We start from the raw sequence: 55,124 nt of genomic DNA, 5'->3' as shown, positions 1-55,124 counted from the left end.
GCCACGGTCCGATCCGACGACCGTGGCGGCGGCGGGCGGTGTGCTGTCCGCTCAGCTACCGAGGCAGGCCGCCGCGCCGCCGGTGCGGAAGGTCTCGGTGCCGCAGTACGCGGTGTCGGGGTAGTACTCGCCCATGGACGTCGCGGGGTCACTGCCCGAATCCTGTGATGCCTGAATCGAATCCGGGTAGAAGGCCGGCGACGGGATCATATTGCGCAAGAACAGGACCTTGTCCACATCGGTGCTGCCCCAGGGGATCACGGTGACGGTGGGGTCGAGGTCCGGCGGCAGGTCTTCGGGGGCGCCCAGGACGTAGGTGTAGTAGCCGGAGCCGTCCAGGGCGGTCTGGAAGTCGGCGGCGCACGCCACGACCGGGTACGGGGAACGCAGGTCGTTCTGGCACATCGACCAGTAGCGCACCTGCTCCGGGTCGGTCGGGGACTGTCCCGCCCGGGTGTCCGGGAAGGTGGGGGCCTTGCCGCGCACCACCACCAGGCGGCCCGGCTGATGACTGAGACGGGTGCCGATGTACTTGTTGTCGCCATTGGGGAACAGGCCCGACGTGCTGGCCGGATTGTTGAAGGTGGCCTCCGGGGTATTGCCGGGGAAGGCGCCCGAGGCGGCGCCGGCGATCACTCGATCGAAGGCGTCCTTGGCGACGTCGGCGACCGGGCCGGTGTAGACCGACGGGTCGAACGGCTGCGCGCACGGCTGGGTGGGCACCTCGGCCCCGGCGATCGAGAGCTTCACATCCGGCAGCGGAACCCCGCCGCTGAGCGAAGCCGGGTCATCCGGCACATACACCCGCACGATCACGAACCCGATCGGCGACCCCTGCCCACTGGCCACCGCCTGCAACCGATTCCGGCTGTGATCCCCCGGCCCGTTCACCAGCGTGGCATGCCACCGCTTCTGCTCCACGGGCAGCGCCGCCGCCGAAGCGTCCACGAACGGATTCGCACTCCCCGGATCGGGCACGATCTGATCGTCGCGCAACGTATCGACCGTATCCAGATCGGTCCCATAGGTGTTCAGCGAGAAATACCGCGCCGCCGCATACGTCCCCGACAACTCGATCGAATCCCCGGGCCCCAACGCATACGGCATCACCCAGTACGTCGAATTCGCATCGGGGAACGCCACATTCAACACGGTGCTGTTCGACATGAACCGCCACGCGCACACGGGTGAGTCCGGCGGCCCGGCCGAAGCGCTCCCACCCACCCCCAGCCCCGCCATCGCCAAAGCCAGCACACAGCCCGCTCGCACGATCCAGCCCACCACCGAACCCATGTCGATCCCTTCGCCACCGAGTCGAAGAACCCACCGGTCTGCCCACACGGCCGGTTGCCGGATCAACATAGTCCCCCTTCAGCCGATCACCCGCCGACTCGCGGAACACACCCGTCGACCCGCGGAGAACGCGCCTGCGGTGCACCACGCGGCCAGGTTGTCGAGCGACCCATCAGCGCCTGGTGCGATGCGCCTTCGGATCGCGTCGAAGCTGTCGGAACGGCGGGCTAATGTGTCGCGGTGAGCGTGGATATACCTGGGGCGATGCGAGTCGCCACGGCCGCAGCGGCATTCGACTGGACCTGGTCGGCCGGTGACATCGCGCGGTTCGCCGCATCGCTGGGGTGGGGTACGCCCGGGTTCGATGATGAGGACCCGTCGGTGATCATGATGGTCACAGACTTGGCACACGAGGACAACGTGGCGGTGTTCGGCATCGACGATGATGGCGAGATCAGTCTGGGAGCGGTCTTTCTCGCGGAACTGCCGTCGCGACGCACGAAGGCGGCGTTGGCTGAGGTAGTCGCGCAGATGGTGCCTTTGTTGGGTCCGCCGACGAGTCCAGCGCAGGCGGATGGGAGTGGGGCGGCATGGATGCTGCCGCGTGTCGTGGTCAAGGTGTCCGCCGGTGAGACTGTCGAGCTGACAGTGCAGAACCCCGCGCGCTGGCAGGCCCCGCGCTCCGAACAGGAGTGGTACGGCGCGGGGGAGTTGGCGACAGCGGGTTCGGGGTTCCTGGAGTATCTGCCCACGGTCATCAGTGCGAATCCGGGCGACCGGCTGATGGCGGAGAACGAGCGCTCGAAGCTTCGCAAGGTTTTCGGTCGGTCCCGGCGCGGCACATGGTCGCGGCGCGACGTCGACGAGATTCTCCGAGCTTTCCCCTCACGCCCGAAACCGATGGCCGACGGCAGCCTGATGGCTGTCCATGATGACAGAGTCGGTCTCATCGCCGCCAAAACCTATGATGATCAACAGCAGTACGGATATGGCGACTTCTGCGAGGTCCGTCTGTTCGAATTCGTGCCACCGGCGACAGCCGACATCGTGTACGCGCGAGTGCTGCGGATCTGTGTCGAGCGGCTCGGCGACCCACACCTGGTCGGCGGACCGAACGCGTTCGCGATGTGGCGTCTCGGCGACGACACCATCAAATTGACGCGCACGCAGCACTCGGATTCCCGGCTACACCTGTCGCGGAAACCGTCGGAACCGTCGGAATGGGAACAGAGCGCCTGTCCCCACTGGGATCCCGAAATGGAGCCACAGGATATTTGGCGCGCGGTTCCCGATCTCCAATACTCCGGTGAGGCGCTGGAGGGCATCTTGTTCGATCCGGGCGACAAGGCCGAGAATTGGGGCGAGCTCTACCGGATGCTGTGCGCCGCTTTCGGTTCGCTGGCCGAGGACATCCCGCTCCTACACACCTACACCTCCGATATCACGTGGAGCATCATCGAAGCGGGTAAGCCGGGATTTCTGGCACGTGGACAATTTTCCGCCGACGGCTGCTCGGTAGAAACGATGATCCGTGGACGAGCCCAGCGGCACGGTTTCGCGCCGGGTGGTCCCAGCGGAATCGAAGTGGCCGAACTGGTCATGGATGCCGTCGAGGCGGCGAACCTGGGCTCGCCGGGCAACCTGCGCTACACCGCCGCGACGACGCAGCCGCCGCGTGAGATCTTCGATGTCAATTTCGGTGTGTCAGAAGATTTCGACGAGACCGAGTTGTCCCCGACCCATGCCTATTTGGAGTCCGAGACCACCTACGAGATGGTCGACGGCGAGTTGATCGAGATCTCACACACCGACTACGACCCACCCAGGCGCGCCGGATAGACCGCCGCTCGCGCACTGCGGCACATCGTCGGCGCGTTCAGGGAATCCGTTGTGGTCATGTAGATTTCGGTGTTCGCATCGGTTGATTTGGAGCGTGGCATGGGGATTGGCGACGGGTGGCGGGGCCAGCGGAGCACGGCGCAGGACGCACAGCAGATGTGGCCGAGTGTGGCCGAGGAATCGTGGCAGTGGTTCGCCGAGGAACTGACGTGGCTGCTCTTCACGCTGCCGTCATCAGGGCAGGTGGCGCTGGACGGCACCGGGATTCGGTATGCCCGGTTCGGCTGGGATCGCGACGGTTTTCGAGGTGAGCTGGTCAGCGGCCCGCGTCAATTCTCCCCGCGGGGCTGCGACTTCCTCCGAGCGAACGGGTGGACGGCCCCAGCGGCCGATCACCCCGAGACCTGGGTCCAGCTCCTGTCGTGGCCGATCCGGTACGAGGCATACAACGGTCTGGTGAACGCGGTCGCGGCGGTGCTCCGCGGCGAATTCGGGTTGGGGCTCGCCGTCGAAACCGCCGCCGTGGGTTGGGTCGACGGTACCGAGGAAGAGCTCGACACCGGCGGACTGGCGGGCTTGCTCGGTCGCGAAGAGCTCAACAGTCGCGGACCGGCGCAGATCAGCGAATTTCTCCAGGCGAGCCGTGCGGACATCGCCGCGAAGGTCACGTTCGCGAGGCAGACGCACGAAGCTCGGATGGACGCGGCCCTGCGCTACTGCACCCATCACGGGTACGAGGTTCTGTCCGGCGGTGACACCACCTGGCCGGTGCGTGATCGGACCGCCGATGTCATCGGTCTCGCCGAACCTGATTTGCTGGTGGTGATCGATGTCTATCTCGACATCGAGTCGATGGCGGACTATCCGCAATTGCAGGTGGATGCCGCCGAAATGGAATACGACGAACTGTTCGCCATGGTCGAGGCCGATCCCGATCTTGCCGCACGACGGCCCGACGTGCGCGAAGGCGTGGCGTCGGGCCGAATTCAGGTTCAGTACGTGCGCATGATCATCGATGAGGACTGGGACTGCCAGGTCGCGACGTATCCGCCCGCCTCCGCCGGCGGCGGGTCGGAGCTGTCGGACGGGCCTTGGTACCCGCTGCTGAAGCCCGCCGACTGGGAACACCGCCACCGGATCACCCACTGGGCCACCACAGCGGGCACGGTCCCCATCATCGTGCTCGCCGTCGACACCGACTCCGGCTATCAGGTAGAGGGTTTCGGCGACGACGTCGACAGCAACGCTCTCCTGGCCGAAGCGATGGCGAATCTCGCTGCCCTGGAATATGACTGGGAGGTGTCAGAGCTTCACGGTCTGCCACTCGCCACGTCCTCCGGCAATGACTTCTCGGCGGAGAAGGTGCTCGACCCGAAGCACATGCTCCGCGCCCATCACGCTCTGCGGACGGACAAACTCTTGGTCGCCGTCCCGCGACGAACCTGCCTGATGGCAGTTCCGTTCGACCTCGAGCCGCACCAGATCATGCTTTTCGAACATCTCGTCCGGGTCACCTATGAGGACGATTCCTACGGCAACGCCCCCATCACGAGTGGCGTCTACATCGTCGAAAACGGTCGTGCGCAGAGTTTCCTGGCGGACTTGTAATAGCTCCTGACTGGTCTGAGGGTGGCTCGGAGGTGGGGCGAAAGCCCCGCCGAACGGCAAGAAAACGACACCGCGACCCACCTGCGTAGGTCTGTGCTGGTGCCCCCACTGGGACTCGAACCCAGACTGCGCGGATTTTAAGTCCGCTGCCTCTGCCAATTGGGCTATAGGGGCCGTCCGGGACAGCCTAGCGACTCGTACGGGTGTACCGGAATCGTGTCGGTTTTCTCGGTCGGACCGGCGTGTCGCGGGGGAGCGCGCCGGGGTGGCCGGGCTGTCTCGACGTGCTGGTCAGTGGGGGTCGGGGGTGGATTTGCCGAGGACGGAGTGGCGGCGGCCGTAGGCGAAGTAGACCACGAAGCCCAGGGCCATCCAGATGATGAAGCGCAGCCAGGTGTCGACCGAGAGGTTGACCATGAGCCACAGGCAGGCCAGCACGGCCAGGATCGGGACGAACGGGACCCAGGGGACGCGGAAGCCGCGGGGCAGGTCGGGGCGGGTGCGGCGCAGCACGATGACGCCGATGGAGACCAGGACGAAGGCGAACAGGGTGCCGATGTTCACCATCTCTTCCAGGGTGCCGAAGTCGACGAAACCGGCCAGCACGCAGCAGATCACGCCGACGATGGCGGTCAGGCGTACCGGCGTGCCGCGCGAGCCGGTGTGGGCCAGCCAGCGCGGCAGCAGGCCGTCGCGGGCCATGGCGAACAGCACGCGGGTCTGGCCGAGGAACAGCACCATCACCACGGTGGTCAGGCCGGCCAGGGCGCCGATCGAGATGACGTTCTTGGCCCAGTCGACGCCGTGGATGGCGAAGGCGGTGGCCAGGGTGGCGTTGTCGCCGGCGAGGTCGGTGTAGGGGACCATGCCGGTGAGCACCAGGGTGACCGCGACGTAGAGCACGGTGACGATGAGCAGCGAGCCGAGGATGCCGCGCGGGACGGCCTTCTGCGGGTTCTTGGTCTCCTCGGCGGCGGTGGCGACCACGTCGAAACCGATGAACGCGAAGAACACCAGGCTGGCCGCGGCGAGCAGGCCGTACCAGCCGAAGTTGCTGTCACCGGCGCCGGTGACGAAGGAGAACAGCGACTGGTGCAGGCCGCTGGCGCCGTCCTCGGCGGGCTGCGACGGCGGGATGTAGGGGCTCAGGTTGGACGCCTTGAAGTAGGTGGCGCCCAGGACGAGCACCAGCGCGATGACGCCGAGTTTGATCGCCACGGCGATGGCCGAGACTCGCGAGGACACCTTGGTGCCGACGGCCAGCAGCACGCCGAGCACGGCCAGCAGCGTCACCGCGCCCCAGTCGAAGGTCACCGAACCCCACTGCACGGTCGCGGATTCGAAGCCGAAGACGGTGCCCAGATACTGCGACCAGCCCTTGGCGACCACCGAGGCGGCCAGTGCGAATTCCAGGATGAGGTCCCAGCCGATGATCCAGGCGACCAGTTCACCGAAGGTGGCGTAGGAGTAGGTGTAGGCGCTGCCCGCCACAGGGACCGTCGAGGCGAACTCGGCGTAACAGACGGCGGTCAGGCCGCAGGCGACGGCGGCGAAGACGAAGGCCAGCGACACCGACGGCCCGGCCACATTGCCCGCGGTGCGCGCGGTGAGGGTGAAGATGCCCGCGCCGACGACGACGGCGACACCGAAGATGGTGAGGTCCCAGGCGGTCAGGTCTTTGCGCAGCCGCGAATCGGGTTCGTCGGTGTCGAGGATGGATTGCTCCACCGATTTGGTGCGGAACAGTCCGCTGCCGCGCCCGGTTGCCCGGCGCGCTCCTGGGGTGGATTCCGGTGTCGACACGGTGTTTCTCCTTTTGTGCAGAACGTCTTCGTGGATTACCCGGGTCCGGGTCAGTGCACGCCCTGCATGTGGCGTTTGATCCAGGGGGCGATGGCCACGACGACCAGGCCCGCCGCGATGGCGGCGGCGCCGCTGATGCCGAAATAGGCCGCCTCGTTGTCGGGGCTGTAGTAGCGCGCGAGCGTGCCCGCCATCGAGGTGCCGATACCGACCGAGAAGAAATACAGCGCCATCATCTGCGACCGGAACGCCTGCGGCGCCAGGTGCGTGGTGACGGCCAGGCCGATCGGCGAGAGCAGCAGTTCCGAGATCGCGAACCCGCCCAGGATGGCGAACACCGCCAGCACCGGCACGGTCTTGCCCTCGAAACCCGACAGCAGCGCGAACAACCAGAACGCGATACCCATGCCGATCACGCCGAGCGCGAACTTGATCGGGGTGCTGGGCGCGCGGTTGCCCAGTTTGGTCCACATGAGCGCGAACAGCGGCGAGAGCGTGATGATCCACACCGGCTCGACCGAGCCGATCCAGCTGGCGGGCGCCTCCCAGCCGAAGATGTTCCAGTCGATGCGTTCGTCGGAGTAGACCGCGAGCATGGTGAACATCTGCTGGAACAGCGACCAGAACACCGCGTTGGCGATGAACAGCGGGATGAACGCGCGCACCCTGGTGCGTTCGATCGGGGTCACCTTGGGGCTGCTCAGCAGGACCGCGAAGTAGACGATCGAGGCCACCACGATGACGCCGGTGGTGACATCGGAGAGATTGTCCAGGGTGATCAGCCCGGCGACGATGGCGATCACCACCACCACGGCGGCGACGGCGACCCCGATCAGCACCGGGGTCAACTCGCGGCGGGTGATGGGGTTGGCCACCTCGCGGCCGTGGGTGCCCAGATTGCGGCGGAACACGACGTACTGGGTCAGGCCCAGCGCCATGCCGACCGCGGCGGCGGCGAAACCGGCGTGGAAGCCCCATTCGCGCTGGAGCAGGCCGGTGAGCAGCGGGCCGGTGAAGGCGCCGATATTGATGCCGAGATAGAACAGCGTGAAGCCGCCGTCGACGCGCGCGTCCGCGGGCGCGTAGAGGGTGCCCAGCAGCGAGGACGCGTTGGCCTTGAGCGCGCCGCTGCCCAGGGCGACGAGCACCAGGCCGACCCCGACGCCGCTCAGACCGGGCAGCACGGCCAGCGCGATGTGGCCGGCCATCACCACCACGCCGCCGTAGAAGACGGTGCGTTCCATGCCCAGCACCCGGTCGGCAATCCAGCCGCCGAGCACCGTGGACAGGTAGACCAGGCCGCCGTAGGCGCCGACGATGCCCAGCGCGGTGCCCTGATCCAGGCCGAGGCCGCCCTCGGTGGTGGAGTAGTAGAGGTAGTAGCCCAGGATCGTGAGCATGCCGTAGAAGGAGAAACGCTCCCACAGCTCGACACCGAAGAGGTTGGTCAACCCGATCGGATGCCCGAACAGGGTGTGTTCGGCAGCCGCGTCGGCCGGGCCGGGCTTGTCGCCGAGCCGGGGTTCTTCCGTGGACATGAGGGAAACGATCCCACGTCGCCACGGCGTACAGCAATTTTCCCGCATCTTCGCGATTCGGCGTGCCGTGCGGGTCGCGCGGGCAGATCTCACCCGGCGCGGGCCGGTGCGACGAATTACGCTGGACAGGCCCGACTCCCGCGACGGATGGGAACACAGACGTGCTGACAGCCGAGGTCACCGTGCCGGTGCCGCCGGAGCAGGCTTTCGCGTCGCTGGCCGACGGCTGGCTCTACTCCAGCTGGGTGGTCGGCGCGTCGCATATCGGCGAGGTGGACCCGGGCTGGCCCGCCGTGGGCAGCCGCATCCACTACCGGTTCGGACTGTGGCCGGTGCTGATCAGGGACACCACGGTGGTGCGGGCGGTCGACCGGCCGTATCGGCTGGAACTGGAGGCGCGGCTGTGGTCGGTCGGCTCGGCCTCGATCGAGCTGACGCTCACCGAGGCGGTGCCGGGCCAGACCACCATCCGGATGGTGGAACGGGCGGTGAGCGGACCCGCGCGCTTCGTGCCGGGACCGGCCCAGGATCTCGTCTTCGCGATGCGCAATCAGGAATCGCTGGATCGGCTGGCGAACCTGATCAGGGCGCGGGCGCGCGATCACTGAGGCGACGGCGCGGCTCGCCGGGTGCGCGGAATCCGGACGTGGCATCCGTGCAGCGAATCCCGGAAGACGCTGTGCGAGAAGGGGTCAGCTCGGTCGAGCGCGGTTTGCCTCGGCGGTGTTGTCGGCGGTCAACCGGTAGACGGTGCGTTCCAGCGTCGGCAGGATCTCGGTGCTCGGCAGCGCGCCGGTGGCGAAGCGGCCGATCAGGGCCAGCACCATATTGCCCAGGATCAGGCCCAGATCGTGCAGGTAGCCGGGGTCGAGATCGCGCAGCGCGACCGCGGCGGCGGGCAGGACCGCGGCCAGGCCCTGGCTGTCGAGACGTTCGCCGCCGGGGCCGGTGCGGGCGTAGTGGTACGCCTCGAGCATCCGGGGGTTGCGTTCCCACGGCTCGAAGACGGTGCGCAGCATGCGATTCAGGCAGTCGCGGACGGATTCGTCCTCGCCGGGAACCGTCACCTCGGCGTAGGTGTTCACCTGCATCCACTGCTCGAGCGCGTCGACCATCAGTTCGTCCCTGGTGGGGAAGAGCCGGTAGATCTTGGCGAGCGAGACGTGGGCGTGCGCGGCGACCGCGCGCAATTGCACGGCTTCGTAGCCCTCGGAGTCCAGCAGGTCCAGGACCGCCGCGATGATCTTGGCGGAAGCGTCCGATTCTGGTCCCTTTCCCACGAGTGAATGGTAGCGTCGCGCTCCGGTAACGCTGTTACCGCAGGATGAGGTCGGTGCACGCCTCGTCCGCCACCGCGCATCTCCTAGCGAAAGGCGACCCCCGTCCCGGGTCGACGACAACTCCATGACTTCCTCGTTCTCGCGCACCGTCCGCCGCTGGGGCGTCCTCGCCGCCGCGCTGCTGACGATGCCGCTCGCCGCCGCCGTGCCCGCGGCCGCCGACCCACCCGCCCGCACCGCCGACTGCCTGCCCGGCTCCCTGCCCGAACCCGGCCTGCAGGGCGACGTCCCCGCCGCCGACCGCGACAGCGGCCGCAGCCGCGACGGGTACCGCTGCAATATCCGCCTGCTCGGCTCGTCACCCGGGCGTGGCGGCGGCATCACCTCGGTGACCTTCGACCACTGCGCCTACATCGGCACCTTCTTCCCCGGCAATCTGCTCGGCCCGGCGCAGGGCGTGCGGGTGATCGATGCGGCCGACCCGGCCGCGCCGGTGCACACCGAGACCCTCACCGAACCGGCCATGCTGGCGGGCACCTGGGAGAGCCTGAAGGTGAACGCGGCCAGGAAACTGCTGGTCGGCACGGGTGTTCCGGCACTGACCGGCGCGGGCCTGCTGTCGGTCTACGACATCTCCGACTGCGCGCACCCACGCCTGCTCAATCCCGGCCCCGGCTCGGACCTCGCGCTGCCCCTGCCCATCACGGCCCACGAGGGCGGCTTCTCGCCCGACGGGAACACCTACTGGAGTTCCGGGGTCGCGCCCGGCTTGCTCAGCGCCGTGGACCTCACCGATCCGGCCCTGCCGCGGGTGATCTGGCAGGGCATTCCCGGACTGTCCATGCACGGCTTCGGCATCGCGCCCGACGGCAACCGGATGTATCTGGCGAACAATACCGGCGGGCTGAAGATCCTCGACGTGAGCGCGGTGCAGCGCCGCGACAGCGCGCCCCACGTGCACGAACTCGCGGATATGCCGTGGACGGACGGCTGGGCCACCCAGCACGCCGTGCCGGTGAGTTACGGCGGCACCCCGCACGTGTTCGCCGTGGACGAGGCCGGATCGGGCGGGGTGAAGCTCATCGACGTCTCCGACGACCGGCGTCCCCGGCTCGTGCGGTCGATCAAGCTCGCGATCAACCAGCCCGAACACCAGGACAGCATGATCGCCTCGGCCTCGGGTGGGTCGCTGTTCGCCTACGACGCGCACTACTGCGCCGCCGACCGCCCGGTCGACCCCACCGCGCTGGCGTGCAGCTGGACCTCCTCGGGCATCCGGGTCTTCGATGTGCGCGACCCCGGCGACATCCGCGAGATCGCCTACTTCAACCCGCCCGCCCGCACCGGCGAGAACGCCGAACTGTGGAACTCCCCGCACGCCCTGGCCTCGATCATCGGCCCCCCGCTGCTGGCGGCACCGTCGGTGGCCCAGGCGGTGCTCCAGGGGCAGTTCGACCCCACGCAGGCGAGCGGTTCGCGCACGGGCACACTGGCTTTCGGTGACCTGTCCACCGACTGGTGCTTCGCGCCGCCGGAGTGGCGCGGCAATCAGCTGTGGACGGCCTGCGCCGACAACGGGTTCCTGGCGATGGAACTCTCGCCCGCGGTGTACACGCCACCGGCCGACCAGCGATCGACCACCGGATCATGAAGGCGCCCAAGGTGTTCCGTCTGCTCGCCCAAGGCGCGCTGGCCGTGCTGCTGCTCGCCATGGGCGCGGCACTACGGCCGCTGGTCTCCTCGAGCCCACCCGAGCCGGTGCTGACCGCGACCGAGATCGCCTTCGTCCAGGACATGGTGGCCCACCACAGTCAGGCGCTGGTGCTGGTGCAGCGACTCGACCCCGGCGCCGGGCCCGGCGTGCTGGCGCTGGCGGGCCAGATCGCCGACGCGCAACGCACCGAGCTGGGCATGCTGCTGGGCTGGCTGCGGCTGGCCGGTGCGTCGGTGACGAACGCCGAGCCGATGTCCTGGATGACCTCGGCCCACCACGGCACTGCGGCACAGGATGATTCGGGCATGGCGAGCGCCGCCGAGCTCGACGAACTGTCCGCCGCGCGCGGTGCCGCGGCCGAGGTGCTGTTCCTGCGGCTCATGCAGCGCCACCACTACGGCGGGCTGCGGATGGCCACCGCCGCGGACGGACTCCTGCTCGACGGTGAGGTGAAGCGGGCCGCCCGCGACATGATCACCGGCCAGGGCCGGGAGGCCGGACTGCTGGGAATGATGCTCGCCCAGCGCGCGAGCTGACCGAAAATCCTGGGCCACCGGCCCGTTCATCGATGAAGGTTGTTGTGTCATGTCGACATTCACTCGCCGGTCACTGCTGACCGGTGCCGCCGCGCTGGGCCTCGGCCTGGCCGTCACCCCGCGCGCCGGAGCCCGTCCGCGCACGAATATCCCGCTCACCCGCGAGGACCGCCGCGTGGTGGTCATCGGCTCCGGTTTCGGCGGTGGCGTCACCGCGCTGCGGCTCGCGCAGGCCGGGGTGCCGGTGCTGCTGCTCGAACGCGGAAAGCGCTGGGCCACCGGCCCGAACGCGCAGACCTTCCCGCATGCCACCCAGCCGGACAAGCGCACCCTGTGGCATCGCTCCGATCCGGTGCTGTTCGGGCGGCCGATGCTGTTCGAGCCGTATACCGGTCTGGTGGAGGCGGTTCCGGGCGCGGGCATGACCGCGCTGTGTGCGGCGGGGCTCGGTGGCGGATCGCTGATCTACCAGGGCATGTCGCTGCAACCCACCCGCGAGGTGTTCGAGACGCACTTCCCGGCCGAGCTCGACTGGGGGCTGATGGACCGGGTGCACTATCCGCGCGTGGCGCGCATGCTCGGCCTGGCGACCGCGCCCGACGAGCTGATCGAGACCGAGAACTACGCGGCGGCACGGATATTCGCCGACCGGGTGCGCGCCGAGGGCTATCCGCTGTCGAAGATCCCGATGCCCATCGACTGGAACTACGCGCTGGCCGAGCTGCGCGGGGAGATGGCGCCGTCCTATACCAACGGTGACGGGGCGATGGGGGTGAACAACGGCGGCAAGAACTCCGTCGACGTCACCTATGTCGCCGCCGCCGAGGCGACGGGGCTCGTCGAGGTGCAGACCCTGCACGAGGTGACCGAGCTGGAACGCGCCGCCGACGGGCGCTGGGTGGTGCACGTGGACCGGGTGGACCTCACCGGCACCGTCCAGGAAACCAAGATCATCACCACGACCACGCTGGTGCTGGCGGCGGGCAGCCTCAACACCACCCGGCTGCTGGTGCGCGCGGCGGCGAAAGGCCAGATCACCGACCTGCCCGACGAGCTCGGCCGCGGCTGGGGCACCAATGCCGACCGCATCTATGTGTGGCACGACCCGGTGGCCGGATTCGGTGCGGCACAGGGTGGTCCGGTGGTCTACGGCAGCAAGAACTGGGACGATCCGCACAACGCGTTCACCGTCATCCAGGCGTCGATCCCGCCGGTGTCGCTGGACGCGGGCTCGACCATGCTCGTCGGGTACGGCGTGAGCGAGGGGCGCGGGGAATTCGTCTACGAATCGGGCAGCGACACCGCGACACTGCGCTGGCCCGGGGACGGCGACCGGGCCATCCAGGAGGGGCATATCGCGCCCGCCGTGCGGCGTATCGCCGGACCGGGCAGCACACTGCTCGACACCAATCTGGCCTTCCCGTCGACCTGGCATCCGCTGGGCGGCGCCAACATGGGCACGGTGTGCGATCTGGACGGGCGGGTGCTCGGGCAGCGGGGACTCTATGTGCTCGACGGTGCGCTCATGCCGGGCAATACCGCGGCCTGCAATCCGTCGATGACGATCGCCGCCGTCGCCGAGCGCGCACTGGACAATCTGGTCCGCACCGACGTGGGCACGATCATCTGAGCGGGTCCGGCGCGCCTGGGAGGGGGCGCGCCGGAGCGGGCTCAGCCCGCCGAGCCGGGGATCGGCAGGAACCAGGGCAGCAGCCCCGAGCCCGTGCCGGGACGCGGTGCGCCCGAGCCGAGGTCGGCGTCGAAGGAGCCGGTGCTGCTGCCCAGGTCGGCGTCGAACGAGCCGGTGCCGCTGCCGGTGGGCGGGCCGAGTTCGACCGAACCGGAGGGGAACAGGTCCCAGTCGGCGCCGCCCGCGGCGCTCGCGGTGCCGCCGGCGGCGAGCAGGGTGGCCGCGGCGAGCGTGGCCAGCAGGCCCGCGCGGGTGAGGGATGTGGATACGGACACGGGTGATACCTCCGAGCACTTCGCTGTGATAGCACCCAGACGGTAACTGAAATATGTGGATTTCACACCAGATCGGACCTGGTCGGCCTAGGTCGTCGCGGCCCCGCGCTGCCCCACTTCCATCTGCACCCGGTAGCGATCCGACCGGTACCAGCTGTGCGTGTGCTCGATCGGCACCTCCGCGCTGAAGGACACCCGGTCGAAATGCAGGACGGGGGAACCCTTCTTGACACCGAGCAGCGCCGCCACCCCGGACTCGGCGGCCTGGGCGTCCACGGTCTGCACCGCGCGTTCGATCGGCCTGCCGTAGCGCTCGGCGGTGGTGCGGTAGATCGAGCCGGTCAGGTCGTGGGCGATCAGGCCGGGGACGAGTTCGGGATTGAACCAGGCGTCGTCCACGCTGACCGGGTCCTCGTCGGCCAGGCGCAGCCTGCGCACGTGATAGGCGCGCGCGCCCTGCGGCAGGCGCAGCGCGCGGGCGGTGGCCTCGGGCGCGATGCCCTCCTCGGCGACGAGCACCAGTGTGGTCGGGTGGTGACCCAGCGCGCGCATCTCCTCGGTGAACGAGGCCAGATGCAGCCGCGACTGCACCGGCCGGTGCGCGACGAAGGTGCCCTTGCCGCGCACCCGCACCAGATAGCCCTCGTTGACCAGCTGACCGATCGCCTCACGCACCGTGATCCGGCTGACGCCGTAGTCCTGCATGAGATTGCGCTCGCTGGTCATCAGGTCGCCCGGCTGGAGCTCCCGCGTGCACTTCTGCAGCAGGATCGCGCGCAGTTGCTCGTGCTTGGGCACCGCGCTGTCGCGCAGCGGTGCGGGCATGGGGGCGGCTCCTTCCCCTGGTCGGCGGTCCGGTACTGACTGGTCATGTCCGGCCGGTTCAGAATACGCGACCAGGGCGCGCCCGCCCAGGGCCTCAGCGGATGCCGGGCGTGCGCGGATCGGTGCCGACACAGCCCAGGATGAGGCATCCCGGCGGGGCGTCGGCGAACGGTGCCTTCGGGGTCTCGCCCAGGCAGTCCAGGAAATTGCAGCCCGGGTAGGCGTAGGGGCCCACCCCGAGGGTGCCGAAGAAGGCGTCCGGGCGCGCGATCATGGGATCGGTGACGCTCACGTCCGGAGCCTGCTGGTACTCGCCGGGGTCCGGCAGCACCGGATCGCGGAAGGAGTTGATCAGCGCGCGCATCACGCTGTGGGTGTAGTTGGAAGATGCGCCGGGGGTCGCGATGCCGGTCCAGTTCAGCATGAGCCCGAGGCTGGGCACGATGTAGCTGTCGTTGCGCAGCATGCCCGACATCTTCACCGCGTCCAGTGGCAGACCGGGGAATTCCAGCCGGCACGGTTCGCCGTTGATGACGAACAGGAACCCGTAGCACGGCATGCTCGCCGAGGGCGAGAGCGCCTGGCGCATGTAGTCGGCGGAGATCACCTGCCGGTCGTTCCAGCTGCCCCGATTACCCACCAGCAGGCCGAGTTTGGCGAAGTCGTCGGGCGGCAGGATCAGGTGTGCGTGGCCGTAGGTGTTGCCCGCGCGGTCGCGGGCCCAGTAGTAGTCGGTGCGCGGGATGCCCAGCGGGTCGAACAGCTCGCGCTGGGCGAAGGTCTGGAAGTCCTCGCCGACGGACTGCTGGATCACGTAGACCAGCAGGTCGACCGCGCGCTGGCTGTAGCGGAACATGGTGCCCTGCGGGCGTTCGATCGGCATGGCCAGCGCCTGGGCCACGACATTGGGATCGAGCTGGGCCAGCCCGGTCGCACCCTCGGCGGCCACCGCCACCTCCATCCCGGAGGACTCGGTGAGCAGGTTGCGCACGGTGATCGCGCGGTGCGCGTCGTCACCGAGGCCGGCGGGCAGGTAGGTGCCGATCGGCTCGTCGATCTTCAGCTTGCCCGCGTCGACGGCGAGCCCGGCCACCAGCGCGACCACGCTCTTGGTGCCGCTCCACAGATTCCAGGCCACGCCACCGGATTCGGGGTTGGTCGGGCTGCCCGCGACCAGGCAGTTGTTGCGGTAGAGCTGGATGTTGAAGCGGGTGGGGTCGATCGCCAGGTCCATCGCGCGGGCCAGGCCGTCCGGATCGATTCCGACCTCGGCGGCGGTCGCCGTCTGCGGGGAGCGCCCGGAGCTGACCTCGCACTGTTTCGTGGTGCCCGGGTCGGCCTGCGCCGTGCCGGGCAGCAGCACGCCCGAGGTGAGCGCCAGCGCGGTGACCGCTCCTGCCACAACATGTTTCAGATAGCCGTACACGCGACCCTCCCGTTGATGTCTCCGGGAGGGAATCGTGAACGGTCACGTTCTTGTTACGGTGCGTCAGCTGCCGTAAGGCTGGCAGACCTCGATGGCGTCGTCCTTGGACGCGTTGAAGGTGTCGATCACGCCGTTGAGCTCGTCGGTGGGGGCGCGGCGGTCGAGGGTGTCGGCCAGGGTGTTGGTCTGGTCGCGGTAGATGCCCAGCGGGCCCGACAGATCCACGATCACGTCGGGGGTGAGCTTGCGGGAGAGGTCCTTGGCGTTGTTGCGCAGGGTGGTGACCGCCTCGCCCGCCTTGGTGTCGGTATCGGGTGCCCGGTTGTTGCTGGCATCGATATAGGCGTTGAAGGAGGCGACCGAGCTCTTGTTGGCCGCGCGCAGGCCGTCACAGGCGGTGTCGTTGGCCGCCTGGATCTGGGCCGCCTTCGACGACGCCGCCGCTGCCGAGGACGCCGCCACCTCCGAGGTGTACTGGGCGAGCTCGGTGAGGTTCGCCTCCGGGTTGCCCGGTACCTGCGTCGAGCAGGCGCCGATCAGGATCACTCCGGTGGCGGTCGCCGCGAGCGCGGTGCCGAGGCCCACTCGTTCCAGTACCCGCATGGTCCTTCTCCTCCCTCAAGGATGTGCCTCTCGACCGTACTGGCTGTACCGGGGTGGCGTCAGCTCGTGGGGGCCGATTCGATGACCAACCGAGACGCGGCGCCGGGGTGTCGGGCCCGGCGCCGCGCCGGTGCGCTACTGGCCGAGCATGCCGCGCATGGTGTCGATCTCGGCCTGCTGATCGGCCACGATGCTCGTCGCGAGCGCCCGGGCGTCGGTGTTGATCCCGCCCGCGAGCTCGGTGTCGGCCATGTCGACCGCGCCCACGTGGTGCTCGATCATCAGTTCCAGCCACTGCTGGTCGAACTCGGCGTCACGGGCTGCCTCGAGCTCGCTCATCTGCGCCTGCGACATCATGCCGGGCATGTCGTGACCGCCGTGCCCATCCGCGCTGGGGGCGGGCTTGCCGAACGAGGTGAGCAGCTCGGTGATCCGGGCCATCTCCGGGGCCTGGGCCTGTTCCACCTGCGCGGCCAGCGCGATGAGCTGCGCGTTCTGGGTGTGGCTGGGCACCAGCCGCGCCATCTCGATCGCCTGCGCGTGATGCGGGTACATCATCTGCAGGAAGGTGACGTCGGCGTCGTTGAACTCGACGGGCGCGGCGGTGGAACTGGTGGTGGTGGTCGTCGGCGCGACGGTGGTGGGGGTGTTGCCGCCCATGTCGTCGCCACAGGCGGTGGCGAACAGGGTGGTGGCGGCCGCGGCGGCGACGAGAACCAGGGTGCGGGTACGGGTGCTGGACATGGGTGATCCTCCTGGGGATTCGGGTGTGGTGTCGGACAGGGCGGGCCGTGGGGACGGCCGACCTGTCAGATCCGCAGAATCGCCAGTTGGGAGAGGGTCAGGACGGTCCACGGCGGTGACCGCTCGCGCCTGCCCCGCCAGATCAGCTGCGCGGAGCGCACGATCGCGGCGCCGTCGCCGAGGCGGTAGAGCAGGATCAGGGTCAGCGCCGCCGCGAGGGCGGCCAGCACGAAGACGCAGCCGTGGATTCCGGCGTGCTCGGTGCAACCGGCGGCGCCGCAATCGGTGTCGACCGGCGCGGGGGTCGCGGCGTCCTGGGTGAGTTCGGCGTGATGGGCCGGAGGGGAATGCTCGGCGTGACCGGTGCTGAAGACCGCCGAATGCATGGCGACGATCCCCGCCAGCAGGACCAGCACGGCGAGGGCCCTGGCGATACCAGGAACCCGCGAGTGCGATCGCCGCTCGTCCACGGCAGCCAGTCTAACCAGCGGGATCACCGGCGCGGAAATACCCCGACGCGGTAGGGGTAGAGCTACTGGGTCGCGATGTCGACGACCACGCGCGGCGGGTCGGCCAGGGCGGTCACCGCGAACGGCGGGGACCCGGCGCCGATGCCGATGAACGACTGCGTGACGCCTTCGTAGACCAGCGATTTGTACACACCGGTGATGGCGGGGGCGGCGGGATCGGTCACGGGATCGGGGCCGTCGTAGGGCGGCACGACCGAATCGAACGGGTAGGCCGAGCCCAGGATGCGGACCTCGAGGATCGATTCGCCCGCCACCTCGACGGGTCGTCCGCTGCCGTCCTGGACCGCGCTGTCGGTGTAGGCCACCTTCCAGCCGGGGGTTCCGCTGCCGCCCAAGGTGTAGACGACCCGGTCGAAGCCCGCTTCGTGGGCGATCCGGATGTCGGTGACGGTCAGCGCGGCGCCGGGGGAGGCCGGGCCGGACTTGGGGGTGCTGTCGGTGGGGACCTCGCCGCTGCGTTCGACGAACGTGCTGGTGGTGCTCGTGGGGGCGGTGGTCGAGGTGCCCGGCGCCGCGGGGGTCGCGACGGGCGCGTCCTCGGTGTCGCAGCCGGTCAGGGCCGCCGCGATCCCGGCTACCAGCACGAACACTCCGAGCTTGCGCATGAGCCGATGGTAAGCACGGCCGGGGCCCGGGTGGGGGGAAGCGGGCGGGGTGTGTCCGGTTCCACGGTGTGCGCGGGCCGGACGGGGCCGGATGTGACTGTGGGGCAACGATCTAGCACACTTGTCGGGTGGACAGAGCCGAGGACGTATTCAGCCGGTTGCGCCGGTTTCCCGACGTGGAGGCGCCGAACCTCTATGCCGTCGACGCCGCCGACCGCCTGCTCCTCGATACCGCCGACGAGGCCCTGGCCGCGGTGGGTAGCGGTGAGGTTGCGGTGATCGGCGACGCCTACGGCGCGCTCACCCTCGGCGCGGCCACCCGTCACGACCTGACCGGTCTGCGCGTGCACCAGGACCTGCTCACCGGTGAGGCGGCACTGGCGGGCAACGCCAAGAGTCTCGGCCTCACCGACCGCTACACCGCGCACGGGCTCGACGCCGACCTGCTCACCGGCGCGCGCGTGGTCCTGCTGCGGCTGCCCCGGATGCTGCCCGGCCTGGCCGAGATCGCCGAGTCCGTCGCCCGCTACGCCGCCCAGGACGTGACGGTCTTCGCGGGCGGGCGCGACAAGTACCTGACCCCCGCCATGAACGGCGTGCTCGGCGAGTTCTTCGGGCAGGTGCGCGCCGGACGCGGCCGACAGAAATCGCGGGTGCTCGTGGTGGGCGAGCCGCTGCCGGTCGGCCCGAGCCGGTTCCCGGTGCGCGAGCACATCATCGAGATCGACGGTGACGTGGTGGCCCACGGTGCCGCGTTCTCCGGCCCTCGCCTCGACATCGGCACCCGCTTCCTGCTCGAACACCTCGACCGGATGAAGCCCGACGCGCGCGAGGCCATCGATCTCGGCTGTGGCACCGGCATCCTGGCCGTCGCGCTGGCCAAGTCGCGCCCGCACATCCGGGTGGTCGGCACCGATCAGTCCGCGGCCGCCGTCGCCTCGGCCAGGGCCACCGCGGTCGCCAACGGGGTCGCCGACCGGGTGACGGTGGTGCGCGACGACGCGATGTCCTCGGCCGCCGACAACAGCGCCGACCTGGTGCTGTGCAATCCGCCGTTCCATGTGGGCGCCGCCGTGCACACCGGTTCGGCAATCAAGATGTTCGCCGAGACCGGCCGGGTGCTGCGGCCGGGCGGGGAGTTGTGGACGGTGTACAACTCGCACCTGAACTATCGCGGAGTGGTCGAGCGGATGGTCGGGCGCACCGATGTGATCGGCCGGAACCAGAAATTCACGGTGACGCGGTCTGTCCGTGGTCTGCGCGACGTACAACGATAGGGCGGCACCGACGCGGTAGAGTCCGATTTGTCCGAACGGGCGGTGGGGTGATCACTGATCGCGCCGCTGGGAACTTTGTCCGATCGTGACACGTTGAACAGGGCAGTTGGAGCTGTGCTCACGCTGCCAGGCGTACAGCGACTCGTGAAACTCCAAGAAAGGCGCACGGTGCGTACCTCATCGAATCCGGTGTTCAAGAACTTACCCCGCCAGGAGGGTGTCGGCGGTTACGCGAACTTCGGTTCGGGCGTAGCCGGCGCAGGCCAGTTCGGCAACCAGCAGTACGGACAGCAGCAGTACGGCGAATACGGGCAGCAGTACGGCCAGCAGTTCCAGCAGGCCCCCGCCACCCGCGCGATGACCATCGACGACGTGGTCACCAAGACCGGCATCACCCTCGCGGTGCTCACGGTCACGGCGATCATCTCGTTCGCGCTGTCCTCGGCCAACCCCTCGCTGGCCCCGCTGTTCGTCATCGGCGGCGGCCTGATCGGCTTCGTGCTGGTGATGGTGGCCAGCTTCGGCCGCAAGATGGACAACCCCGCCATCGTCCTGTCCTACGCGGCGTTCGAGGGCCTGTTCCTCGGTGCCATCTCGCTGATGTTCACCGACGTGACCTTCGGCGGCGTGGGCGGTAGCGCCCTGATCGGCCAGGCGGTGCTCGGCACCTTCGGCGTGTTCTTCGGCATGCTGGTGGTCTACAAGACCGGCGCCATCCGGGTCACCCCGCGCTTCACCCGCATGCTGCTCGGCGCCATGGTCGGCGTGCTGGTGCTGATGGTCGGCAACCTGATCGCGAGCTTCTTCACCGACGGCGGCTTCGGCCTGCGTGACGGTGGCGCGCTGGCGATCGTGTTCAGCCTGGTCTGCATCGCCATCGCCGCGTTCAGCTTCCTGCTGGACTTCGACGCCGCCGATCAGCTGATCCGCGCCCAGGCCCCCGAGAAGGCCGCCTGGGGCGTCGCCCTCGGCCTGACCGTCACCCTGGTCTGGCTCTACATCGAGATCCTGCGCCTGCTGAGCTACTTCCAGCGCGACTGATAGCGCAGACACGAAAGAGCGGCCCACCGGAATCCGGTGGGCCGCTCTTTTACTGTCTATCTCAGCTGAGACGCTCGATGACCAGCGCCATACCTTGCCCGCCGCCGACGCACATGGTCTCCACGCCGAACTGCTTGTCGTAGGTCTGCAGGTTGTTCAGCAGGGTGGTGGTGATGCGGGCACCGGTCATACCGAACGGGTGACCCAGCGCGATCGCGCCACCGGAGACATTGAGCTTGTCCTCGTCGATCTTGAGCTCACGCGCGGAGCCGAGCACCTGCACCGCGAAGGCCTCGTTGATCTCGAACAGGTCGATGTCGGAGACCGACTTGCCCGCGAAGGCCAGCGCCTTCTTCACGGCCTCGACCGGGCCCAGGCCCATGATCTCCGGCGACAGGCCGGACACGCCGGTGGAGACGATGCGGGCCAGCGGGGTCAGGCCCAGCTCCTTGGCCTTGGTGTCGCTCATGATGACCAGCGCGGCGGCGCCGTCGTTGAGCGGGCAGCAGTTGCCCGCGGTGACGGTGCCGTCGGGGCGGAACACCGGCTTGAGCTGGCTGACCGCCTCGTAGGTGACACCCGCGCGCGGGCCGTCGTCCTTGCTCACCACGGTGCCGTCGGCCAGGGTGACCGGGGTGATCTCGCGCTCGAAGAAGCCGGACTTGATGGCCTCCTCCGCGCGGTTCTGCGAACGCACGCCCCAGCGGTCCTGGTCCTCGCGGGAGATGCCGGTCAGCGAGGCGACGTTCTCGGCGGTCTGGCCCATCGCGATGTAGGCGTCGGGCAGCAGGCCGTCCTGACGCGGGTCGTGCCACGCGCCCGCGCCGCCCTCGGCGGTCTTGGCGGTGCGGGCCTCGGCCTCGGCGAACTCGGGGTTCTTGGTGTCGGGCGAGCTGTCGGCCGAACCGCGCGCGTAGCGCGAGACGGTCTCGACACCGGCGGAGATGAACACGTCACCCTCGCCCGCCTTGATGGCGTGGAAGGCCATCCGGGTGGACTGCAGCGAGGAGGCACAGTAGCGGTGCACGGTGGTGCCGGGCACCACGTCCAGGCCCAGCTTCACCGCGATGATGCGGCCCTGGTTGAAGCCGCCCTCGCCGGCGGGGGAGCCGGTGCCCAGGATGATGTCGTCGATCTGGGTCGGGTCGAGCGAGGGCACCTTGGCCAGCGCGGCCTGGACCATCTGCGCGGTCAGGTCGTCGGGACGCATACTCGCCAGGGACCCCTTGACGGCACGGCCGATCGGGGAGCGGGCGGTGGAGACGATGACGGCCTCGGGCATGAGGACTCCTTTTCACATGGCTGGCGAACGGCTGTGTACTAACCGGTCCATTCCGAATCTACGTCTCGCTGTGCGCTACCGGAAGACCAGGTCGGTTGCGCACGGCCGCGATCAGCACGGGGAGCAATTGGGCGGCGGCGAGCTCGTAACCCGCCGCCGACGGGTGGAATCCGTCGGTCGCGAACAGGATCTCGGGGGCGGCCCGGAACTCCGAGGCGACCAGCGGCGAACCCATCGGCACCGCGATGCCGTCGGCCAGTGTGGTCGCCATCGTCTGGGCCTTGGCCAGGCGCACGCTCCAGTTCGCGACCACCGTGCGCAGCGGCTGCTGGATCGCGGTGACGGTGCCCAGATTCGGGCAGGTGCCCACGACCACCAGCGCGTCGGCCGCGCGCAATCGCGCCACCGCGCTGGCCAGCCTGCGCGCCGAGGCCCGGATGGAGTGCTTCTTGGTGATGTCGTTGGCGCCCACCAGGATGACGGCCGCGTCCGGCGGCGGGCCCGCGACGAACATCGCGTCGACCTGCCCCGCGAGCCCCTTGGAGGTGGCCCCCGAAATGGCCTTGGTGCTCAACCTGATCCGCAAGCCACTCGCCTCGGCCAGCCCGCGCGCCAGCCGCACACCCGGCACGTCGTCGGCGCTCAGGCAGCCCAGCCCGGCGGCGGTGGAGTCACCGAAGATCATCAGGTGCAGGTCGCTGGGCACGCCGGTGCGCCACGGCTCGGGTCGCCGGGCGCCGGGCGCGTAGACGCCGTCGGCCTCGGGTGGCTTGGAGGTGTCACGCCCGATGACCGCCCGCGCGGCACCGGCCTGCGTCATCAGCAACCGATAAGTGGCCCAGGAGATGGTGCCCGCGCCGGACCCGGCGAGCACGGTGGTCGCGCCGGTGACGACAGCCGCGCGCAGTCCGACTCTCATGCCCTAACGAAATCAGGTGATCCGCGCCGGGACAAGCCCGCGCGCCCGCGCCGCGCCGGTGCCATGGCTCACTCGATCGGACCAGGTCGCGCCGCCGCCCCGGGGTTCTGGAACGATGGGGTGCATGCGCATCGCGGATCACGTCGTCGACCTCATCGGCAACACCCCCCTGGTTCGGCTGAACTCGGTGGTCGGGCCCAACGCGGGTCTGGTGGCCGCCAAGATCGAATACCTCAACCCGGGCGGCAGCTCCAAGGACCGCATCGCGGTCAAGATGATCGACGCCGCCGAGGAAGAGGGCCTGCTGAAGCCGGGCGGCACGATCGTCGAGCCGACCTCGGGCAACACCGGTGTCGGCCTGGCGCTGGTGGCCCAGCAGCGTGGCTACAAGTGCGTGTTCGTGTGCCCGGACAAGGTCAGCGAGGACAAGCGCAATGTCCTGCGGGCCTATGGCGCCGAGGTGGTGGTCTGCCCGACCGCCGTGCCGCCGGAGCATCCCGACAGCTACTACAACGTCTCCGATCGCCTGGTCCGCGAGATCGACGGCGCCTGGAAGCCCAACCAGTACGCCAACCCGGGCGGCCCCGACAGCCACTACGAGACCACCGGTCCGGAGATCTGGCGCGACACCGACGGCAAGGTCACCCACTTCGTGGCGGGTGTCGGCACCGGCGGCACCATCACCGGCACCGGCCGCTACCTCAAGGAGGTCTCCGGCGGCAAGGTCAAGATCATCGGCGCCGATCCGGAGGGCTCGGTCTACTCCGGCGGCACCGGACGCCCCTACCTGGTCGAGGGCGTCGGCGAGGACTTCTGGCCCTCGGCCTACGACCCGGCCGTCCCCGACGAGATCATCGCCGTCTCCGACGCCGACTCCTTCGAGATGACCCGCCGCCTGGCCCGCGAGGAGGGCCTGCTCGTGGGCGGTTCCTGCGGCATGGCCGTGGTCGCCGCCATCGAGGTGGCCCGCCGCGATCCCGACGCCGTCGTCGTGGTGCTGCTCCCCGACGGTGGCCGCGGCTACCTGTCGAAGATCTTCAACGACAAGTGGATGAGCTCCTACGGCTTCCTGCGCACCCCGCTCGAGACCGGCCCCGAACCGCTGGTCGGCGACGTACTGCGCGGCAAGTCCGGCGAACTGCCCGACCTGGTGCACACCCACCCCTCGGAGACCCTGCGCGACGCCATCGAGATCCTGCGCGAATACGGCGTCTCGCAGATGCCGGTCGTCGGCGCCGAACCGCCGGTCATGGCCGGTGAGGTCGCGGGCAGCGTCACCGAACGCGACCTGCTCTCCGCCGTCTTCGAGGGCCGCGCCCAACTCACCGACTCCGTCGCCCAGCACATGAGCCCCTCCTTCCCCCTCATCGGCTCCGGCGAACCCATCTCCACCGCCACCAAGGCCCTGTCCGACACCGACGCCCTCATGGTCGTCGAAGACGGCAAGCCGGTCGGCGTCATCACCCGCCACGACCTCCTGGGCTTTCTCAGCACCGGCCACTGATCCCGAGGACTCTGTCGGTCCTCGGTAATACAGTGCCGTCTGTGGCAGATGTGTACGAGTTCTCGATGACGGTGGACCTGCGCGACAGTCTCAGCACCGAGGAGGTCGCGCAGCTGCGCCGCCACCTCGGGCTGGGCGAGTTCTCCGGGGACGAGTCGTCCCCGGAACCTTTACTGGGTTCGCACGAGCCCGCCTGGAAGATCGGCGGCATGCTCGGCGCCGCCCTCGAGCGCACCCCGGACGGCTGGCATCTCGAGGCCCGCCAAGAAGTCCACCCCGAGAATTTCGCCGACCTCGCCGCGCTGATGCGCCACCTCTATCTGCACGTCGCCTTCGACCGCGTGGCCGCCGACGGCTCGGTGGAACTGGCACGGCTGCGCTGGTACGAGGACAACGAGTCGACACCGCTACTCGTCCGCGACGGACAGGTGTTCTGGCCGGAATAGGCGTGCCTGCCGGTAGGATGTCCGTATGGCCAAAAGTAAGATCACGGTGACGGTGGATGAGGCGGTGGTCGAGCAGGCACGTAAGCTCGGCGACTCGCATCTGTCCGCGGTGGTCAATGCGGCGCTGACCGAGCATGTCGAGCGCATGGCACGCAATGCCGCGCTGGGCGAGCTCCTCGAAGGCTGGGACGCCGAGTTCGGTGTGGTGTCGGAAGACGACGCGCGCTATGCCGCGGCGGCGTTCGCCGAACTCGACGGAGCCGTCGGCGAACAGCGCGACATCGCATGAGCCTGCCGGTCGTACTCGACTCGGACGGGCTTTCGGCCCTCTGCGAACCGAAACCTCCCGCCCGATTGCGGGCATTGCTCGCCGAAGCGAAGACGCGCACCGCCGAGGTGCTGGTACCCGCTGTCGTCTGCGCGGAAGTGTGCCGCGGCGCGGCCCGGACGCGGCGGGTCGAGACGCTGGTTTCACGCAAACCGCACGATCACCCCTGGCAGCGTCCCGTGGCGATCGTGCCCACCGACTTCGACATGGCCCGGCTGGTCGGCGCCATCCTGCACGGCGCCCAGGTGGGCAGCCGCTACCTCGCCGACGCGCATGTGGTGGCCCTGTGCGCCCGCTACGGCGGCGGACTTGTGATCACCTCCGACCCCGACGACATCCGCCAGCTGGCGGCTGCCGTCCCGTCCGCGCGAATCATCACCCGCAGCCCCGACTGACCTCGAAGGTGTAGCGAGATGTTCGCCACTGGGCTTCATCGGGTCGGGATGGAATTGATACCATCCAGTAATGTTTTCGCCCGGGCCCGCGTTGCTGGAATTCTCGGCACGACGTCATCTGCAGCAGTTGAATACGGAATTCGGGGAGCCCGCGGGGGTGGCGGCTGCCGAGGTGCCCGGGCTCACGGCGGAGCTGGATCAGCATGCCGCCGCGGTGCGCGACATTCTCGAATTCGGGGTCGAGGACGCCGGGCGGATTCCGGTGAACATTCTGCTGGCCGGGTATGTGCGTGGGCTGATCGAGCACACCGAATTCCCGGTGTTCCCGCCGCTGGACTGGCGCGAGGCGGACTGGCTTTCGCTGCGGGTCGCCGCGGTGTGCAGGCACGCGGGGTTCTGAGAGCGCGAGAACGGCGCCCCGTCGAGGTGACAGGGCGCCGTCGCCGGTCGGTCACATATTCGTTTCCCGGGTCTCGACCCACTCCTGGGTGGTGCTGACCCGCTCGCCCGCCCGGGTGGCGTCCTCCTTGCCGCGCTGGTAGGCCTCGGCATGCCCCTTCATGGCGGGCATCTCCGCCTCCAGGCCGCCCAGCACCCGGTTCCAGCGCTGCTCCATCGGGCGCACCAGGCCACCGCCCACGCCGACGACCAGGATGCCGCCGATGGTGGCGAGCACCGCGATCAGGATCGGGGTGGTCACCGTGGTGGCGACGCCGATCTGGTTGAGCGCGGCGATGATGCCGATACCCCAGATGAACACCGCGGCGATCTTGCCGAGCAGCGGCCCGTAGGACAGCCCGCCGAGCACATTGGTGATCATCTCGCTGACCGCGTGCGCGATGGCCGCCGCGATCACCACGATCACGATCGCCACCGCCGCCTTGGGCAGCCAGGCCACGATGCTGGTGAGTAGATCACTGACCGGATTCGGCCCGAACACCCCGAAACCGATCTGCAACGCGATCAGCAGAATCGCGTAATAGGCGATCTTCGCGAGAATATCGGAGGCGTCATATTTGCTGCGGGACATCATTTTCCGGATCTGCCCGCGTTCGACGAGCCGATCGAAACCGACCCGCTCCAGGACGGCGTCGACGATTCTCGCCACGATTTTCGCGATGATCCAGCCGATGATCAGGATGGCGACGAAGGCGGCAGCCTTCGGAACGAATTGCGCGACCGAACTCCACGCGTCAGTCATGCCCTGCTGGAAATCGATCGCAACGACGGTGGTATCCACAGCACTTCCTTTCGCTCTTCCGGGCCGCCGCGGCCGATTTGCCGAAGCGCCGTGTCGAGTATCTACCCGTGATAGCGATACTGAATCAAGGTGTAGCTATACCGTTGCCTCGATCCCGGTCAGGGCAGGGGTCTTGTGCATCCGGAGTGCTCGAGTCACTGTAAGTAAGTGGTTACTTGCACAGGAGGTGACGTGGCGGCCACGACGCGCGAGCGGATCATGGACGAGGCGCTGCGGCTGTTCGGCGAGCAGGGCTTCGCCAAGACCTCGGTCGCCCAGATCGAGCGGGCGGCCGGGCTCTCGGGAGGGTCGGGCGCGCTGTACCGGCACTTCAAGTCCAAGGACGAACTGCTGGTGCGGGCGGTGGACGCGCGGTTGCGCGATCGCGCCGAATGGGACCTGTTCCTGTCGCCGGAGTTCTCGCTGACCGAGGCGCTGACCGTGTTCGCCCCGACCGGTGACCGGGTCGAGATGCTGCTCGCGCTGTGCCGGATCGGCCTGGCCCGCCTCGACCACGACCGCGACGTGACCCGGATTCTGCTGCGGGACAACTCGATTCCCGCACCGCTGCTCGAGGTCTTCCGGGAGCAGGAGTACGCGGTGGTGATGGCCGCCGTCACGCGGGGACTCGTGGAAATGGCCGGACCCGCTGCGCGTGAACAGGATTGGGAGGCGGCCGCCGCCGTCCTGGTCGGCGCGCTGGCGCACCTCTGGATGACGACCGACATCTTCGACGGGGGCCACCCGGCCGACGTCGACACCGAGCGCTACCTGCGGGCCACCGCGGAGCTGATCGCCGCCCGGCTCGACCGGGCGGGCATCGAGGGAGAGGACAGCTGATGAACACACCCATCACCGTCATCGGGGGCGGGCTGGCCGGGCTCACCGCGGCGATCGACGCCGCCGAAAAGGGCGTTCCGGTCAGGCTTTTCGAGGCACATCAGAGTCTGGGCGGACGTGGCCGCGCGACCCCGCCGCCGCATGTCGCGCACGAGGGCGCCCATGTGTTCTATGCCGACGGCCCGCACTACACCTGGCTGAAGGAGCGCGGTTTCGTCGCGGGGCTCGGCTGGCCCGGACTCACCGATGCCGCGAAGGTCGGCTTCCGGGTGGACGGGCGGCTCCGGCGGGTGCCGCCGGTCGGGATGCTGCGCGCGCAGGCGCGCAAGTGGACGCAGGCGCCGGTCGACGTGGATTTCCACAGCTGGGCCACCGAACGCTGGAATGAGCGGACCGCCACGCAGGTCGCCAACGCGATCAGCGTGGTCACCTACGACGCGGACACCGGGCGGTTGTCGGCGGCGTTCGTCTGGGATCTGTTCCAGCGCGCGTTGGGCGTCACCGTGCCCGGGGTGCGCTGGGTGCGCGGGGGCTGGCAGCAGGTGATAGACCGGATGATCGCGCGGGCCACCGAGCTCGGGGTCGTCATCGAGACGGGCGCCCGGGTCGACGAGCTGCCCACTGGCGGCCCGGTGATCGTGGCCACCGACCTCGACTCGGCGCGCCGCTTGCTCGGTGACGAGAGTCTGCACGGCACCAGCGGTTTCGCGGCACTGCTCGACATCGGGGTGACGAAGGATCGCCGCGACCGGTTCGTGGTGTTCGACCTGGACGAGGCGGGCTTCTCCGAGTGCTACACCGCCCAGGACGACACCATCGCCCCCATCGGCGAATCACTCTTCCAGCTCCAGATGCCGGTGCGCGAGAACGAATCCCGCGACAGCGCCCACCAGCGCCTGGAACGCCTGGCCGACGCGGCCCTCCCGGAGTGGCGCTCCCGCACCACCTTCCACCGCACCTCCACCGCCAAGAACCGTACCGGCGCTCTCGACCTGCCCGGCACCACCTGGCGTGACCGCCCCGCCATCGACCGCGGCGACGGCGTCTACCTGGCCGGTGACATGGTCGCCGCGCCGGGCATGCGCGGCGAGATCTCGATCAACAGCGCGCTCACCGCCGCCACGTCGGCGGTGGCGGCCGCCCAGCGTACGTCCGGTGTGCGAGATGGCGGCATCAGCGGTCGATAGCCGCGACAGACCGACCGGGAAGAGGCGGGTGCCGGTGTCGAGCGTCGGCTGTTCGGATTGCGGTGAGCGCAACCATGGGCCCAGCCGGGGTGGGGCTGCTGAACTGGCCTCATGGGCACCGAACGCCGGAAGTTGAAGACGGTCACAGGCGTCAGCGGGTCGCGGGACGTGTACGCCGCCGCAGTGGACCCGACCCGCTCCACCCTCGACGAGGCGGTGCGGATCGCGAAGATCGCCGAGGAGAACAAGATCGGCGCGCTGTTCGCGGCGGATCTGCTCAGCTTCGGCGCGCAGGGGGCGATCGGGGCGCAGGAGCCGCTGATCCAGTTGGCCGCGCTGAGCGCGGTGACCACGCACGTCGGCCTGATCGCCACGGTCACCACGACCTTCCACCACCCCTACAACCTGGCCCGCCTGTTCGGCACGCTCGACCACATCAGCAACGGCCGGGCGGCCTGGAACGCGGTGACCTCCTCGCTCGGGGAGGAGAACTACGGCACGGGCGACCTGCCGAGCCCGGAGGAGCGCTACGCCCGCGCCACCGAATCGCTCGAGGTGGTCAACGCGCTGTTCGACAGCTGGCGGCCGGGCGCGCTGCGGCCCGACGGCCGGGGTGGTGCCGTGCTGGACGCGTCGCTGGTCGAGCCGATCGACTATGTGGGGCAGTACTTCTCGGTGCGCGGGCCGCTCAATGTCCCCACGCTGCCGCAGGGCAGGCCGGTGCAGTTCCAGGCCGGGCAGTCCGCGGGCGGTATCGAGCTGGGTGCCCGCTTCGCCGAGGTGGTGTTCACCTCGCTGCCGACGCTCGAGGACGCGGTCACCTACACCAAGAAGATCCGCACCAGGGCGGCCGAATTCGGCAGGCCCGCAGGGCTTCCGCTGATCTTCAGTTCCCTGCACGCCACCTACGGCGCCACCGAGGCCGAGGCGCGCGAGCTGGTCCGCGAGGCCGCCGAGGCCACCGATTTCGACGCGGGCCGGGCGCTGCTGGCCGACATGCTCGGCGGCAAGATCGACCTGTCCGAGCTGCCGCTGGACCAGCCGATCCCGGAAAGTCTGCTCCCGCGCGTCGATTCGGTGCGGCGCAGGCGTGGCCGGGTGGAGATCTTCGGCAAGCTCGCGGCGTCCGGCAAGACCCTGCGCGAATTGGTGATCGCCGCCAAGGACACCGGGCACTGGGCCGTCGCGGGAACACCCGAACAGGTGGCCGACGCCATCGAGGAGCGCTACCGGGCGAACGTGCTCGACGTGATCACCGTCGGCGGGCTCACCGACGCCAGGACCGGCGATTTCGTGCTCAACGGCCTGCTTCCCGAACTGCGCCGCCGCGGCATCCTCGACACCGACTACTTGGGCGCGACCTACCGGGAGAACCTGGAATTGCCCGCCGTTGGCGCGGCGGGGGAGGTGGCGCGCGCGGGGGAGTGACAGCGGACGCGGAGTTGCGCGAATGGGCTGTCCGATGGATTCTGAGCGGGTATAACCGATTCGAGAAAACTTTCGGCAAACCAGATCGGCGAAGCGAAAGGATCCGCTGTGCATGTCACCGACCCGGCCGTCCAGCTGCTCGGCATGAGTCCCGTCGTGGCGGCGGGCGCAGGCTATTCGGTGCGGCGGGGCATCGCCGGTGTGTGGCGCCGGTGGCCGTACGCGCCGCTGCTCGGCCGTCTCGCGGCGGCGTTCATCTGGGGTTGCGGTGGGGTCACCGGGCTGACGGTGCTCGGCATCCCCGCGGCGATCACCGTGCCCATCGCGCTGACCGTGCTCACGGTGGTGCTCGCGGTGCTGGCGCTGGCCTTCGCGAGCGGGCTGATCCGGCCCGCCCCGCTACCGGTGCGGAGCGTGCCGGTCGGCTGACCTAGCGGAAGGCGTTGGCGTCGGTGAGGGCCTTGCCGAGCACCAGCTGATGCACCTCGGCGGTGCCCTCGTAGGTGAGCACCGACTCCAGGTTGTTCGCGTGCCGCAGCACCGGGTAGTCGAGGGTGATCCCGTTGGCGCCCAGGATGGTCCGGCACTCGCGGGCGATGGCGATGGCCTCGCGGGTGCTGTTGAGCTTGCCCGCGCTGATCTGCTCGCCGGTGATCTCGTGCCGGTCCTTCAACCGGCCCAGATGCAGCGCGAGCAGCTGGCCCTTGCCCAGCTCGAGTGCCATGTCGGCGAGTTTGGCCTGGGTGAGCTGGTAGCCGGCGAGCGGCTTGTCGAAGACCTCGCGGGTGCGGGCGTAGTCGATGGCGGCGGTCAGGCAGTCGCGGGCCGCGCCCAGCGCGCCGAAGACGATGCCGAAGCGGGCCTCGCTCAGGCAGGCCAGCGGGGCACTCAGGCCGCGGGAACCGGGGAGTACCGCCTCGGCGGGCAGGCGCACGTCGTCGAAATCCAGTGCGGCGGTGAGGGACGCGCGCAGCGAGAGTTTGCGGTGCAGTTCGCGGGTGGTGAAGCCGGGGGTGCCCGCGGGCACCAGGAAGCCGCGCACGCGGGGCTTGTCCTCGCCGGGTTCCTCGGCATAGGCCCAGACCACGGCCACATCGGCGACCGAGCCGTTGGTGATCCACATCTTGGAGCCGTTGAGCACCCAGTCGTCGCCGTCGCGCCGGGCACGGGTGCGCATGCCGCCCGGGTTGGAGCCGAAGTCGGGTTCGGTGAGGCCGAAGCAGCCGATCAGCTCACCGGCCGCCATCGCGGGCAGATACTGCTGCTTCTGCTCCTCGGACCCGTAGAAGTGGATGGCCGACATGGCCAGTGAGCCCTGCACCGACACCATGCTGCGCACGCCCGAATCCACCGCCTCGAGCTCCTGACAGGCCAGCCCGTAGGCGGTGGCCGAGGCGCCCGCGCAGCCGTAGCCATCGAGATGCATACCGAGCAGGCCGAGCTTGCCCAGTTCCGGGGCGATCTCGCGAGCCGGGAAGGTGCCCTGCTCGAACCAGTCGGCCACATGCGGACGCAACCTGCGCTCGCCGAATCGGGCCACGGTGTCGCGGATTTCGCGCTCCTCCGGCGAGAGCAGCGGGTCGATCGCGAACAGTTCCTCGACAGTCACCATGGCGTCAGCCTAACCCCAGCGTGCCGGGCGAATCCGGCACATCGTGCACGCCCGCACCCCCGCACCGCGCGCCGGAACCGGCCAACTAGTCTGGGGCCATGAGTGAGCTGGGATTCTCGACCAGGGCCATCCACGCCGGATATGAACCCGATCCTCAGACCGGCGCGGTGAACGTGCCGATCTACGCGAGCTCGACCTTCGCCCAGGACGGCGTCGGCGGGATGCGCGGCGGCTACGAGTACGCGCGCACCGGCAACCCCACGCGCACCGCGCTGGAAGCCAACCTCGCCGCCCTCGAGTCCGGCAGCTACGGTCGCGCCTTCGCCTCGGGCATGGCGGCCACCGACTGTGCCCTGCGCGCGGTGCTGCGGCCCGGTGACCACATCGTCATCCCCGACGACGCCTACGGCGGCACCTTCCGGCTCATCGACAAGGTCTTCAGCCAGTGGGGCATCGAGCACTCGCCCGCCCACATCGCCGACCTGGACGCGGTGCGCGCGGCCATCCGCCCTAACACCAAGCTGGTCTGGGTCGAGACGCCGACCAATCCGCTGCTGAGCATCGGTGACATCCCCGCGCTGGCCGACATCGCGCACGAGGCCGACGCCAAGCTGGTCGTCGACAACACCTTCGCCACCCCGTACCTGCAGCAGCCGCTGCTGCTGGGCGCCGACATCGTGCTGCACTCCACCACCAAGTACCTGGGTGGGCACTCCGATGTGGTCGGTGGCGCGCTGATCACCAACAGCGAGGAACTCGACACCGCGTTCGCGTTCCTGCAGAACGGCGCGGGCGCGGTGCCCGGCCCGTTCGACGCCTTCCTCACCCTGCGCGGCATCAAGACCCTGGCCGTGCGGATGGAGAAGCACTGCGACAACGCCGAGGTGATCGCGGAGTTCCTCACCAACCACCCGGCCATCTCCCAGGTGATCTACCCGGGCCTGCCCACCCACCCCGGCTACGAGATCGCGCAGAAGCAGATGCGCCGCCGCGGCGGCATGATCTCGGTGCGCTTGGCCGGTGGCCGGGACGCGGCGCTGAAGTTCTGCTCGCGCACCCGCATCTTCACCCTGGCCGAATCGCTGGGCGGGATCGAGTCGCTCATCGAGCACCCGGGCGCCATGACCCACGCCAGCACCGAGGGTTCGGAGCTGGAGGTGCCCGCCGATCTGGTGCGGCTCTCGGTCGGTATCGAGGACATCAGCGACCTGCTCGCCGATGTCGAGCAGGCCCTGAGCTGAGACGGAGCCCCGCACATGACGAAGCGCCCGCATCCGATGTTCGGATGCGGGCGCTCGCGTTCGGGTTCGGTTCGTGCGGGCTCGGCGTGGCCGGGCTCAGCCGTGGTACGGCTCCGCGCTGACCAAGGTCACCTTCATGGTGTTGCCGTTGGGCAGCGTGTACTCGCGGGTCTCGCCGACCTTGGCGTCGATCAGCGCGCCGCCCAGCGGCGAGTTGGGCGAGTAGGTCTCGAGATCGGTGGCGCCGAGGCCCTCTTCGCGGGTCGCGATGAGGAAGGTCTCGGTATCGCCTTCGTCACCGTCGTAGTAGACCGTGACGACCGAGCCGGGAAGGGCCACACCGGACTTGGTGGGGGCGACGCCGACCTTGGCGTTGTTCAGCAGCTCCTGCAGCTGGCGGATGCGCGCCTCCTGCTGGCCCTGCTCCTCACGCGCGGCGTGGTAGCCGCCGTTCTCCTTGAGGTCGCCCTCTTCGCGACGCTCGTTGATCTCGGCGGCAATGACCGGACGATTGGCAATGAGCGAGTCCAGCTCGCCCTTGAGCCTGTCGTGCGACTCCTGGGTAAGCCAGGTCACATTCTCGGTCATCTCGATCACTCCCTAGTAGTTGTTCCCGGCGCACCGGGATTCCCTGAAACCGGCGCGGTGACCTCGATCACGAGGGCATGCGCCAGCCCGACGGCTGGAGCGATCCTGGGGTGAACCCGTAACCCGGAAACAGCACCGCTGGCCGCCAATGCAGCAAACACGGCTCCGAGCCCCGGAACCGTGTATCAGCCCATTTTAGCATGTCTCATAAATATGCAGGTCAGGCCGGGCGCAGCGGGTTCACTGCACGCGCAGATAGTCCGGAACCTGTTCGGTGCAGCCGTAGATGTCGCCCGCCGAGGCGCGCGTCGAGGACTTGACCGTGGTGGTCACCTGAACACTGGTGTACTCCGATCCGGGCACCAGGACTTCGCGCCTGCCGACCTCGGCGCCGTCGCGATCCATCGCCCGCACGAAGCACACGACATCGCGCTGGGGCTCGTCACGGGTCACTTTCATGCGGATCTCGAGGGTGGAGTCGTCGACCACGACATAGCCGAGCTGCTCGGTCTCGATCGCCTTCGGCCCGTATTTCTGGAAGCCGAGATAGGCCACCCCGAACCCGGCGACCACCACGCCGACACCGAGCAGCACCATCAGCCAGAGCCGACGCGCCGGTGGCTTCGCGCCGTAACGGTCGGCGTGTCGGGCGGCTGCGGCGGCCGGGTCGGCCGCGGAGTCCGGTGCGGGGTCGCTCATCGGTTTCTCGCTCCCGGGGGTGGTCGGAACAAACGGGGGGTCGGATGGAACTATAGGGAACGAAGTTCTGACACCCGCGAGCGAGAGCGATGGTGAACGAGACGTGAGTGGCCTTCGCCTCATGGCTGTGCACGCCCACCCCGACGACGAGTCCAGCAAGGGCGCCGCGACCACGGCGCGCTACGCCGCCGAAGGCGTGGACGTGCTGGTCGTGACCTTGACCGGTGGTGAGCGCGGCAGCATCCTCAACCCGGCCATGGACACCCCCGGTGTCCTGGACCGGATCGAGGAGGTGCGTCGCGAGGAGATGGCGGCGGCCGCGCACGCGCTGGGCGTGCGCCAGCAGTGGCTCGGTTTCGTCGACTCGGGTCTGCCCGAGGGCGACCCGCTGCCGCCGCTGCCCGAGGGCTGCTTCGCGCTGGTGCCGCTCGAGGAGTCCACCGAGGCGCTGGTGCGGGTCGTGCGGGAGTTCCGCCCGCACGTGATCACCACCTACGACGAGAACGGCGGCTACCCGCACCCCGACCACATCCGCTGCCACGAGGTGTCGATGGCGGCCTACGAGGCGGCGGGCGATCCCACGAAGTTCCCCGGCGCGGGTGCGCCGTGGACACCGCTCAAGCTGTACTACGACCACGGCTTCTCGATGAAGCGGCTGGAGGCCTTCGCCGGCGAATACGAGCGCATCGGCGAGCCGTTCCCGCTGCAGGAGTGGCTGGACCGGATGCGCGAGTACAAGCGCGACGATGCCTGGGCCAGGGTCACCACCCAGATCGAGTGCTCGAAATACTTCCCCCAGCGTGACGACGCCCTGCGCGCGCACGCGACCCAGATCGATCCCAACGGGGCGTTCTTCGCGATCCCGCTGGAATTGCAGCAGCGGCTCTGGCCGACCGAGGAGTTCGAATTGGCCAAGACGAGAGTGTCCACCGCCATCCCGGAGACCGACCTGTTCGCCGGCATCGAGGACGCCGACCGGTGATGTTGGCTCTTCTCGCTCAGAACACCCCCACCGGTCCCGAGTTCGGCAAGGCCTCGCCGCTGGGTCTGCTGATCGTGCTGGTCCTGCTGGCGGGCACGGTGCTGCTGGTCCGCTCGATGAACAAGCATCTCAAGGGACTGCCCGAGACCTTCGAGCCCGAGCATCCGGAACCGGATCAGAAGGCAGACGAGGGCACCGAGCCCGGCGCGATTCCCGCCGAGCACGAGAGCACCGACCCGCCCAAGCCCGCGACCTAACCCGCCTGCGCGAAGTCGGTGACCAGTTCACCGATGATGTCGCGGGCGGCGGTGGCGTGTTCGGTGAGCGAGCGCGGCGCCCCGCTGACGCTCAGTTCGATCATGGTGTTCATCAGGCCGAACAGGACGACGAGCTGACGTAGCGCAGCCCGCCGCTCCGACGAGGTCATCTCCATGACAGTGCCATCGTGGTTGTCGCATCAAGTGTTTCGGCTACCAGTCGATCAGGTCGAGTTCGTGCAGGTGTTTGAAGACCAGCAGGGAGCCGGGGGCGACGTGGTCCATGGCGGCGTATTCGCTGACGGTGAAGTAGCGGAATTCGGCGATCTCGCCGGTGGCGTAGGGCTCGCCGGTGAAGTCGGCCAGGAAACAGGTCATGTGCAGGCCGGTGTTGCTGGCGTGGCCGTAGGCCTCGGCCTCGAAGATGCCCAGTTCGGCGACTCCGGCCAGGCCGACGCCCAGTTCTTCCTCGATCTCGCGATGTAGCGCCTCCAGCGGAGTCTCGCCGGGATCGATCTTGCCGCCCGCCATGTAGAAGACCTCTTTGCCTTCCGGGCGCGTCTGGATCAGCCTGCGGTCGCGGACATGGGCGAGGGCGGCGGTGCGGATCATGGGGATCACTCTAGGGTGTCTGAGTCAGCCCGGGCTATCGGTGTGGCCGTGCGGGTTTCGTCTTTCAGCGCCACGCCGGAGCGGCCCAGCGCGCGGGCACCGGCGACCAATCCGGCCACCACGCGGGCGGCGTCGGCGTAGGTGAGGCCCTCGGGCGGGTGGATATTGGACACGCAGTTGCGTTCGGCGTCGGTGCGGCCGGGGCGGGGGTCGTGGGTCAGGTAGACGCCGAGGCTGTCGGCGACCGAGAGGCCGGGGCGTTCGCCGATGAGGACCAGCACGGTGCGCACGCCGAGGGCCGCGCCGATGTGGTCGCCCAGGGCGACGCGGGCCTGGGTGGCGATCACCGGCGGGGCCAGGGTGTAGCGGTCGGCGAGTTCGTCGGCGAGGGTGGCCAGCAGACCGGCGCCGTGGTCGGTGAGGGCGCGTGGGGACAGGCCGTCGGCGAGCACGACACCGATATCGGCGCCGGTGTGCTCGATGCCGGTGAGGTCGGCGGGCAGCCGGCCAAGGTCCGGCCTGCGCAGGTATTCCGAGCGGTCGGCCGCGCGGCTGGTCACCGCGACCGGGTGCCCGAGTGCCATGCTCGCGATCTGTTCGGTGAAGATCTCGATCTCCAGCGGGACGTGCACCGCGTCCCTGGCGGCGGCGTGCGCCGCGCGCAGGGCCAGCACCTCGGCGGTCGGCAGGGCGTCACCGGTGCGGCCGAGCCCGATCCTGGCCTGGGTGCTGCGGCGCAGTTCGCGCCAGAACTCCTGGGCCACCGCGTCTTCGGCGCGCTCGTCCGGGGTCAGCTCGCCCACGATGTGTCCTCTCGGCTCCGGCTGCGGTCGCACGATGCGCAGAACTGGTTTCATCGGTTCACCGTCAGAGCGCGCAGCGGCGAGGACAGCGGCGCCACCTGCCGGATTCGGCCGTCGGCGTCGAGCATGCCGAGCCCGGCCAGCCACGACTCGAATTCCGGTGCGGGACGGAGGTTTCCGATACTGCGGGCGTAGAGGGCGTCGTGGAAGCTCAGGCTCTGGTAGCCGAGCATCACATCGTCGGCGCCGGGCACCGTGATGACGAAGGCGCAGCCCGCCGCGACCAGCAGGGTGAGCAGGGTATCCATATCGTCGGAGTCGGCTTCGGCGTGATTGGTGTAGCAGATGTCGACACCCATCGGCAGGCCGAGCAGCTTGCCGCAGAAGTGGTCCTCGAGGCCGGCGCGGATGATCTGTTTGCCGTCGTAGAGGTATTCGGGGCCGATGAAGCCGACCACGGTGTTGACCAGCAGCGGCTGGAGGTCGCGGGCCACCGCGTAGGCGCGGGCTTCCAGGGTCTGCTGGTCGACAGGCCGATCGCCCACGCCCAGATGGGCATTCGCGCTCAGTGCCGAACCCTGCCCGGTCTCCAGATACATCACATTGTCGCCGACGGTGCCGCGCCCGAGCGAGCGCCCGGCCTCGTTGCCCTCGCGCAGCAGCGAGATGTTCACGCCGAAACCGGTATTGGCGCCCTCGGTGCCCGCGACGGACTGGAAGACCAGGTCCACCGGCGCTCCCGCCTCGATCAGGCCGATGGTGGTGGTGACGTGGGAGAGCACGCACGACTGGGTGGGGATGTCGAAGCGCAGCCGGACTTCGTCGAGCAGGCGCAACAGGTCGGCCGTTGCCTGCGGGGAGTCGGTGGCGGGGTTGATGCCGATCACCGCGTCGCCGCAGCCGAGCAGCAGACCGTCGAGGGTGGCGGCGGCGATGCCGCGCGGGTCGTCGGTGGGGTGATTGGGTTGCAGGCGGGTGCTCAACCGGCCGGGTAGCCCGATCGTCGTGCGGAATCCGGCGCGCACCTCAGCGGCCTTGGCGACCGCGATGAGGTCCTGGTTGCGCATGATCTTCGAGACCGCGGCCACCATCTCGGGGGTGAGTCCCGGTGAGACCGCGGCCAGCGTCTCCGCCGCGGTCTCGGTCGCGGCGACGGCGAGCAGCCAGTCCCGCAACCCGCCGACCGTGAGATGCGCGATCGGGGCAAAGCCGAGGCGGTCGTGGCTGTCGATGATCAGCCGGGTCACCTCGTCGGTCTCGTACGGGACCACGACCTCGTCGAGGAAGGTCCGCAACGGCACCTCGGCCAGCGCCCACTGCGCGGCCGCCCGCTCGGCGTCGGTCTCGGCCGCGCACCCGGCCAGCTGGTCGCCGCTGCGCAGCGGCGTGGCCTTGGCCAGCAGGTCGACCAGGCCGTCGAAGGTGTGGGTGGTGACCCCGACAGAGCTGCGATACACGGTCATCGGGCGCCGTCTCCTTTCGCGGATTCGGGTGCTCGCCAGGCAGCGAGTGGGTCGCTGCCTGGCGTACTCGGTGCGGCTACTCCAAGTCTTGTTCGGCTTTCGCCAGGACCGCGAACTCCTCGTCGGGCGACTTCGCGACCAGGTGATGACGACTGTAGAGGCCGAAGTAGGCCAGGAAGGCGCAGAAGACGCCGAGGGTGAACAGCGCCGCCTTCGGGTCCACCAGGAAGGTCGCCGCCACCGACACCGCCGCGATGACCAGCGCGAACGAAGTGGTCGCGATGCCGCCGGGCGTGCGGTAGGGGCGCGGCATGTTCGGCTCGCGGACCCGGAGCACGATGTGGCTCACCATCATCAGCACGTAGCTCACCGCGGCGCCGAACACGGCCATGTTCAGCAGCATCGCGCCTTCGCCGGTGAGCGAGAGGGCGAAGCCGATCAGGCCGGGGACGATCAGCGCCAGCATCGGCGCCTTGCGGGAGTTGGTCACCGAGAGGCTGGTCGGCAGGTAGCCGGCGCGGGAGAGGGCGAAGGTCTGCCGGGAGTAGGCGTAGACGATGGAGAAGAAGCTGGCCACCAGCCCGGCCAGGCCGATGTAGTTGACCACCTTGGCCGCCGGGCTGTCACCGAGGGCCTCCACCAGCGGGTTGCCCGAGGCCGACGCGTCCTGGGCGCCCAGCGCGCCGGTCACCAGCAACAGCACCACCGCGCCGGTGACCACCAGCAGCAGCATGGCGACGATGATGCCCTTGGGCACGTTCTTCTCCGGCTCGGTCGCCTCCTCGGCCGCCAGCGGCACGCCTTCGACCGCGAGGAAGAACCAGATCGCGAACGGGATCGCCGCCCAGATACCCAGGTAGCCGAAGGGCAGGAAGGCCGAGGCGCCGGTGGCCTCGGCGTCGGGGGTGATGTCGGTGAGGTTGGCGGCGTCGAACTTCCCGATCGCCGCGACCGCGAAGATCACCAGGCCCACCAGCGCGATACCGGTGATCACGAACATCGCCTTGAGCGCCTCGCCCGCGCCACCCAGATGGATGCCGATGAACAGCGCGTACACCGCCAGATACACCCACCAGCCGTCGGTGATCCCGAACAGGTTCAGCGACTCCACATACGCGCCGATGAAGGTGGCGATGGCGGCAGGCGCGATCGCGTACTCGATGAGAATCGCCGTGCCGGTGGCGAATCCACCCCACGGGCCCAGCGCGCGCCGGGCGAAGGTGTAGCCGCCACCCGCCGCGGGCAGTGCCGAGGAGAGTTCGGCCATGCCGAGCACCATGGCCAGATACATGGCGGCGATGACGATCGCGGCGATCAGCAGACCGCCGAAACCGCCCTCGGCCAGGCCGAAGTTCCACCCGGAATAGTCACCGGAGATCACATAGCTCACGCCGAGACCGGCCAGCAGCACCCAGCCCGCCGAACCGGAGCGCAGGGTGCGTTTGGCGAGATAGTCGTCGGCGGGTGTGTCCGTAGCCGTGGTGGGAATCGCGTCGGTACTCACAGGAAAGCTCCCTCATCAACAAACAAGCGCGTAGCGACGGCAACGGTGATCGTCGAGGGTTGAAGAATGGTTGATGACTGTTACGGCCGTGGATCCCGCAGGTCAGCGGCGCGTATCGAGCGCCGCCGACCTGCGGAAACAGTGTTTCAGCTGGTGTTTCACATCACTGTGGGACGGAGTCACCGGTGGGTGGCGGGGGCTGGGATTCCAGCGTGGCCACCTCGTCGTCGGTGAGCAGGCGCGAGCGGATCAGGAACCGCACGCCCTCGGGGGCTTCCAGCGAGAAACCGCTGCCCCGGCCGGGCACCACGTCGACGGTGAGATGGGTGTGCTTCCAGTATTCGAACTGGTCGGCGCTCATCCAGAACGGGGTGTCCCCAGGCAGATGGCCCAGCAGCACGTCCGAGGCGCCCACGCGGAATTCGCCGCGCGGGTAGCACATCGGGGAGCTGCCGTCGCAGCAGCCGCCGGATTGGTGGAACATGACCGGGCCGTGCTGCCCGGTCAGTTCCCGCAGCAGCGTCGCCGCCTGGTCGGTGAGGTCGACGCGCCGCACCATCAGAAGAAGCCGAGCTTCTGCGGCGAGTAGCTGACCAGCAGGTTCTTGGTCTGCTGGTAGTGCTCGAGCATCATCTTGTGGTTCTCGCGGCCGATGCCGGACTTCTTGTACCCGCCGAAGGCCGCGTGCGCGGGGTAGGCGTGGTAGCAGTTGGTCCACACCCGGCCCGCCTTGATGCCGCGGCCGAGGCGGTAGGCGGTGTTCATGTCGCGCGTCCACACGCCCGCGCCGAGGCCGTAGAGGGTGTCGTTGGCGATCTTCAGGGCCTCGTCGGTGGAGTCGAAGGTGGTCACCGCGACGACCGGGCCGAAGATCTCCTCCTGGAACACGCGCATGTCGTTGCGGCCCTGGAAGATCGTCGGCTCGATGTAGTAGCCGCCGTCGAGCCCGTCGACGCTGCGCACCGCGCCGCCGGTGAGGATCTCGGCCCCTTCCTTCTTGCCGATGTCGATGTAGGACAGGATCTTCTCGAACTGGTCGTTGCTGGCCTGCGCGCCGATCATGGTGGCCTCGTCGAGCGGATCACCGCTCACGATCGCCTTGGTGCGCTCCACGCAGCGGGCCATGAACTCGTCGTAGATCGAGGACGCGATCAGCGCGCGCGAGGGACAGGTACACACCTCGCCCTGGTTGAGCGCGAACATCACGAAACCCTCGATCGCCTTGTCGAGGAAGTCGTCGTCGGCGGCCATCACATCGGGCAGGAAGATATTGGGACTCTTGCCACCCAGCTCGAGGGTCACCGGGATGATGTTCTCGCTGGCGTACTGCATGATCAACCGGCCTGTGGTGGTCTCACCGGTGAAGGCGACCTTGGCCACGCGCGGGCTCGACGCCAGCGGCTTGCCCGCCTCGACGCCGAAACCGTTGACCACGTTGAGAACTCCCGGCGGCAGCAGGTCCGCGACGAGTTCGACCACCTTCATGATCGAGGCGGGCGTCTGCTCGGCGGGCTTGAGCACCACGGCATTACCGGCAGCGAGCGCGGGCGCCAGCTTCCAGGTGGCCATCAGGATCGGGAAGTTCCACGGGATGATCTGCGCGACCACGCCCAGCGGCTCGTGGAAGTGGTACGCGATGGTGTCCTTGTCGACCTCGCTGATCCCGCCCTCCTGCGCGCGCAGCACACCGGCGAAGTAGCGGAAGTGGTCGACCGCCAGCGGCAGGTCCGCGGCCAGGGTCTCGCGGACCGGCTTGCCGTTGTCCCAGGTCTCGGCCACGGCCAGCGCCTCGAGATTGGCCTCGATCCGGTCGGCGATCTTGTTCAGGATATTGGCGCGCTCGGCGGGCGAGGTCTCACCCCACGCGTCGGCGGCGCGGTGGGCGGCGTCGAGAGCCAGCTCCACATCGGCCGCGGAGGACCGCGCGATCTCACAGAACGGCTGCCCGTCCACCGGCGAGGTGTTCTCGAAATACCGCCCCTCCACCGGCGGAACCCACTTCCCGTCGATGAAATTGTCATACCGCTTGGCGTAGCTGACGATGCTGCCCTCGGCACCCGGCTTGGCATAGATCATGTGCGGAGACTCCTCGCTGATTCCGGTGAATCGTGACGCCCATCACTATCCGCCGCCAGGGTTGAGGAAAGGTTGAACCCGGACCGATCAGGCGCGAAGTGCGCTGTGCAGGCGGGCCGCGGCCACGGCGCGTCGCGCGTCACGGGTGGACAGCAGGGTCAGTGCGTGTTCGTGGATGGTGATGTCGTCGGGGGCGGCTTCGCCGTAGGTCAGGGCGTGGTCGGCGTCGGGGCTCGACAGGACGGCGTTGCGCATGGCTACGGTGAGGTGGTCGCGCCAGGCGCGGATGCCCGGGGTGTCCGAATCCGGTAGCAGGGGGCCGTGATAGCGGCGGACCGCGGTGGTCAGGTCGCCGGATTCCAGGGCGTGCAGGACGTCGACGGCGTCGCAGGACAGGGGGGTGGTGAAGCGGTAGACGCGGTTGGTGATGTCGCCGCCGGTGGCGCGGCGCAGGTAGGACATCTCCGATTTCAGGGTGCTGGCGCCGACCGCGCGGTCGCCGTAGACGGCGTAGTGCAGGCGTTCGTGGGTGTAGCCGTTGTCGTCGAGGGCGAGCAGGGTGAGGATTTCCAGCTGGCGGGGGCGCAGGCGGATCGGGACGCCGTCGCGGAGCAGGGTGCCGCCGCCCAGGCAGGTCAGGCGCATACCGGCCGGTGCGGGTGTGGCCGCGCGCAGTTCGGCTTCGATGGCGGTGGTCAGCGAGCGCACGGTGGCCATGGCCAGCGGATGGGAGCGCTGCCAGGTGGTGGACAGGTCGAGCACGCCGAGCAGGGTGCCGTCGGCGGCGCGGATCGGCGCGCAGTAGCAGACCCAGCCGTGCAGGGCGGCCACCAGATGTTCGGCCGAGAAGACCGTGTGCGGCCGGTCGGTGCGCAGCGCCAGCGACAGCGCGTTGGTGCCCATGTGCGCCTCGTCCCAACGGCCGCCGGGGGCGAAGTTCACCTGTTCGGCGCGTCGGCGCATGACCGGTCCGCCGTCGGTCCACAGGATGGTGCCCGAGGCGTCGGTGACCGCGGCGACGAATCCGGCGTCGGCGACGCCGCGCAACTGTTCGCGTAACTCGGTGACCGGCGCGCGCAGGGGCGAGCGCGCCCACCGCGGTCCGATGTCGTCGGGTTCGCTCTCCGGCGCGCAGTCGCGGCCCGGGTCCACCGTGCGCAACGACCGCGACCAGGACTGCGCCACTTCGGTCCGCACCGCCGAACTGCCCGGCGCCGCCCCGCCCGCGGGCACCCATTGCGCCCACTCCCGTTCCAGCGCGGCTCGCTGGGCTGAGAGTGTCAGCTGCGGGGCCATCTGCGCGTCTTCCTGTTCGAGTGCACGACGAGTTCTGCACCTTCATCATGCCCCACCCCGCACCCACTGAGCAGCGGTTTCCAGGGCGGGACCGGGCCCGCTCGTACCATGGCGGTGTGCCCGTGGAGCCGGTTCGGATCGCCGGGGCCGTGGTCGATGTCGCGGTCCCGGAGTGGTCGATGGCGGGGGTCGGGTTGGCGGGGTTCGCCGGGCGGGCGGCGACGGATATCGAGTTGCGGGTGGTGCCGTATCCGGCGGCGACAATCTTCCTCGATTTCGGGGACGGGTGGCTGGTGGACACGGAGGGCGGGGCGCAGCAGCGGGGGAGTGCGGTGGTCGGGCTCGGGGCGGCACAGGTCACCGGGCGGGCGCGCGAGGCCGAGCTGATGCAGGTGCGGCTGTCGCCGGTGGTGGCCCATGCCGTCCTCGGTCCGCCCGAGGGCGCGCCGGTGGCCGCGCTGGACGAGGTGTGGGGCCGCGACGCCGAGTGGCTGCGGGAGCGGCTGCGCGTCGCGCCGGGATGGGACGCGCGATTCGCGATCGTGCGGGCCGAGCTGCTCCGGCGCGGGGCCGCGGGGAGCCGGGTGGACCCGGAGGTCGCCTTCGCGTGGCGCCGGATCGTGGTGTCCCAGGGCAGGATTCGGGTGGACGCGCTGGCGGGCGAGGTGGGGTGGAGCCGTAAACGGCTCTGGGCGCGGTGCAAGGCACAGCTCGGGGTGACGCCGAAGCAGGCCGCGCAACTGGTGCGCTTCGACAACGCCGCCCATCGGCTGGCCGCGGGGGACAGTCCGGCCGTGGTGTCGGCGGCGAGCGGCTACGCCGACCAGTCGCATCTGAGCCGCGCGGCCGTGTCGTTCACGGGGCTGACACCGGCGACGCTGGCGACCGCGCCGTGGCTGTCCGTCGACGATGTCGCGTGGGCGGGCCGCCCGTACGCACCCACCGGGTGACTCCGCCTGCGGGAACATTTGTCCAATACTTCGATTCGCGCGCGGGCGATGCTGGTGCCGTGTCCGGTGACCGCGTGTCCGACGCGGCGTGATCGAGGAGGTACGGCATGAACGAGGGGACCCGCCGGGAGAAGGTGTCGCTGGGTGTGCGGTTGCTGCACGCCGTGCGGAAGGACCCGGACTGGGAGACGCTGACGGCGCAGGAACTGGCCGCTTTCGGCGCGGCCGTGAATCGCACGGCTTCGTCCCGACCGGCCGGGCTGATCGCCGGGTTCCCGGATCGCGGCGCCACGATCACCTGGCAGGAGGTGGCCCTGCCGGATCGGGTGATCCCGGTGCGCGTCCACCGGCCAAGGCATACGGCCGGGGAGGCGCTGCCGCTCGTGGTGCACGTCCACGGTGGCGGTTACATGGGCACCGCGGCGCAATGCGATTGGGCGAACAGTCATTTCGCCGCCCGGCTGCCCGCCGTCGTTGTCTCGGTCGAGCATCGGCTGCTGGCGCCGGACACCCCGCTGTCGGCGGCCGTCGACGACGGCTGGGATGTGCTGCGCCACGTGGTCACCGACGCCGCGGACTGGGGGATCGACCCGGCGCGTATCGCCGTCGCGGGCGAGAGTTGCGGTGGGCTCATCGCGGCCGTGACCGCGATCCGGGCCAGGGACGCGGGTCTGCCGCTGCGCGCCCAGATCCTGGTCAACCCGGCCGTCGACCCGACCGCGTCGATGCTCGACTACCCCTCGATGACCGACCCCGGCGACAGCCCGATGCTGACCCTCGCCCGCCTGCGCTACTTCCAGCGACTGGCCCTTCCCCCGGGCGCCGACCCGGCCGCCGTCTCGCCGATCCACGCCGACCTGCGCGACCTGGCCCCGGCCCTGGTCCTGGTTCCGACCGTCGACCCCCTGGCCGACCACGGCCGCCGCTACGCGCAGCGGCTCCAGGCCGCGGGCACCCCCGCCCTGCTCCGCGAACACCCGGGCGCCCCGCACGCCTTCATCACGCTGCCGGGGCTGGTCCGGCAGGCGAAGACCGCACGGTCCCAGATGGCCGAATTCCTCGCCGACCGGCTCGCGGCGCAGCCGGTGCCGCGGTCACTGCGCTGAGGAGCGCGGGGGGTTGCCCGCGGCCAGGGCGGGTGTGGAAGGCTGGCGGTGTGAACCGGTTGGGTAGCGCGACTTCACCGTATCTGCGTCAGCATGCCGACAACCCGGTGCATTGGCGGGAGTGGGATGCCGACGCGCTGGCCGAGGCGGCGGCGCGCGACGTGCCGATCCTGTTGTCGATCGGGTACGCCTCGTGTCACTGGTGCCACGTGATGGCCCACGAGTCGTTCGAGGACCCGGCCACCGCCGAGCTGATGAACGCCGATTTCGTCTGCGTGAAGGTCGACCGCGAGGAGCGGCCCGATCTGGACGCGGTGTACATGAACGCGACCGTCGCCATGACCGGGCAGGGCGGCTGGCCGATGACCTGCTTCCTCACCCCCGACGGCGCCCCCTTCTACTGCGGCACCTACTACCCGAAGCAGCCGCGCGGCGGGATGCCCTCGTTCACCCAGCTGCTCACCGCCATCACCGACACCTGGCGCAACCGCCGCGACGATGTGGACAAGGCCGCCGACCAGGTCACCGAGGCCCTGCGCGCGCAGGCGACCGGACTGCCCGACGCCGAATTCGCCGTCGTCCCCGAACTTCTCGACAAGGCCGTGCTCGCCGTGGCCGCCGACGAGGACCGGACGAACGGCGGATTCGGTGGGGCGCCGAAGTTTCCGCCCTCGGCCCTGCTGGAAGGTCTGCTGCGGCACTGGGAGCGCACCGGTGACCGGGCGGTGTTCGAGCTGGTCGAGCGCACGGCCGAGGCGATGGCGCGCGGCGGCATCTACGACCAGCTGCGCGGTGGCTTCGCCCGCTACGCCGTCGACACCGCCTGGCTGATCCCGCATTTCGAGAAGATGCTCTACGACAACGCGCTGCTGCTGCGCGCCTACGCGCACCTCGCGCGCCGCGCGCCCGCCACACCGCTGGAGTCGCTGCCGCACCGGGTCGCGCGCGAGACCGTGGAGTTCCTGCTCGCCGATCTCGGGACCGCCGAGGGTGGATTCGCCTCCGCGCTCGACGCCGACACCCAGCTCGAGCCGGGTGGACCGGGGGTGGAGGGCGCCACCTATGTGTGGACGCCGAGCGAGCTGATCGGGGAACTCGGTCCGCTCGACGGGGTCTGGGCCGCGGAGGCTTTCGGTGTCACCACGGCGGGCAACTTCGAGCAGGGCACCTCCGTGCTCACCCGGCGCAGCGATCCGGTCGACAGCGAGCAGTCGGCGCGGTTCGACCGTCTGCGCGCGCAGTTGTCGCGGGTGCGCGCGCAACGTCCGCAGCCCGCACGCGACGACAAGGTGGTCACCGCCTGGAACGGGATGGCGATCACCGCGCTCGCCGAAGCCGGTGCGGCACTGGAGGAACCGTCGTGGGTGGCCGCCGCGGTGCGCTGCGGGCGGTTCCTGCTCGACGTGCACCTCGTCGACGGACGGCTGCGGCGAGCCTCGCTCGACGGTGTCGTCGGTACCCCGCCCGGCGTGCTCGAGGACTACGGCTGGTGCGCCACCGGACTGCTGGCGCTGTATCAGGCGACGGGCGAACCGGATTGGCTCGCCGCCGCGCAGCTCGTGCTCGACGCGGCCGTCGCCCACTTCGCCGACCCCGAGCGCCCCGGCAGCTGGTTCGACACCGCCGACGACGCCGAGACCCTGGTCGCCCGCCCCCGCGACCCGATCGACGGCGCCACTCCCTCGGGCACTTCGGTGCTGGCCGAGGCGCTGCTCACCGCGTCCGCCGTCGCCGATCCCGAGGCGGCCGTGCGTTATCGCGAACTCGCCGACCACACCCTGGCCCGCGGTGCCGTTCTGCTGGCCCGCGCGCCGCGCACCGCCGGACACTGGCTCGCCGTCGCCGAAGCCGCCGTGCGCGGTCCGATCCAGATCGCCATCGCCGCCACCGAGAAGTCGTCGGCCGCGACGGAACTCCTCGCGACCGCCCGCGCCGCCGCCCCCGGTGGCTCGATCGTCCTCGCCGCCCCGCCGGACACCGCACCCCTGCTGGCCGATCGTCCGCTGGTGAACGGCACCCCGGCGGCCTACGTCTGCCGCGGCTCGGTCTGCGACCTGCCGGTCACCGACCCCGCCGACCTGGCGGCGGCACTCCAGCGATAGCCGGCCGCTTGCGCGCGCCCGGTCCGCCCTCAGCGGGTCGGTGGGAGATCCGTCCAGGTGCGGGTGCGGCCGGGGATGCCGCGCAGGCGGAGGTCTTTGTAGCGCTTCCATTTGGCGCGTTCGGCGGGGGTGGCGGCCTGGAGGAGGGCGTCGCTGACGAGGATGCGGCGGGGGGCCTCCTTGGCGACGGTGGTGAGGCGGGCGGCCTCGTTGACGGCGTCGCCGATGACGGTGAACTCCAGGCGGGTGTCGGAGCCCACGTCACCGGCGAAGACCTGGCCGCGGGCCACACCGATACCGATGTCGAGTTCCCCGGTGGCGACCACCTCGTCGCGGATGCGGCGGGCCGCGCGCAGGGCGGGGGTGGCGTCGTCGGGCAGGGCCGAGGGCGCGCCGAAGATGCACAGGGCGGCGTCACCGGCGAACTTGTTGACCAGGCCGCCGTTGTCCTCGGTGGCCGCCACGACGGTGGCCAGCAGCCGGTTGAGTTTGTGCACGAACTCCGTCGGCGCCATCTCCGCCGACAACTGCACCGAGCCCGTCACGTCGACGAACAGCGCCGACACGATCCGCAGATCGCCGGTGAGATCGGTGCTGCCCGCCAGCGCGCGTTCGGCCACCGTGGAACCGACGTGCCTGCCGAAGACGTCCTCGGTGTGCATCCGGTCGCGCAGCGTCGCCGCCAGCTCGTTGACCGAATGCTCCAGCCGCCCGATCTCGCTGGTGCTGCCCACCGGCACCCGCACGTCGAGTTCGCCGCGGGTGATCCGGTCCAGCGCCCGGTACATCGCGCGCATCGGCGTGGCCACCGAGCGCGCGAGCAGGCCGGTCGCCAGAGCGCCGACCAGCAGCGCCACGATCGAGAACAGCCAGGCGGCCCGCACCCGGTCCGAGGCGGGACTGGACCGGTCGCTGAGGACGACGATGATGATCAGCCCGGGCAGCGCGCCCGAGACCGCCCAGGTGACCAGTACCCGCACCAGCACGGTCGAGGTGGGGTGCACGGTCGGTCCGAGCACCGCGGCCACGATCGGCACCGCGGGCCGGATCAGCCGGTCCAGGATCAGATAGCCCACACCCGCGGCCTCCAGCGCGCCGAGCGCGAAGCCCGACAGCAGCACCGGGACATTGTGATAGTCGGTGTAGTGGTCGACCAGGTAGACCGTGAGCAGGATGCCCGGTGTCCACAGCGCGATGGCGCGCACGGTGATGGCCGCGGGCAGCCGCACCAGGGCGCGCGCTTCGTCGGGAGTGGGTTTGCGGCCGTCGTCGAGCCAGCGCAGGTAGCGGCGCCGGTCCCAGAGCGCGATCGCGACGCCCGCGGTGAGCGCGACGGCCGGGTAGATCATGATCGCCACCGCGGCGCCGTGCCAGTCCTCGCCGACGCGGGTGAAGACACCGCCCGCCCAGGAGATCAGGAAGATGGCGGCGAGACCGACCATATTGGCCGTGATGACGACAAGGGCCAGCCCCACATAGGACTGCAACGCCCAGCGGACCAGCCGTTCGAACACGCGACCCAGCGTGGCGCCCGCGGACGCCCTGGCCTCGCGAGCTGCGCTGACGGGTGACACGACTGTCCAGCATAGAAGGCGCGCGGGCGGGGGACGCGCGCACGCGCCGATTCAGCCCAGGACGACCAGCCAGATGGCCAGGTAATGGCACACCGCCGCGAGCACTGTCGCGGCGTGGAAGAACTCGTGATGCCCGAAGTCCGGCCACGGATTGGGCCACTTCGTCGCGTAGAGCACGGCCCCCACGCTGTAGATGACGCCGCCGATCGCGAGCAGCACCAGCGGCAGCACGCCGACATTGCGCAGCAGTTCCGGCGCGACCGGCACGATCGCCCAGCCCAGCAGCAGATACAGCGGCACCCCCACCCAGCGGGGCGCGGTCGGCCACAGCAGTTTCAGCGCGACCCCGGCCAGCGCCCCGGCCCAGACCACGGCCAGCAGTGTGCGCCCGGTCGGCCCCGGCAGGCCGAGCAGCGCGAACGGGGTGTAGCTGCCCGCGATGAACAGGAAGATCATCGAGTGATCGGCGCGTTTCATCCGCACCCTGGCCCGCACGCTGTTCCAGGTCACCCGGTGATACACCGCGCTGATCCCGAACAGCGCGCACACCGACACCCCGTACACCAGCGTCGACCAGCCCGCCGTCGCCGATACCCCGAACCCGAAGGTCACCAGCACCGCGACGGCCACGGCGGCGATGCCCACCGCCCAGGTGTGGATCCAGCCACGGAACCGCGGTTTCACCAGCGCGACGGGCACACCGGAAACCTGCACACCCTCCACAAGGACCTCCCGAAGACAAAACCTACGGAACCGTAAGTTACGCGCAACGGTACGGCAGAAGCCCGCGTCACCACCACAAAAGTGCCAACCACCACACCCGCTCCGGCGGGTCCGCGGTGCGTCGGCGGGCCAGGCGTAGGGTGCGGGATGTGGAGTTACTCGGCCGGTTACGTGGACTGCCCTATCGCATCTACGAAGCCAGGCTGTCCAAGCAGCTGGCCGGCAAGCAGCATCCCCGCCACGTCGCCGTGATGTGCGACGGCAATCGCCGCTGGGCCCGCGAGAACGGGTTCACCGATGTCAGCCACGGCCACCGCGTCGGTGCGCTCAAGATCGCCGAGCTGGTGGGCTGGTGTGCCGATCAGGGCATCGAGATGGTCACCGTGTATCTGCTGTCCACCGAGAACCTGCGCCGCGATCCCGACGAGCTCGAGACCCTGTTCGAGGTGATCACCGATGTGGTCGAGGAACTGTCGGCGCCGGAGCAGAACTGGAGCGTGCGCATCGTCGGTTCGCTCGGCGGGTTCCCCGAACTGATCGCCAAGCGGCTGCGGGTGGCCGCCGAACGCACGAGCGGTCGCGACGGCGTGCACGTGAACGTCGCGGTCGGCTACGGCGGCAGGCAGGAGATCACCGACGCGGTGCGCTCGCTGGTGCGCGGTGAGATCGCCGCGGGCGAGTCGGGGGAGGACCTGGTGCAGGCGATCACCGTCGACGCGATCGGCCAGAACCTCTACACCTCCGGGCAGCCCGACCCGGATCTGGTCATCAGAACCTCTGGTGAGCAGCGGCTTTCGGGATTCCTGTTGTGGCAGAGCGCCTATTCGGAGATCTGGTTCACCGAGGCGTACTGGCCGGAGTTCCGGCGTGTCGACTTCCTGCGCGCCCTACGGGATTACGCCGCGCGGCACCGTCGTTTCGGCGTCTGATGTCGTAGGGGTCGCGTACTCTGCGGTCAGTGCAGCCCGAACAGCCTTCTTACATCAGCTATGAGGAATTCGGTAGGCGTTTCCTGGAATACGCCGTCTCCGAGCAGCGCATCGCCGACGCGTTCGGTGAACTCACCGGCGCCGCTTTCGATTTCGGCCCGATCGGGGTGGGGCCGGGTCGCCTGGCCAAGGTCACCGCGCAGGTGGAACTGGGCAGGCCGCGCATCCTGCGCTTCATCGACGCCCACATCTCCTTCGAACTCACCATTCCGCTGCACGTGGACCTGGTGGTCGACCTCGCGGTGGACCGGTCCCGCTTCCGCGTCGACGGCACGGTGCACCTGCACCTGACCGCACGCACCGCCGACCCGCTGCGGGTGGTCATCGACATCGCCGAACCGCGTCCGGGCGACGTGCGTGTCAATGTCGCCAGCGCCACCAAGCGCGGGCAGTTGCTGCGGGTGCTGGCCAGTGTCGATCACGAGATCCGCCGCTTCGTCGCCCGCTACATCGCCCAGGAGATCCGGAAACCCGAGATCGCCGCGGTGCGCAATATCGATGTGGCGACCAGGCTCGACGCGGCCTGGAAGTTGTAGCCGAGTAGCCCTGATCCCGGCCGCGCGCGGGCTAGGCTGCCGCGAGAAAGCGGGCCCGACGACGCGAGCGAGGGGTGAACGGTGGGAAGTGCGACCAAGGCAGGGGTGGGCTGGCGCCTGGCGGTGTTCGGTGCGGTGTCGAGCGCTGTCGCGCTGGTGGCGGGGTGCGGGACCGCCGAGGACCCGGCGCCGCCGCGCCTGACACCCGCCGAGGAACAGGCGGCCAAGGGGCCGGTGTTCGCCTATCGCACGCCCGGTGAGCTGGTGGTCGTCCGTGGGGCCGATACCCTGCGCGCCCCCGGCGGCTTCGGCTATTCCTCGGCCGCGGTCGGCTTCACCCGCGACGGCCAGTACGCCTTCGCCGTGGAGACCACCAGCAAGACCCTGGTGGCGGTCGGCGTGCGCGACGGTTCGGTCTCGCGCATCGAGTGCGATTGCACCGACGCGGCCGCCCTGCGCGGCTCGGTGATCGGCTGGTGGCGCGACCCGGGCCAGGTGATGAGCATGGACCTGGCCGACACCACCCCCGCCGCGCCCGAACGCGACGTGGAACTGCCGTCCTCGCCGAGCCCGCTGTCGGGCGGGTCGTGGGACGGGGCCCGGCTGGTCGCCGCCACCGACGACTACCTGCTGGTGGCCCGGGTCGAGTCGCGCGGGCTGTGGTGGGAGAAGAGCCACCTGTACGCGATCGGCGCCGACGCCATCCTGCCGCTGGGCCGCGTCCCCGGGATCGACGCGGGCCTGGCCGCCGCCGCGGGACCCGACGGGCACACCTTCGTGCTGGCGGGCACCACCGCGCGCAGCGCCTCCTGCGGCATCGGCCACGTCGCGACCATCGACGTCACCACCAACGAGGTGCAGGACCTGCCGGAGCTGCCCGGCGACTGCTCCTCGGCCTACTCCCCGCGCTGGGACGCGGGCGACACCATCACCGTCGCCACCCGCAAATGGGCCGACGTGCCCGGCGCGCCCGGCACCGTCGACCGGTTGCAGTCGGCCGCCCAGGGCTGGGCGCCGGTCGGCGAGTACCCGGTGGTCGACATGCTCCCGCGCGATCAGGAGGCGATCATCGAGGTCGTCGCCGGTGACCCGACCGACGCGCGCGACACCCCGCGCGGGGTGCTGGTCGTCCAACGCGGCGGGGCGCGCTCGGAGCTGGCGACGCAGGTGGTCTCGCTGGGCGCGCCGACCGCCTAGCGGGTCCGTCCCGCCGCGCTGTGCCGTGTGTTGCCCGGCCGCGCGGCCGCGCGCTCAGAGCTTGCGCAGGCGCAGCCGGTTGATGGTGTGGTCGGAGTCCTTGCGCAGCACCAGGGTCGCGCGCGGCCGCGTCGGCAGGATGTTGTCCACCAGGTTGGGGCGGTTGGTGGAGTGCCAGATGTCGCGCGCCGCGGCGGTCGCCTGTTCGTCGCTGAACCCGGCGTAGTGGTGGAAGTGCGCGTCGGGGTCGGCGAAGCCGGTCTTGCGCAGCGCGAGAAAGCGCTGCACGTACCAGTTCTCGATGTCCTCGATGCGCGCGTCGACGTAGATGGAGAAGTCGAACAGGTCCGAGACCATCAGCCGCGGGCCGGTCTGCAGCACATTGAGACCCTCGACGATGAGGATGTCGGGCTGCCGCACACAGTGCTGTTCGTCGGGCACGATGTCGTAGGAGACGTGCGAATACACCGGCGCGCAGGCCACTTCCGCGCCCGACTTCACCTCGGTGACGAAGCGCAGCAGCTTGCGCCGGTCGTAGCTCTCCGGGAAACCCTTGCGGTGCATGATGCCCCGGCGGGTGAGTTCGGCGGTGGGATAGAGGAATCCATCGGTGGTCACCAGGTCGACGCGGGGATGGTGATCCCAGCGGGCCAGCAGCGCCTGCAGCACGCGCGCGGTGGTCGACTTGCCGACCGCCACACTGCCCGCCACCCCGATCACGAACGGCACCTGCTTGTCGGGGTGCTTCTCCCCGAGGAAGGTCGCCGTCGCCGCGAACAGCCGCTGCCGGGCCGCGACCTGCAGGTGGATCAACCGGGCCAGCGGCAGGTAGACCTCGGCCACTTCCTCCAGATCGATCTGCTCACCGAGACCGCGTAGGCCGGTCAGTTCCTCCTCGGTCAGGACCAGGGGAGTCGACTTGCGCAGGGTGCGCCACTGCTTCCGGTCGAACTCCACATACGGGCTCGGCTCGCTGATCCGTGCCACCTACCCGACGCTCCGTCCGGGCGCGTCCGCACAGCTGGGCTGCCCGTCGGGTGAGATCCGGGATAACTCTGACCGCATAGCGCGATTGTGCTCCGTATCAGCCATCCGTGCGCAACAGGGGGTTTGGCTACTGGTCGGTAACGAGTAACAACGCCGAGGTAGGGCCCGCTTTTCCGATTCACCCCGTAAGGTCGTCGCGTATGGGGTCATTTCCACTCGTCACTGAATACCTGCGGCTCGGACTGGCTTTCGATCGGCTCGAGGACGGCTTCGTCGACGCCTACACCGGCGACCCGCAGCTGCGCCGCGACAGCGAGAACGCGCCCGCCCCCGAACCCGCCGAGCTGGTCCGCCGCGCCGTCGAGCTGCGCGCGGCCCTGCCCGAGGCCGGGCTCTCGGCGCGGCGCACCGAGTTCCTCGACGCGCACCTGGTGGCGATGGAGTGCTCGGCGCGCAAGTTCGCCGGCGAGCGGATCGGCTTCGTCGACGAGGTGCGCGCCTACTTCGACGTCGACATCGCCCCCGGCGACCCCGACGACTACCGCGAGGCGCACCGCCTGATGGACGAGGTCATCGGCGGCGAGGGCCCGCTGGCCGAGCGCGTGTCCGCCTACCGGCGCGGCGACGAGATCCCGCCGGAGAAGCTGGCCACCTGCGTCGAGGCGTTCTCCAGTGCCCTGCGCGAGCGGGTGCGCGAGCGCTACCCGCTGCCCGACCACGAGACCGTCACCTACGAGGTGGTCGGCGACAAGCCGTGGTCCGGTTTCAACTACTACCTGGGCAATTTCCATTCCAAGGTCGCCATCAACTCCGACCTCAAACAGCACATGGCCAACCTGCCCGCGCTGATCGCCCACGAGGCGTACCCGGGTCATCACACCGAGCACTGCCGCAAGGAGGCCGGGCTGGTCGCGGCGGGCGAGGAGGAGCAGACGCTGTTCCTGGTGAACACCCCGCAGTGCCTGATGGCCGAGGGGCTGGCCGATCTGGCGTTGCAGTCGATCATCGGGCCCGGCTGGGGTACCTGGGCGCAGGAGATCTACGCCGATCTGGGCCTGCGTTTCGACGGCGAACGCGCCGAGCGTTTCGCCACCGCCTCGGCGAAACTGCTCAGCGTGCGCCAGGACGCCGCGCTGCTGCTGCACGATCAGCACCGTGGCGAGGACGAGGTGGCGGCGTTCCTGCAGCGCTGGAGCCTGGCCACCCCCGAGCGGGCGCGTCAGGCGCTGCGGTTCCTGTCCTCGCCGCTGTGGCGCGCCTACATCAGCACCTACGTCGAGGGCTACCGGCTGCTCGGCGGCTGGCTCGACGACGCCGCCGACGCGCAGGACCGCGTCGAGCGGTTCGGCCGCCTGCTCGACGAGCCGCTCACCCCGGGCGCGATCCGGCGGATGGGCGCACCCGCCTGACCGCGTCGCGAGGGTGTGACCTGCATCTCCCAACTCGCGCGCGGGCCGGGCTTGCGCTATCCCCGTGCTCGGGTGCCCGCGCGCGGGCCATAGACTGAGGGTCGTGACGCAGACGACCGCTTCGGTGAATACCCAGTCTCTCGGTGAGCTCGATCCCGAGTTGGCCGCCGCGATGGCGGGCGAGCTCGCCCGCGAGCGCGACACCCTCGAGATGATCGCTTC

General features: G+C 69.6%; 55 protein-coding genes and 1 tRNA gene. 27 read left to right on the top strand and 29 right to left on the bottom strand.

What is annotated here, in order from left to right; translation table 11 throughout:
- Positions 1-51: 51 nt before the first annotated feature.
- Complete coding sequence (locus tag ACWEMY_RS19980) at positions 52-1,284, bottom strand: hypothetical protein (RefSeq protein ID WP_452391220.1); 1,233 nt, start codon at positions 1,282-1,284, stop codon at positions 52-54.
- 273 nt (positions 1,285-1,557) lie between these two features.
- Between ACWEMY_RS19980 and ACWEMY_RS19975 the strand changes: the two genes are divergently transcribed.
- The gene (locus ACWEMY_RS19975) at positions 1,558-3,132 is read left to right on the top strand and encodes a DUF6301 family protein (RefSeq protein WP_452391217.1); all 1,575 of its coding nucleotides are present in this window, start codon (positions 1,558-1,560) and stop codon (positions 3,130-3,132) included.
- 168 nt (positions 3,133-3,300) lie between these two features.
- Positions 3,301-4,740 carry a TY-Chap domain-containing protein gene (locus tag ACWEMY_RS19970; RefSeq protein WP_452391216.1) on the top strand — a complete coding sequence of 480 codons (1,440 nt, stop codon included), beginning with the start codon at positions 3,301-3,303 and terminating at the stop codon, positions 4,738-4,740.
- 97 nt (positions 4,741-4,837) lie between these two features.
- Here ACWEMY_RS19970 and ACWEMY_RS19965 read toward each other — a convergent pair.
- The 3 genes from ACWEMY_RS19965 to ACWEMY_RS19955 all read right to left on the bottom strand — a co-directional run bounded on the left by ACWEMY_RS19965 (position 4,838) and on the right by ACWEMY_RS19955 (position 8,081).
- A tRNA-Leu gene (locus ACWEMY_RS19965) sits at positions 4,838-4,914 on the bottom strand.
- 117 nt (positions 4,915-5,031) lie between these two features.
- A complete protein-coding gene (locus ACWEMY_RS19960) occupies positions 5,032-6,543 on the bottom strand; it encodes an APC family permease (protein WP_452391215.1) in 1,512 nt (503 codons plus the stop codon).
- A gap of 50 nt (positions 6,544-6,593) precedes the next feature.
- Positions 6,594-8,081, bottom strand: a complete 1,488-nt coding sequence (locus ACWEMY_RS19955; RefSeq protein WP_375929952.1) for a peptide MFS transporter — start codon at positions 8,079-8,081, stop codon at positions 6,594-6,596.
- 161 nt (positions 8,082-8,242) lie between these two features.
- Here ACWEMY_RS19955 and ACWEMY_RS19950 point away from each other — a divergent pair, with 161 nt between their 5' ends.
- Positions 8,243-8,689, top strand: coding sequence for an SRPBCC family protein (locus tag ACWEMY_RS19950; RefSeq protein ID WP_375929951.1), 447 nt, complete (start codon positions 8,243-8,245; stop codon positions 8,687-8,689).
- An 84-nt stretch (positions 8,690-8,773) separates the two neighbouring features.
- Here ACWEMY_RS19950 and ACWEMY_RS19945 read toward each other — a convergent pair whose 3' ends face one another.
- Positions 8,774-9,361: a TetR family transcriptional regulator gene (locus ACWEMY_RS19945; RefSeq protein WP_452391214.1), complete on the bottom strand. Its 588-nt coding sequence runs from the start codon at positions 9,359-9,361 to the stop codon at positions 8,774-8,776.
- Between the two features lie 187 nt (positions 9,362-9,548).
- On the opposite strand from ACWEMY_RS19945, the gene ACWEMY_RS19940 reads away from it, so the two are divergent.
- From ACWEMY_RS19940 to ACWEMY_RS19930, 3 genes are read left to right on the top strand one after another with little or no spacing between them, the layout of a single operon-like run.
- On the top strand, positions 9,549-11,012 hold the full coding sequence (locus ACWEMY_RS19940) for an LVIVD repeat-containing protein (protein ID WP_452391219.1): 1,464 nt from the start codon (positions 9,549-9,551) through the stop codon (positions 11,010-11,012).
- Positions 11,009-11,611: a DUF305 domain-containing protein gene (locus ACWEMY_RS19935; protein ID WP_452391213.1), complete on the top strand. Its 603-nt coding sequence runs from the start codon at positions 11,009-11,011 to the stop codon at positions 11,609-11,611. Before ACWEMY_RS19940 ends, ACWEMY_RS19935 begins: the two co-directional genes overlap by 4 nt.
- Before the next feature lie 49 nt (positions 11,612-11,660).
- A complete protein-coding gene (locus ACWEMY_RS19930) occupies positions 11,661-13,241 on the top strand; it encodes a GMC oxidoreductase (protein ID WP_452391212.1) in 1,581 nt (526 codons plus the stop codon).
- Positions 13,242-13,282: 41 nt separating this feature from the next.
- Here ACWEMY_RS19930 and ACWEMY_RS19925 read toward each other — a convergent pair whose 3' ends face one another.
- From ACWEMY_RS19925 to ACWEMY_RS19895, 7 genes are all read right to left on the bottom strand, one after another.
- Positions 13,283-13,576, bottom strand: coding sequence for a hypothetical protein (locus tag ACWEMY_RS19925; protein WP_452391211.1), 294 nt, complete (start codon positions 13,574-13,576; stop codon positions 13,283-13,285).
- A gap of 87 nt (positions 13,577-13,663) precedes the next feature.
- Positions 13,664-14,401, bottom strand: a complete 738-nt coding sequence (locus tag ACWEMY_RS19920) for a GntR family transcriptional regulator (RefSeq protein ID WP_452391210.1) — start codon at positions 14,399-14,401, stop codon at positions 13,664-13,666.
- A gap of 94 nt (positions 14,402-14,495) precedes the next feature.
- Positions 14,496-15,803 (bottom strand): serine hydrolase domain-containing protein, encoded by a 1,308-nt coding sequence (locus ACWEMY_RS19915; protein ID WP_452391209.1) that lies wholly within the window; start codon positions 15,801-15,803, stop codon positions 14,496-14,498.
- 87 nt (positions 15,804-15,890) lie between these two features.
- On the bottom strand, positions 15,891-16,430 hold the full coding sequence (locus tag ACWEMY_RS19910; RefSeq protein WP_375929944.1) for a PH domain-containing protein: 540 nt from the start codon (positions 16,428-16,430) through the stop codon (positions 15,891-15,893).
- 135 nt (positions 16,431-16,565) lie between these two features.
- On the bottom strand, positions 16,566-17,174 hold the full coding sequence (locus ACWEMY_RS19905; protein ID WP_452391208.1) for a DUF305 domain-containing protein: 609 nt from the start codon (positions 17,172-17,174) through the stop codon (positions 16,566-16,568).
- Positions 17,175-17,239: 65 nt separating this feature from the next.
- Positions 17,240-17,644: a DUF6153 family protein gene (locus ACWEMY_RS19900; RefSeq protein WP_452391207.1), complete on the bottom strand. Its 405-nt coding sequence runs from the start codon at positions 17,642-17,644 to the stop codon at positions 17,240-17,242.
- A 62-nt stretch (positions 17,645-17,706) separates the two neighbouring features.
- Positions 17,707-18,309: an AMIN-like domain-containing (lipo)protein gene (locus tag ACWEMY_RS19895; protein WP_452391206.1), complete on the bottom strand. Its 603-nt coding sequence runs from the start codon at positions 18,307-18,309 to the stop codon at positions 17,707-17,709.
- Between the two features lie 128 nt (positions 18,310-18,437).
- Here ACWEMY_RS19895 and ACWEMY_RS19890 point away from each other — a divergent pair, with 128 nt between their 5' ends.
- Together ACWEMY_RS19890 and ACWEMY_RS19885 are read left to right on the top strand one after the other, a co-directional pair.
- On the top strand, positions 18,438-19,586 hold the full coding sequence (locus tag ACWEMY_RS19890; protein ID WP_452391205.1) for a class I SAM-dependent methyltransferase: 1,149 nt from the start codon (positions 18,438-18,440) through the stop codon (positions 19,584-19,586).
- Positions 19,587-19,754: 168 nt separating this feature from the next.
- Complete coding sequence (locus ACWEMY_RS19885) at positions 19,755-20,627, top strand: Bax inhibitor-1/YccA family protein (RefSeq protein ID WP_375929939.1); 873 nt, start codon at positions 19,755-19,757, stop codon at positions 20,625-20,627.
- Between the two features lie 61 nt (positions 20,628-20,688).
- Here ACWEMY_RS19885 and ACWEMY_RS19880 read toward each other — a convergent pair whose 3' ends face one another.
- Both ACWEMY_RS19880 and ACWEMY_RS19875 read right to left on the bottom strand, forming a co-directional pair.
- Entirely contained in the window at positions 20,689-21,909 is a 1,221-nt protein-coding gene (locus tag ACWEMY_RS19880) for an acetyl-CoA C-acetyltransferase (protein WP_375929938.1), read from the bottom strand.
- A 58-nt stretch (positions 21,910-21,967) separates the two neighbouring features.
- Positions 21,968-22,828, bottom strand: coding sequence for an SGNH/GDSL hydrolase family protein (locus ACWEMY_RS19875; protein ID WP_452391204.1), 861 nt, complete (start codon positions 22,826-22,828; stop codon positions 21,968-21,970).
- Between the two features lie 124 nt (positions 22,829-22,952).
- Here ACWEMY_RS19875 and ACWEMY_RS19870 point away from each other — a divergent pair, with 124 nt between their 5' ends.
- The 5 genes from ACWEMY_RS19870 (at position 22,953) to ACWEMY_RS19850 (ending at position 25,901) form a co-directional block, all read left to right on the top strand.
- Positions 22,953-24,332: a cystathionine beta-synthase gene (locus tag ACWEMY_RS19870; protein WP_452391203.1), complete on the top strand. Its 1,380-nt coding sequence runs from the start codon at positions 22,953-22,955 to the stop codon at positions 24,330-24,332.
- 41 nt (positions 24,333-24,373) lie between these two features.
- Entirely contained in the window at positions 24,374-24,778 is a 405-nt protein-coding gene (locus tag ACWEMY_RS19865; protein WP_452391202.1) for a hypothetical protein, read from the top strand.
- Between the two features lie 25 nt (positions 24,779-24,803).
- Positions 24,804-25,067, top strand: a complete 264-nt coding sequence (locus ACWEMY_RS19860) for a type II toxin-antitoxin system CcdA family antitoxin (RefSeq protein ID WP_452391201.1) — start codon at positions 24,804-24,806, stop codon at positions 25,065-25,067.
- Positions 25,064-25,501, top strand: coding sequence for a type II toxin-antitoxin system VapC family toxin (locus ACWEMY_RS19855; protein WP_452391200.1), 438 nt, complete (start codon positions 25,064-25,066; stop codon positions 25,499-25,501). Before ACWEMY_RS19860 ends, ACWEMY_RS19855 begins: the two co-directional genes overlap by 4 nt.
- A 70-nt stretch (positions 25,502-25,571) precedes the next feature.
- On the top strand, positions 25,572-25,901 hold the full coding sequence (locus ACWEMY_RS19850; RefSeq protein ID WP_375929935.1) for a DUF6401 family natural product biosynthesis protein: 330 nt from the start codon (positions 25,572-25,574) through the stop codon (positions 25,899-25,901).
- Positions 25,902-25,952: 51 nt separating this feature from the next.
- Here the strand turns inward: ACWEMY_RS19850 and ACWEMY_RS19845 are convergent, their stop codons facing one another.
- Positions 25,953-26,741, bottom strand: a complete 789-nt coding sequence (locus ACWEMY_RS19845) for a membrane protein (RefSeq protein WP_452391199.1) — start codon at positions 26,739-26,741, stop codon at positions 25,953-25,955.
- 192 nt (positions 26,742-26,933) lie between these two features.
- On the opposite strand from ACWEMY_RS19845, the gene ACWEMY_RS19840 reads away from it, so the two are divergent.
- The 4 genes from ACWEMY_RS19840 (at position 26,934) to ACWEMY_RS19825 (ending at position 30,625) form a co-directional block, all read left to right on the top strand.
- Positions 26,934-27,581 carry a TetR/AcrR family transcriptional regulator gene (locus tag ACWEMY_RS19840; RefSeq protein ID WP_452391198.1) on the top strand — a complete coding sequence of 216 codons (648 nt, stop codon included), beginning with the start codon at positions 26,934-26,936 and terminating at the stop codon, positions 27,579-27,581.
- Complete coding sequence (locus tag ACWEMY_RS19835) at positions 27,581-28,768, top strand: FAD-dependent oxidoreductase (protein WP_452391197.1); 1,188 nt, start codon at positions 27,581-27,583, stop codon at positions 28,766-28,768. Before ACWEMY_RS19840 ends, ACWEMY_RS19835 begins: the two co-directional genes overlap by 1 nt.
- Positions 28,769-28,879: 111 nt before the next feature.
- On the top strand, positions 28,880-30,196 hold the full coding sequence (locus ACWEMY_RS19830) for an NtaA/DmoA family FMN-dependent monooxygenase (RefSeq protein ID WP_452391196.1): 1,317 nt from the start codon (positions 28,880-28,882) through the stop codon (positions 30,194-30,196).
- A 108-nt stretch (positions 30,197-30,304) separates the two neighbouring features.
- Positions 30,305-30,625 carry a hypothetical protein gene (locus ACWEMY_RS19825; protein WP_452391195.1) on the top strand — a complete coding sequence of 107 codons (321 nt, stop codon included), beginning with the start codon at positions 30,305-30,307 and terminating at the stop codon, positions 30,623-30,625.
- A 1-nt stretch (position 30,626) separates the two neighbouring features.
- Here ACWEMY_RS19825 and ACWEMY_RS19820 read toward each other — a convergent pair whose 3' ends face one another.
- Entirely contained in the window at positions 30,627-31,808 is a 1,182-nt protein-coding gene (locus ACWEMY_RS19820; protein WP_452391194.1) for an acyl-CoA dehydrogenase family protein, read from the bottom strand.
- 98 nt (positions 31,809-31,906) lie between these two features.
- Here ACWEMY_RS19820 and ACWEMY_RS19815 point away from each other — a divergent pair, with 98 nt between their 5' ends.
- A complete protein-coding gene (locus tag ACWEMY_RS19815; RefSeq protein ID WP_375929928.1) occupies positions 31,907-33,049 on the top strand; it encodes a cystathionine gamma-synthase in 1,143 nt (380 codons plus the stop codon).
- Positions 33,050-33,145: 96 nt separating this feature from the next.
- Here the strand turns inward: ACWEMY_RS19815 and greA are convergent, their stop codons facing one another.
- Both greA and ACWEMY_RS19805 read right to left on the bottom strand, forming a co-directional pair.
- Positions 33,146-33,637 carry a transcription elongation factor GreA gene (gene greA / locus ACWEMY_RS19810; protein WP_278261238.1) on the bottom strand — a complete coding sequence of 164 codons (492 nt, stop codon included), beginning with the start codon at positions 33,635-33,637 and terminating at the stop codon, positions 33,146-33,148.
- A gap of 240 nt (positions 33,638-33,877) precedes the next feature.
- Positions 33,878-34,336: a DUF4307 domain-containing protein gene (locus ACWEMY_RS19805; protein WP_452391193.1), complete on the bottom strand. Its 459-nt coding sequence runs from the start codon at positions 34,334-34,336 to the stop codon at positions 33,878-33,880.
- Positions 34,337-34,457: 121 nt separating this feature from the next.
- On the opposite strand from ACWEMY_RS19805, the gene mca reads away from it, so the two are divergent.
- On the top strand, positions 34,458-35,318 hold the full coding sequence (gene mca / locus ACWEMY_RS19800; protein WP_375929926.1) for a mycothiol conjugate amidase Mca: 861 nt from the start codon (positions 34,458-34,460) through the stop codon (positions 35,316-35,318).
- On the top strand, positions 35,318-35,575 hold the full coding sequence (locus ACWEMY_RS19795) for a hypothetical protein (RefSeq protein ID WP_375935448.1): 258 nt from the start codon (positions 35,318-35,320) through the stop codon (positions 35,573-35,575). The genes mca and ACWEMY_RS19795 overlap by 1 nt, the downstream gene beginning before the upstream one ends.
- Here the strand turns inward: ACWEMY_RS19795 and ACWEMY_RS19790 are convergent.
- The 8 genes from ACWEMY_RS19790 to ACWEMY_RS19755 all read right to left on the bottom strand — a co-directional run bounded on the left by ACWEMY_RS19790 (position 35,572) and on the right by ACWEMY_RS19755 (position 43,329).
- The gene (locus ACWEMY_RS19790; protein WP_452391192.1) at positions 35,572-35,745 is read right to left on the bottom strand and encodes a hypothetical protein; all 174 of its coding nucleotides are present in this window, start codon (positions 35,743-35,745) and stop codon (positions 35,572-35,574) included. The genes ACWEMY_RS19795 and ACWEMY_RS19790 overlap by 4 nt on opposite strands.
- Before the next feature lie 43 nt (positions 35,746-35,788).
- Positions 35,789-36,187, bottom strand: a complete 399-nt coding sequence (locus ACWEMY_RS19785; RefSeq protein ID WP_452391191.1) for an NUDIX hydrolase — start codon at positions 36,185-36,187, stop codon at positions 35,789-35,791.
- A 5-nt stretch (positions 36,188-36,192) separates the two neighbouring features.
- On the bottom strand, positions 36,193-36,951 hold the full coding sequence (eutC, locus tag ACWEMY_RS19780; RefSeq protein ID WP_452391218.1) for an ethanolamine ammonia-lyase subunit EutC: 759 nt from the start codon (positions 36,949-36,951) through the stop codon (positions 36,193-36,195).
- An 89-nt stretch (positions 36,952-37,040) separates the two neighbouring features.
- Positions 37,041-38,453 carry an ethanolamine ammonia-lyase subunit EutB gene (locus ACWEMY_RS19775; RefSeq protein ID WP_452391190.1) on the bottom strand — a complete coding sequence of 471 codons (1,413 nt, stop codon included), beginning with the start codon at positions 38,451-38,453 and terminating at the stop codon, positions 37,041-37,043.
- A 76-nt stretch (positions 38,454-38,529) separates the two neighbouring features.
- Positions 38,530-39,957, bottom strand: coding sequence for an ethanolamine permease (gene eat / locus ACWEMY_RS19770; protein WP_452391189.1), 1,428 nt, complete (start codon positions 39,955-39,957; stop codon positions 38,530-38,532).
- Between the two features lie 163 nt (positions 39,958-40,120).
- On the bottom strand, positions 40,121-40,516 hold the full coding sequence (locus ACWEMY_RS19765; protein WP_452391188.1) for a DUF779 domain-containing protein: 396 nt from the start codon (positions 40,514-40,516) through the stop codon (positions 40,121-40,123).
- Positions 40,516-42,033 carry an aldehyde dehydrogenase gene (adh, locus tag ACWEMY_RS19760; protein ID WP_452391187.1) on the bottom strand — a complete coding sequence of 506 codons (1,518 nt, stop codon included), beginning with the start codon at positions 42,031-42,033 and terminating at the stop codon, positions 40,516-40,518. Before adh ends, ACWEMY_RS19765 begins: the two co-directional genes overlap by 1 nt.
- Positions 42,034-42,120: 87 nt before the next feature.
- Positions 42,121-43,329, bottom strand: a complete 1,209-nt coding sequence (locus ACWEMY_RS19755) for a GAF domain-containing protein (protein ID WP_452391186.1) — start codon at positions 43,327-43,329, stop codon at positions 42,121-42,123.
- 116 nt (positions 43,330-43,445) lie between these two features.
- Between ACWEMY_RS19755 and ACWEMY_RS19750 the strand changes: the two genes are divergently transcribed.
- From ACWEMY_RS19750 to ACWEMY_RS19740, 3 genes are all read left to right on the top strand, one after another.
- Entirely contained in the window at positions 43,446-44,279 is an 834-nt protein-coding gene (locus ACWEMY_RS19750; RefSeq protein ID WP_452391185.1) for a helix-turn-helix domain-containing protein, read from the top strand.
- 107 nt (positions 44,280-44,386) lie between these two features.
- The gene (locus tag ACWEMY_RS19745) at positions 44,387-45,385 is read left to right on the top strand and encodes an alpha/beta hydrolase (RefSeq protein WP_452391184.1); all 999 of its coding nucleotides are present in this window, start codon (positions 44,387-44,389) and stop codon (positions 45,383-45,385) included.
- Positions 45,386-45,435: 50 nt separating this feature from the next.
- A complete protein-coding gene (locus ACWEMY_RS19740; RefSeq protein WP_452391183.1) occupies positions 45,436-47,487 on the top strand; it encodes a thioredoxin domain-containing protein in 2,052 nt (683 codons plus the stop codon).
- A gap of 29 nt (positions 47,488-47,516) precedes the next feature.
- On the opposite strand, the gene ACWEMY_RS19735 is transcribed toward ACWEMY_RS19740, so the two are convergent.
- Both ACWEMY_RS19735 and trhA read right to left on the bottom strand, forming a co-directional pair.
- Positions 47,517-49,061, bottom strand: a complete 1,545-nt coding sequence (locus ACWEMY_RS19735; protein WP_452391182.1) for an adenylate/guanylate cyclase domain-containing protein — start codon at positions 49,059-49,061, stop codon at positions 47,517-47,519.
- A gap of 51 nt (positions 49,062-49,112) precedes the next feature.
- On the bottom strand, positions 49,113-49,775 hold the full coding sequence (trhA, locus tag ACWEMY_RS19730; protein WP_375929913.1) for a PAQR family membrane homeostasis protein TrhA: 663 nt from the start codon (positions 49,773-49,775) through the stop codon (positions 49,113-49,115).
- Positions 49,776-49,924: 149 nt separating this feature from the next.
- On the opposite strand from trhA, the gene ACWEMY_RS19725 reads away from it, so the two are divergent.
- The 3 genes from ACWEMY_RS19725 (at position 49,925) to ACWEMY_RS19715 (ending at position 52,506) form a co-directional block, all read left to right on the top strand.
- On the top strand, positions 49,925-50,713 hold the full coding sequence (locus tag ACWEMY_RS19725) for an isoprenyl transferase (protein WP_375929912.1): 789 nt from the start codon (positions 49,925-49,927) through the stop codon (positions 50,711-50,713).
- 29 nt (positions 50,714-50,742) lie between these two features.
- Entirely contained in the window at positions 50,743-51,309 is a 567-nt protein-coding gene (locus ACWEMY_RS19720) for a hypothetical protein (RefSeq protein WP_278261213.1), read from the top strand.
- 81 nt (positions 51,310-51,390) lie between these two features.
- Entirely contained in the window at positions 51,391-52,506 is a 1,116-nt protein-coding gene (locus ACWEMY_RS19715; RefSeq protein WP_452391181.1) for a hypothetical protein, read from the top strand.
- Between the two features lie 54 nt (positions 52,507-52,560).
- On the opposite strand, the gene coaA is transcribed toward ACWEMY_RS19715, so the two are convergent.
- Entirely contained in the window at positions 52,561-53,493 is a 933-nt protein-coding gene (gene coaA, locus ACWEMY_RS19710) for a type I pantothenate kinase (protein WP_278261211.1), read from the bottom strand.
- Between the two features lie 200 nt (positions 53,494-53,693).
- Between coaA and ACWEMY_RS19705 the strand changes: the two genes are divergently transcribed.
- The gene (locus ACWEMY_RS19705) at positions 53,694-54,902 is read left to right on the top strand and encodes a DUF885 domain-containing protein (RefSeq protein WP_452391180.1); all 1,209 of its coding nucleotides are present in this window, start codon (positions 53,694-53,696) and stop codon (positions 54,900-54,902) included.
- The last annotated feature ends 222 nt before the right edge of the window (positions 54,903-55,124 follow it).

The organism is Nocardia sp. NPDC004415 (assembly GCF_053602435.1).
The sequence above is the reverse complement of the archived record's forward strand: the minus strand, read 5'-3'. Positions and strand labels throughout refer to the sequence as shown.

Excerpts from the sequence above, each read along its gene's own strand:
- ACWEMY_RS19765 (WP_452391188.1), bottom strand. The coding sequence starts at position 40,516 with ATGGTGCGGCGCGTCGACCTCACCGACCAGGCGGCGACGCTGCTGCGG.
- greA (WP_278261238.1), bottom strand. The coding sequence starts at position 33,637 with ATGACCGAGAATGTGACCTGGCTTACCCAGGAGTCGCACGACAGGCTC.
- ACWEMY_RS19875 (WP_452391204.1), bottom strand. The coding sequence starts at position 22,828 with ATGAGAGTCGGACTGCGCGCGGCTGTCGTCACCGGCGCGACCACCGTG.
- ACWEMY_RS19955 (WP_375929952.1), bottom strand. The coding sequence starts at position 8,081 with ATGTCCACGGAAGAACCCCGGCTCGGCGACAAGCCCGGCCCGGCCGAC.
- ACWEMY_RS19870 (WP_452391203.1), top strand. The coding sequence starts at position 22,953 with ATGCGCATCGCGGATCACGTCGTCGACCTCATCGGCAACACCCCCCTG.
- mca (WP_375929926.1), top strand. The coding sequence starts at position 34,458 with ATGGCTGTGCACGCCCACCCCGACGACGAGTCCAGCAAGGGCGCCGCG.
- ACWEMY_RS19785 (WP_452391191.1), bottom strand. The coding sequence starts at position 36,187 with ATGATCCGCACCGCCGCCCTCGCCCATGTCCGCGACCGCAGGCTGATC.
- ACWEMY_RS19910 (WP_375929944.1), bottom strand. The coding sequence starts at position 16,430 with ATGCGGGTACTGGAACGAGTGGGCCTCGGCACCGCGCTCGCGGCGACC.
- ACWEMY_RS19790 (WP_452391192.1), bottom strand. The coding sequence starts at position 35,745 with ATGACCTCGTCGGAGCGGCGGGCTGCGCTACGTCAGCTCGTCGTCCTG.
- ACWEMY_RS19705 (WP_452391180.1), top strand. The coding sequence starts at position 53,694 with ATGGGGTCATTTCCACTCGTCACTGAATACCTGCGGCTCGGACTGGCT.
- adh (WP_452391187.1), bottom strand. The coding sequence starts at position 42,033 with ATGATCTATGCCAAGCCGGGTGCCGAGGGCAGCATCGTCAGCTACGCC.
- ACWEMY_RS19940 (WP_452391219.1), top strand. The coding sequence starts at position 9,549 with ATGCCGCTCGCCGCCGCCGTGCCCGCGGCCGCCGACCCACCCGCCCGC.
- ACWEMY_RS19860 (WP_452391201.1), top strand. The coding sequence starts at position 24,804 with ATGGCCAAAAGTAAGATCACGGTGACGGTGGATGAGGCGGTGGTCGAG.
- ACWEMY_RS19935 (WP_452391213.1), top strand. The coding sequence starts at position 11,009 with ATGAAGGCGCCCAAGGTGTTCCGTCTGCTCGCCCAAGGCGCGCTGGCC.
- ACWEMY_RS19815 (WP_375929928.1), top strand. The coding sequence starts at position 31,907 with ATGAGTGAGCTGGGATTCTCGACCAGGGCCATCCACGCCGGATATGAA.
- ACWEMY_RS19975 (WP_452391217.1), top strand. The coding sequence starts at position 1,558 with ATGCGAGTCGCCACGGCCGCAGCGGCATTCGACTGGACCTGGTCGGCC.
- ACWEMY_RS19795 (WP_375935448.1), top strand. The coding sequence starts at position 35,318 with ATGTTGGCTCTTCTCGCTCAGAACACCCCCACCGGTCCCGAGTTCGGC.
- ACWEMY_RS19820 (WP_452391194.1), bottom strand. The coding sequence starts at position 31,808 with ATGGTGACTGTCGAGGAACTGTTCGCGATCGACCCGCTGCTCTCGCCG.
- ACWEMY_RS19745 (WP_452391184.1), top strand. The coding sequence starts at position 44,387 with ATGAACGAGGGGACCCGCCGGGAGAAGGTGTCGCTGGGTGTGCGGTTG.
- ACWEMY_RS19755 (WP_452391186.1), bottom strand. The coding sequence starts at position 43,329 with ATGGCCCCGCAGCTGACACTCTCAGCCCAGCGAGCCGCGCTGGAACGG.
- ACWEMY_RS19855 (WP_452391200.1), top strand. The coding sequence starts at position 25,064 with ATGAGCCTGCCGGTCGTACTCGACTCGGACGGGCTTTCGGCCCTCTGC.
- ACWEMY_RS19850 (WP_375929935.1), top strand. The coding sequence starts at position 25,572 with ATGTTTTCGCCCGGGCCCGCGTTGCTGGAATTCTCGGCACGACGTCAT.
- ACWEMY_RS19905 (WP_452391208.1), bottom strand. The coding sequence starts at position 17,174 with ATGTCCAGCACCCGTACCCGCACCCTGGTTCTCGTCGCCGCCGCGGCC.
- ACWEMY_RS19930 (WP_452391212.1), top strand. The coding sequence starts at position 11,661 with ATGTCGACATTCACTCGCCGGTCACTGCTGACCGGTGCCGCCGCGCTG.
- ACWEMY_RS19835 (WP_452391197.1), top strand. The coding sequence starts at position 27,581 with ATGAACACACCCATCACCGTCATCGGGGGCGGGCTGGCCGGGCTCACC.
- ACWEMY_RS19830 (WP_452391196.1), top strand. The coding sequence starts at position 28,880 with ATGGGCACCGAACGCCGGAAGTTGAAGACGGTCACAGGCGTCAGCGGG.
- ACWEMY_RS19775 (WP_452391190.1), bottom strand. The coding sequence starts at position 38,453 with ATGACCGTGTATCGCAGCTCTGTCGGGGTCACCACCCACACCTTCGAC.
- ACWEMY_RS19920 (WP_452391210.1), bottom strand. The coding sequence starts at position 14,401 with ATGCCCGCACCGCTGCGCGACAGCGCGGTGCCCAAGCACGAGCAACTG.
- ACWEMY_RS19895 (WP_452391206.1), bottom strand. The coding sequence starts at position 18,309 with ATGCGCAAGCTCGGAGTGTTCGTGCTGGTAGCCGGGATCGCGGCGGCC.
- ACWEMY_RS19880 (WP_375929938.1), bottom strand. The coding sequence starts at position 21,909 with ATGCCCGAGGCCGTCATCGTCTCCACCGCCCGCTCCCCGATCGGCCGT.
- ACWEMY_RS19805 (WP_452391193.1), bottom strand. The coding sequence starts at position 34,336 with ATGAGCGACCCCGCACCGGACTCCGCGGCCGACCCGGCCGCCGCAGCC.